The following is a 57,671-nucleotide window of genomic DNA, read 5'->3' as shown; positions in this document are numbered from 1 at the left end:
CTGCAGACCGGCCTGATTAAAGCGGCTGCTCAGCTCACTCAGTACTAATGCAGCGAGCGCCAACGCACTGATCAACAAACCAAATAGCAGGCATAACACCAGCACAAATCCTTTTGTTTGCATGGGTATGTTTTCCTTATTCCATGGGTGCAACTTTCACTGAACTGCTAATCAATAAACGCCGGTAGGGATCGCCACGCGCCTGAAACTGACGTTGTCCGAGTTGGTAGCGTTGTTGATTGCGATAGCCGGATTCGGCCTGCAATGCCCGCAACAGCACAAAATACCGTATTTGACGGATGGTTTGGCGTTGGCCCCAGCTTGCTGCCGCCAGCTGGCTGGCGGGAATGAATTGCTCGGCCAGGCCATCAGCATCGAGATCCAGACCGATTTCAACCGCGATCATCTCGACACCGTCCAGCACCGCCGCAGTATCCATCGCCAGGTTACCTTGCTGATTGCGCACCAAGCGTTTGCGCATCAGCACCGGCACCAGCTCTCCTGCTAATGTTTGCCTCGCGACGTAATACAGTTCATGCCGGTATGGCCAATACCAGAGTTGTGGGTTCAGGCCGGCGTCGCCACTACGGATGAAGCGGCCTGACAAGCCATTTTGTTGCAGGTAGCTGCGATTGGCGCGTAAATCGGCGAGCCGCAGCGGATCTCCCGCCAGATGCTTTAACTGGATAAAATCGGATTGTTTTACTGCATTGGTCAGGCAGGCTGGCGTATTTGCCGCGCCAACCGTACCTGCATACAAAGTCAGCCAGATCTGGCCCGCCAGCGGAAAACTGCCGCTGTCGATGCCTGGGCTGTGACAATCGCCTTGAACCTGAGTTGCCGGTTGTGGCGGCTTGACCTGCACCACACCAAGTCCGGCCCAAAAACCACTCTGGCTCAGTTCACGCTGAAGCAAGGTATGGCTCTGAATGGCGGTCTGATGTAAAAAAGTCAGCTGACTCTGTTGTCTGAATGCCTGCCACTGCACAACAAAAGCATGAGTAAGCATCAGCAGTAGCAGCGCCGACAGCAACAATGCGATCATCTGCTGCAGCAATAAAAACCCGCGGACTGGCCTGCTCCGGCTTAGCCTTTTCACGGGGTGCCGTCCAATACTATCTGGCGCCTGCCAACGCCGCTGCGGCAAACTTGTGAGGCAGAAGCTGACGGCGGTACATTGCTTTGCCAGCTCAGGACATAACGAACGCCCTTTGCACCAACGTCAATACAGAGTTCAGGGTCAACCAGGACTGCAGCCAGCGGCTGTTGCAATAATTGCTGTACAACACGACCCTGTTGCGAAGTAACGGCAGGACAAGTCGCACATGGCTGCGCGTTAATAATGATGGGTTGAGCCGCCAGTAGCGTTGAAAAATTCACACTGTGGCTGATATCAATCAACAGATGCGTGGCCGTCATCTGCTCTAGTGCAACTTGCATGGCGCGGCGGGCAAACCATTGACAGTTTAATGCGGCAGTCAGCATCAGGCTGGTCAGCAGCAACGCCAGCAAGGCCTCAATGAGGCCGTATCCTTTCGTAAACACAGGTATATCCTTACACCTGAAATTTACATTTAATTTAACTTAAATTTTCAATTAAGCAATTATCAGAAGCATTTTTTAATCTTGTCTACACTGCTGTCGCCATTTGCAGATCGCACGCCGGCCTGATCAATCGCCAGCACGCCACAGCTAGTGTCACCGCTCTGCGCGCCTTTTGGCTCCGCGGTTAATGTATAAGTCTGCGCATTGGCGTCCAGGCTAAACGCATAAACACCCAGCAATGTCTGTTGGCAGTTACTGTCCGGCAACACGGTTGCCGCACCGTTATTGACGTTGTACGTCATACTGGACGTGTATACCCGTTCCATATATTGAGACAACTCAACCAGGCACGCGCCCGCTACCGCCCGCCGGTTTGTATTCAGATAATTCTGATAGGTTGGCACCGCGACGGCCAACAAGATCCCCGCCACCGCGACAGCAATCATCAGTTCCATCAGACTAAAACCGCGCTGTTTTCTCATCATCGTTCCCCTGTTAGTTGGTGAGTTCACGCCATGACTGCATGCCGACATTGCGCGTCGGATCGATGGTTCTGGATTCGATACAGCCACCTTCACAGTTATTAAAACTCTTAATAATGTCGCCGATTTTCGCCAGTCGTGTCACCGAATTCAAACTGCTGACTTTGATCCCGCTGACGATGGTCGGATTCCCAGACACAGTGACTTTGTCGTTGTCATCAAAGTTGTCATCGTCATTCAGATCAAAGAAAGTCTTCTTCAGGCGGGCACCGGTATACGGCGACACGGCCATCAAATAACCGGAACCACTTGGATTACAAACGTTAGTATCCGGGATTGTGGTATTCATCACCAGCTCAGGGCCGACCATTAGCGGCATGTCGACAATGCGTTCACGCGTATCAATCAGGTCCATATACCAGCCTTTTTTACCTGCTGTCAGGCTGTTGGCAGAGGTGATCACCCGTTCATCCCCGACGTTGGTAATAGTCCGGCTGTCCAGTTCGGTCCGACCGCTAATCGTGGCGCCATCCATAATACCGTACCAGGTTTGCTGATCCGCATTACTCGGATCATTGACGTTCAGGTAGCGGCCTGTACCAAAGAATAACCAGACTTTGCCGGTGGTCGGCTGTACGCTGGCCAACACACCACCGGTCACCATCTGACGGGTACCGCTGCCATTTTTCGCCTGAAACAATGGCTGGCCGCTATATGCAATTTTCCACGCAGCTGTCGATGTTGAAGAGATGTCAAACTTCCAGACATAACCATGCAGGTCCGCGCCATAAACCCAATCGGTATTGCCATCCGCGTCGACGTCCAGCAGATTCACTTCAGATATCCCGTTTGGATCGCCGGCATCGCCCTTGCCCGTCGCCAGTTGTTTTATAACAGTACCGGTAGCGATATCAATTACCAGCAGGCCCGATTGGTTGGTGCTGTTGTTATAGCCATACCCTGCAACGACCACCCATTGTCCAGACTCAGTCCTGGTCACCTGTGGCGTGCCAAGATAAGACCCCAGCTCAGCAAAGGTTTTATCCCACAGCACTTTACTGGTGGTGATGCTACCCGGATCTGTGACATCGATAGCGAACAAACCATTGCCGCCTCGCCCCATAGAGCCAATTAATACACTGCGCCAGCTACCACTGATATACACATCAACCACCACCGGCGAACCATCCACCGAGAATTTATGACTGTAGTTCGGTTCAGAATATTTCTTCAACACGCTGACCGTATCAGATGGCAACGGCGCCATCACTGCTTTGGGGATATAGCCCATCACTTCAACACCGGTATTGGCATTAAAACCGTGTAACATGCCATCGTTGCCGCCGACATACAGCATTGGCGTGCGGGTTTTGGCAGGACCTTCAATAAAGCTCCGGTAACTGCTCGCACCAGTCCAGTTATAACGGTGGTAACTTAAATCGTAAGGCGCTTCCACCAGCTCAGGCGATGAATTCACTAAGTCGCCGAGGATTTTCCCACGATTGCGGTAACTGCCCCCTGGATTGCGTTTTTCCAGCGTGGTGTCACCACGCAGATAATCCAGCACTGTACTGGTATTACCCAATGCGGCTTTTTCGGCTGCTGACAGGTTACTCCAGGTGAACGCTTTGGCACTGCCACTATCCGCACCGTACAGTAAATTGCGACTGGCAGGAGCCGGCATCACATCAGTGGCTTTCCAGATAGGTGTCACAGTGTCTTCGGTATCATAAGCCCACAAATCGCCGGTCCATTCACCGGCCACATAGCGCGCCTGATACAGATTCGATTCAGATTGCAGTGAGTTAATTGCCGTGGCGGCAATATTCGATGAAGTACCAATACGCTCTGCAATCGCGCTTAACGTGTCGGCAAGGCCATCGGAGAATGTTTTAGGATTGCTGGCAGAGAAGAAACTGCCGCGGCTGTTGACGGCAGCATGCAGCATATCGTCAATCTTGCCAGGATCAGTAGACGGGCTGGCCCAGGGCACGCTGGCACCAGAATTAATCGCATTAATGGCTGTAGTTGGATTGACCGAGCCCTGCACGCCAAAACCCACACCAAAAGTAACCATATGCTGCCAGAATGCTGGGTTCGCAGCCGACGTGGGCACTGTATTCTCCATCTTGCGATTCGCTGCCCAGCCTGCGTCCAGATCGTTTTTCCAGAAGTTCATCGCGATGTCCGCCAAGGTATCTTTGGTACCGTAAGCAAACGGATTTTTCGGTGTATAAGTGTAAGTCCGGCCTTTGGGCCCTGTGATAGTCGAGCCGGCGACGTTATCGTGTTCGCCGCCAGTGGCGCTGTCATTGTAATAGCCATCTGTCATCAGAATGGCGAAACTTTGCCGGCACTCTAACAATGCTGAAGAAGAATTCGCCGGGTCCACCCGCCAAGGTTCTTCGGTTTTAAAATAGTTGCCGGCAGACGTCAGTGCAGAACGCAGCGGTGTACCACCAGAATCCGGTGGTAAGGTATAAAGCCAGTTAAAAAATGCGGTGCGGTTGGTGCCGCTGAACTGACGAACACCTACTTTTGACGCCATTTCGTTGATGGAACCATAACCGACGCGCATGGCGGTACTTTGCTGATGGAAAGCACTGCCGATACCAGCTTTAGCCGCCAACAAGCGGGTGCGGTGATACGAATACCAGTTGGCAAAATTTTCTTGTTCGGCCGCGCCACTCAGCGCTTTTTGCGTATAACAGGAATCGCTGTACACGCTATTGATACAACCTGGGGTGTAGGTGTAATAGAAGGCTGCGCCAGCTGTCCCGCCCGGGCTGATAGCAAATACTGTTTTCGCGCCGGTGCCAATACTACCTGACGCCATAATAGCGCGATAACCACTGCTCAGATTGACAGTTGCGGACCCAGAAAGATAACCATCCACTTTGGCAGCAGTAAATGGCGAGGGGCCATAGGTCGTGCCGTCCGCTTTCGTGGGCACTGGATAGGTCACTGTCGGATCATAATACAGTTTATTTAAATGCGATGATGCCAAAAAGGCCCGGTTAGTGGTGCTGTAATAACACATGCTCATGCCGGCATGAGTGCTTTTAGAACAGCTGTCATTGACACTGGCATTGTCTTCAAGGTTTTCCGGCATCATGCCTTGCAACATAGAACCAGAGTCATCGATCAAAAAGAAAATATTTGGATCGACCGTTGAACCGGTTTCCAAAGGCGCGGAAGCGATGTCTATCGCCGCCTGCACCGTGCCGCTTGCCAACAAGGCGCCACACAGCAGCGATTGCCAGTGCCATTTGTGCTTTTCCATCATGCTACTCCTGTCGACAAGTTCTTAAATACGCCACACCACTTGCACCACCACCGCCGCCCGTCCAGCCTGTGGCTGGTTACGCACGGTAATGCGGTAGGTCTGTCGTTCACATAAAGGATTTTCTTTCGGTTTGCAGGTTGGGTCTTGCCGGCTGGTCCAAAACCCCATGTTTTCAACCAGAAACTGACCATTATAACTGACCCCATTGACGGCCACTGCCACAGTGCCGGCAGTATTCCAGATGGCAGCATTATTCCAACGATCTGCGGTGCCCTGCACCGGGGCCGGAATTGGTGTATTAAACCAGGCACTACCGGCCGCTGGTGGCAATAAGGTAGTAACCTGACGCAAGGTGGCTTCAGCCACTTGTTTGGCGATTTCCCGATCGTTCAAATTAGAAGCCATTTTTTCCTGCAGTGTGGTGCCGCGCATGGCGCTGACAGCCAGCATTGTAATAGCCACCAGCATCAGCAGACTCAGTACTAAAGCGATACCGCGTTGTTGTTGCATCGTTCTGGCCTCAATGATTGCGCAGGTTGATCACCTGCGTGAAAGTGCGCAAGCCGGCCGCTACCGGCATTTTTGCATCGTTCGCCAGCGTGATAGTCGCCCGCAGCGCCACGACTTGCTCCCAATCCGGCACCGCGTTGGCATTGGCATAATTGGCTGTATCGCGCGACAAATACTGCACCTGCAAATTTTCCACGCCTGGCAAAATCTCTTCAATGCGCATCTGCCCGGCTATCAGCGCGACGCGGTACAATGAATTCCCTTCGGCAGTGCTACCAACAAACCAGCCAACAGTCTCCAGCGGCATCACGGTACCGGCATCTGCTGACAAACTCTGCTGGAAGTTGACCCCATTGGCGCCAAAACCAAAGTTTAATGACGCATTGCCCGGCGCTCCGGCGCCGACTGCATGGCTGAGATTATTGCCGGCGATGGCGGTCACCTGAAAAATCACCGCCATTTTAGAATCGCAGGCCAGCACGATGTCATTGGCAACGATGCCTGCCACATTCTGATTGATCACCAGCGGCGGAACGCCGGTCACGTCGTGAGAAACTATTGAAGCACTGGTACCACGGCCATACATCAGTTGCACGCCGTCAGTGCCGGCAAGTGGCGGAATACCGGCACCGGCAAACTGCGGTACCGCGCCTTGTTCATACCCCTGAATACCGGCAGTCCAAATCGCCCACCAGGCCAAAGGCGGATTCAGTACATTCACCACTCGCTGCGGGATCATATTGGCGCAGCCGGTAAAACCAGCATGCATGGCATCACGACTGAGTAACTGGAAACTGACCTGACTGGATTGTTGCGACTGCATCAGCCGTTGTTGCACCTGCGCCGTCTGAATATTTGATACATAAACACCGATGACACCGGCGACCAGAAAACTGCCCAGTAACAGTGCAATCATCAACTCGGTCAGAGTAAAACCCATACTGCTTCGGTAAGTGTGTTGCTTCATCATCAAATCCTTACCTGTTGCCGCAGTGACATCGCTGAAAGACCACCGAGTGCCCGTGAATCATCCCAACTGACCACAATGGTATAAATCCGGTTCGCGCCGTCATAAGTCACTTCACCGCAACTGGTGGTGGCTGCGCCTAATGCCAGTTTCAGCTCGTTAATCCATTGAGTTCGTTCCACGCTTTGGATCGAACCGCTGAGATTAATGGTGCTGCAGGTTTTCGCCAGCACATACACGCCGGTCCGTGCCAGCACCGCATTGGCACGGATGCGCTCTGCCATGCTGCCAGCCAACATGACTGCCATCGTGCGCTGATGGGCGCTCTGACTGTTTTTCAGGTTCATCGTCTGCAAACCCGCCACACCTAACAAACCAATCGCCAGCACTAATACGGCAATCATGGTTTCCAGCAGCGAAATGCCCCGCTGTGTCCTGAATGTTGCCACAGCATTCATAAACAACTCCCGTTGGTATTTTGTGTCACTTGCCGCAGGCGACCACCAGAATTAAAGCGGACTTCGTATAAATTCGGATTCAGTGCACTTTGGGCAATACAGAGCCGGATGGAATCGCTGAGCGGTGTGTTGTTACCAAACACCCGGATTAACCCTTGAGAGTTAAAGCGGATGACGTGCTGGGCGCCTGCCAACAGGCTGCCCGAACTGATCGTGACGGAGCTGTCACTGAATTGCTGTGCGCGTAATACCGGTCCGGTTTCGGCACCAATCGCGGCGCCAGCACCGCGGATCAACCAGCCACTCCAGCCGGATGCCGGCGGCGCCGAGCAGACCAGACTATCGCTGCTGTGGCAAAACAGCACATTTTGATTCAGCCGAATAGCTTCAGTGCGGGCAAAAACCAACGCATTCTGGATCTCACGGCTTTGCGATTCCAGTTTGCTGCTGCCGCCGATGGTAGAAAAACCAGGTCCGGCCACGATGATACCGATACTGAGGACCACAATCGCCACCAGCAATTCGATTAATGTGACACCTTGCACCTGATGCGCAGACTTCATAAGTTCAATCCTGTGCAAAGAAAAAAGAGATGGGCAGTGTCAGCATCATGCCGCACTGGCGAAGAAATTTCGAACCGTATATCGGGAAATTCAGACCGTTGGTCAATATTGTCGAGCGGTGCTGCCTTACTCTGACTGCAGCAGTACCCTGATCTGCGCCAGTTCGCGGCGGCTAATCTCTGGCTGGACAGGACAATCCCGCAGCAATAGCAGATGCTGCCCGTCGGCCGAGCGGCTAATGCCACAGATACGTTCAGCAAGCACCAACGTATTGCGGTGGATGCGTACCAGTTGCTGTGGGTACTTTTCCTGCAGCTGTTTCAGACTGGTTTCCGTCAACGCTTCGCCGCCCTGATAAACCAGCCGCACGTACTTATCATCTGCCTGCAGATAAAACAGCTCACTGAGCAGAATACTGCGCTGCTCCATGCCAACCCGGAAACTCAATCGGGGTGCCTGCTGTTTTTGTTTTTCCAAATGTACCCGCGTGCTGACACCGAGGCGCTCCAGGCATTGTTGCAGCTGGGCCAGTCCAATCGGTTTTAACAGATAATCCGCCGGCGCGACCTGATAGGCCGCCAACGCATGTTGCGGATGGGCGGTGACAAAAATCACCGCCGGTGGCGGCTGATTGCGTGCAAGGTCGGCGGCAACACTCAGACCGTCCGCCCCTGGCATTTCGATGTCCAGAAATACCAGATCAGGAGTCAAATCAGCACAAAACTGCAGTGCCTGCGCACCATTTTCTGCCTCTGCAACTAACTGGTAGCCAGGGATCTGCGCCAGCAAGCGGCTGAGCCGGCTGCGGGCCAAGGGTTCATCATCAACGATCAGCACGCGCATCGGTACTGTCCTTGGGAAGCGGTAGGGTTAATTTTAAGCCATAACTGTCCGGACTCATCACAGCAACGAGCCGGGCCTTATCACCATACATCAATTCGAGCCGGCGGCGGATATTGCTCAGCGCAATACCGTTACCGCCGGAATGTGGTCGTCCATCGCCTCGCGGATTTTCAATCAACAGGCTGACAGCATCAACACCGACTGTCAGTTCCAGCCGGATGAGCCCGGGTTCAGAGCGGGTTTCGATGCCGTGTCGCACCGCATTTTCCAGCAACGGCTGTAACGTCAGACAAGGAATGGTCAGCGCAGGCAACTGTGCTGGCACCCGCCATTCCAGCTGCAAGCGATGTTGCAGGCGTAATTGTTCCAGCGCCAGATAACGCCGCGCCAATAATAAGTCTTCTTCAAGGGTGACCGCGGTATCGGAATGCAGTGCGGCGCGGAACAAACTGGCAAGATCCAATAACGCCTGTTCAGCTTGATCAGGTTGGCTGTGGGTCAGCTCTGCGGCGGTATTGAGGCTATTAAACAAAAAATGTGGCCGGATCCTGGCCTGCAGCGCATCGAGTTCAGCCCGCGCCTGTGCATCTAAGCGCAGCCGTTGCTGTACATACAAAATCCCCAGCTGAATGCCGATCACACCGACCAGCAGGCTCATCAACAGTACTTGCAGCAAAAAACTATGATAATCGCCGGCGCCCGGCCAACCGGTACTTTGCAAAAACTGATGGGCAAAAGTACCAACCACCAGACTGATCAACAGTAACAATAGCAGGAAGAACCAAGCCAGCGCCGGCGGGCTGAACTGACGCCAATAGCGCTGGAACACACAGAGCAGTGCCAATAACGGCAGCGTCACCCAATGCACGAATAAGGAAATCAGCCCGAGGCGCGACCAAAACTCCGTGGTCACACCGGGGACCAGCGCCAGCAGAATAGCCAGCGCCTGGGCGAGAATAATGATCCGAAGCACAGTACCACTGCGGCAAAACTCCGGCAGTAGCTGTTCGACCGGCATACGGGGCGCCGCAGCAGTGTGCTGCATATCAGCACCGCGCTGCCGGCGGCTCACTCAGCGTAGCTCCGCCGGTACGGCAAAAACGACGTTCTCTTCACGGCCCGGATGCTCAATCACTTGTTTGCCGCCCCAGGCTGTCAGTTGTTGCACCACTTGCTGCACCAACACCTCAGGCGCTGAAGCACCGGCAGTCACGCCGACAGCTTTGACGTCCTGCAGCCAGTCCTGCTGAATGTCTTCCGCCGTATCAATCAGATAGGCACAGCAGCCCATTTTTTCTGCCAGTTCACGCAGGCGATTAGAATTACTGGAGTTTTTTGCCCCCACCACCAACAACAGCTGCACTTTGGCAGCCAGTTCGCGCACGGCATCCTGCCGGTTTTGTGTGGCGTAGCAAATATCGTCTTTGCGCGGGCCTTCGATATCCGGGAATTTCTGCCGCAGCGCATCAATGACATCGGCGGTATCATCAACTGATAGCGTCGTCTGGCTGGAGAAACACAGCTCTGCCGGGTTTTTCACCTGCAGCCTGGCCACATCCTCGACCGACTCCACCAGATAAATGCCCCCTTCCGGGTTATCGTATTGGCCCATAGTGCCCTCGACTTCCGGGTGACCTGCATGGCCAATCAGAATGCACTCGACGCCTTTACGGCTGGCACGGGTCACTTCCATATGCACTTTAGTGACCAACGGGCAGGTCGCATCAAATACCTTCAGTCCCCGTTGCTTCGCATTTTCCCGCACCGCCTGCGACACGCCATGCGCGGAGAAAATAACGATATTGCCGTCCGGTACTTCGTCCAGTTCATCGACAAACACCGCGCCGCTGCGACGCAGACCATCGACGACAAATTTGTTATGCACCACTTCATGGCGCACATAAATCGGCGGCTCATACAGTTCCAGCGCACGGGATACGATACTGATCGCACGGTCAACACCGGCACAAAAACCACGTGGGTTGGCGAGAAAAATATCCATAATCAGTTGATTACCTGCACAATTTCGACATTAAAGGTCAGTGTCTGCCCAGCGAGCGGATGATTAAAATCAATAGTAACGGAATCGCCGACCACTTCACGCACCAGCCCGGGCAATTCCGAGCCGTCTGGCATGGCAAACCCAATAATCATGCCGACCTGTGCCGGTGCATCCAGCGAAAACTTACTGCGATCGACATAATAAATATTGTCCGGATTTGGCATGCCATAAGCATCCTGCGGTTCCAGTGTGAAGGTCTTTTTATCACCGGCTTGCATCCCGCTCAGTTCTGCTTCAAAGGCGGGTGATAAAGAACCATCGCCCATCTGCAGTTTGGCCGGTTTGTTATGAACGCGGGTACTCTCCGCGGCACTGCCGTCAGAAAGCTTGATATCAAAATGGAAAATGACCGTACTGCCTGCACCAACCATCAATTTGTCCTCGTTTGGGTCTGTTCATCTTCGGAGGAAAAACTATCCCAGATGAGCAAACCCGCACCAATCGTAATGGCACAATCGGCGATGTTAAAGATCGGATAGTGCCACTGCTGATAATACACATGAAGAAAATCAACTACATAACCGTACAGGCTGCGGTCAATTAAATTCCCGATGGCACCGGCGATAATCAGCACCAGTGCCAGGCTGAGTTTCAGCTGCGTACGCTGTAACCTGCTCAACCAGATACTGAGTACGCAAGTCACGACGATCGCGATCGCTGTAAACAACCAACGCTGCCAGCCACCGGCATCACCGAGGAACGAGAAGGCTGCACCGTAATTGCGGGCGTAAGTAAAATTAAACACCGGCAATAACTGGATAGACTCGCCCAGCGTGAAATTTTGTATAACCCAGATTTTGCTGAGCTGGTCAGCGACCAGCACCAGCAGCACTATCCACCAGAAGCGCCAGCCTGTTTCTTTCAGTAAATGCATCAGGCAAAAGTCCTGTGTTCACCAGCGCCTTCGACGTTGTCGACACAGCGCAGACAAATCAGCGGATGCGCAGGATTTGCGCCCACGTCATGGCGATGGTGCCAGCATCGATCACACTTGGCAGCCGTTGAGGTTTGTACCAGCACGGATAAACCGCTCAGCGCAGTCGCCACTGCATCTGCAGGCGCCGTTTCGACTTTGACCGCAGCGGTCGACGTCATTAATACGAAACGCAGCTCATCACCGAGTTGCAGCAATTGCGCGCCAAGCTCGCCTTCCGCGTACAGCGTGACTTCGGCCTGCAAAGACGCCCCGATTTTGCCGTCTTTACGCGCAACTTCGATCACTTTATTCACTTCGTCCCGCACCGCCAGCAACTGGCGCCAGAACGCGTCCGACAGCTTGCCGGTTGGCACCGCGGCAAAACCATCGTACCAAACACCGGTAAAAACAAATGGCTCAGTCCGCGCCGGTAAGGCTTCCCAAATTTCCTGCGCGGTGAAACTCATAATTGGCGCCATCCAGCGCACCATGGCTTCAATGATGTGATAGAGCGCGGTCTGACAAGAACGACGCGCCAGACCGTCGGTCTTGGCGGTGTACTGGCGGTCTTTGATCACGTCTAAATAGAAGCTGCCCAGTTCCACCGTACAGAAATTCATCAGCTTCTGACTGACCAGGTGGAATTGGTAATCGAGGTAATCGGCTTCGATTTCTTTTTGCAATTCAGCTGCGCGCTGCACCATCCACAGGTCCAGCTCGACCAGTTCCGTCATCGGCACTAAATCGGTAGCCGGATTAAAACCGTTCAGGTTGGCCAGGATAAAACGAGCGGTATTGCGGATCCGGCGATATTTATCGGCGGCACGGTTTAAAATCTCATCCGACACCGTCATTTCTGAAGTGTAATCGGTGGTCGCCACCCATAAACGCAGGATATCGGCACCCAGTTTGTTCATCACATCTTGTGGCGATACCACGTTGCCAAGCGATTTCGACATCTTGCGGCCTTCACCGTCCACGGTGAAACCATGCGTCAGCACTTGTTTGTACGGGGCGTGGCCTTTGATGGCGACACCGGTCATCAGCGACGACATAAACCAGCCACGGTGCTGATCTGAGCCTTCCAGGTACATATCGGCCTGTGTCGCGCCGCCAAATTCTGGGCGCGGGTCAATCACACAGGCGTGCGTCACGCCAGAATCAAACCAGACGTCCAGCGTGTCGGTTACTTTGACATAGTCAGCTGCTTCAGCGCCCAGCAGTTCTGCTGCTTCTAAATCAAACCAGGCCTGAATACCAGCCTGCTCCACTTTGACAGCAACCTGCTCCATCAAAGCCTTGGTATTCGGATGCAAAGCACCGGTGTCTTTATGCACAAACAGCGCAATCGGTACACCCCAGGTGCGTTGCCGCGAGATACACCAGTCAGGGCGCCCCGCCACCATGTTTTCAATGCGTTGCTGACCCCAATCCGGGATCCAGCGCGTATTGTCGATTTCTTTTAATGACGTCGTGCGCAGACCGGCCTGATCCATGCTGACAAACCATTGTGGTGTCGCGCGGAAAATGATCGGCGTTTTGTGACGCCAGCAATGCGGATAGCTGTGTTTGTAAGCTTTGTGTACCAGCAAAGCGCCGGCTTCTTTTAACGCTTCAACCACAGAATCATTGGCTTTAAACACATGCTGACCGGCAAACAGCGGCGTATCCGGCAGATAAACGCCGTTGCCACCGACCGGATTTGCCACTTCCAGACCATATTTCTGGCCGACCACAAAGTCTTCCTGGCCATGACCTGGCGCCGTGTGCACAGCACCAGTACCAGAATCGGTCGTGACATGATCACCCAGTACCACCGGCACTGTGAAGTCGTATAACGGATGCTGCAGCTGCACCAGTTCCAGTGCTTCACCTTTGGCAAAACCCAGCGCGTGGTATTTTTCAATACCGGCGCGAGCCATCACGTCTTTAACTAAATCTGTGGCCAGTACCAGTCGTTCAGCGCCATTCGGGCCTGCTTCGACCTGCACTAGGCTGTAACTTAATACAGCGTTCAGCGCAACAGCACGGTTGGCCGGAATGGTCCATGGCGTGGTCGTCCAGATCACAATCGACAGTGGGCCTGTACCTGCATGACCGGCCGGGTGATCGAATTTGTCGGCAACCGTCTCGTCAACGACGCGAAAACGTACGTCGATAGCTGGCGAGACTTTATCCTGATATTCCACTTCAGCTTCGGCTAAAGCCGAACCACAGTCGGTACACCAATGCACTGGCTTAAAGCCTTGATGTAAATGGCCATTTTCAATGATGCGCGACAAAGAACGGATGATATTGGCTTCAAACGCAAAATCCATGGTGCGGTACGGATTGTTCCAGTCGCCGAGCACGCCCAAGCGGATAAAATCAGTTTTTTGGGCTTCGATTTGCGTCAGTGCGTATTCGCGGCATTTCTCGCGAAATTCAGCAGCGGATAACTTCACACCCGGCTTGCCATATTTTTTCTCAACGACCAACTCAATTGGCAGACCATGACAGTCCCAGCCCGGCACATAAGGCGCGTCAAAATCGGCCAGAGTGCGGGACTTTACAATGAAGTCTTTGAGGATTTTGTTGACGGCATGGCCGATGTGGATGTTGCCGTTGGCGTACGGTGGGCCGTCGTGCAGGATAAATGTCTGTTTGCCCTTTTTCGCTGCGCGGATCTGGCCGTATAAATCGGCCGCGGTCCAGTTCGCTAACATTTGCGGCTCACGCTGCGCCAGGTTGGCGCGCATCGCAAAGGCCGTATCCGGCAGGTTCAGGGTATGTTTGTAATCACTCATCCGATAAATCCCGTGTTGGCTGTCGCAAACCGCAGCAGGCGGCGCGGACGTTAAATCTGCGTGGCAAAAAAAGCCCGTGCCGCGTCGGCATCGTGCTGAATTTGCAGCTGTAATTCATCAATCGAACTGAACTTCTGTTCAGCGCGGATTTTTTTCCTTAGCACCACTTCAATCTGCTGGCCATATAAATCGCCTTTAAAATCAAAGAAGTGAGCTTCTAATTGTTCGACACGGCCCTGGACAGTCGGGCGCAAGCCGATATTGGCGACACCGCGAAAATGGCCCAGCGCGCAATGCGCTTCGATCGCATACACCCCTTGTAACGGCAACTTTTTCCGGTACAACCAGACGTTTGCGGTGGGAAACCCCAGCTGCCGTCCAAGTTTCTGACCGTGCCGGACCCGTCCCATCAGCGAGAATGGCCGCCCCAGCATTGCTGCCGCGCTGTCGAGTTCATCGGCAGCCAGCGCTTCACGGATAAGCGTACTGCTGACGCGGTGTTGCGCCAGTTTCAGACTGGCGGTCGGTGTTAAACCAAAGCCATACTCGGTAGCAGCTTGCTGTAACAGAGCAAAATTGCCGGCGCGGTTTTTGCCAAAACAGAAATCATCACCAACGATCAGTTGCCGCACATCGAGTTTTTCCAGCAATAACTGCCGAATGAAAAAGTCAGGTTCCTGACCGGCAAACGCCTGATCAAATTTGACGCAGAGCAGTCGATCCAGACCTTGTTGCGCCAGCCAGTGATACTTTTCCCGAAACCGGGTTAAGCGCGCTGGTGCCACTTCCGGCTTAAACAGCTCCAGTGGCTGAGGCTCAAACACCATCACCACTGCCGGCAACTGCTGTTGCCGGGCTATTTGTCTGACCTGCGCCAACACCGCCTGATGCCCCAGATGGACGCCATCGAAGTTGCCAATGGTCAGCACACAACCCCGGTGCTGCGGCAGAATATTCTGCAGGCCACGAATCAACTCCATCCGTTTGCGCTTCTCTGTCTTGCTGTCTAAACAGCCGATTATAACGACATCAGTCGTGACTTTCAGCAACAGATTGCCGTTTCAGGTCGCGCAATCGGACACCAAACACCACTAGCGCGATAAAATACAGCGGAACCGCAGCCAGGATCACCAATCCGACGGTCTGCCCCCGCACAGCAAAACTGCTTTCCCGCAGCATCGCCATATCCGGTAACAGGTACCAAATCAGCGCAGCCATCGCAGTCGCAGCCAACAAAGCACGACCAATAGTGAGCAACGTGTGGCGGGATAAATGGTAGATCTCGGCTTTTTTCAGCCCCTGATACAACAACCAGGCATTCAGTGCTCCAGACATTGTGGTCGCGAGCGCCAAACCGACATAACTGATAAATGGTGCCAGCATCAGGTTAAATACCATGTTGGCGACCATCGCGATAATGCCTATCCGCACCGGGGTTTTAATGTCCTGCCGCGCATAAAATGCCGGTGCCAACACTTTAATCAGCATCAAAGGTACCAGACCGATGCAATAAGCAATCAGGCTCCAGCTGGCCTGCGTGGCGTCATAAGCAGTGAATTTGCCGTGCGCAAACACCGTTAGCAAAATAGGTTCTGCCAGCGCAATCAAGCCAAACATCGACGGGATCCCTAACAAACAAATCAGGCTGATCGACCAGTCAAGCGTGGCGCGAAAATCTTTCTGATTATCCAGCGCATGCAGGCGCGACAGGCTGGGCAGGATCACGGTCGCGATGGCAATACCAAACATGCCAAGCGGAAACTCCAGCAAACGGTCCGAGTAATACAACCAGCTGACCGAACCGGTTTGCATGAACGACGCGATAATAGCATCGAGTAACAGATTGATTTGACTGACTGATACACCAAACAGCGCCGGTAACATCAAGGTCCGGATACGGATAATATATTCATCGTGCCAGGCCCAGCGCGGCCACACCAACAAACCGGCTTTGGCCAAAAACGGCAGCTGAAATAAGAACTGAAACAAACCACCGAGGAACACACCCCAGGCCAATGAAGCGGCCGGATCTTCTGTGTACGGGGTCAGCCAGAGTGCAGCGCCGATCATCGCAATATTCAGAAACACCGGGCTAAAAGCTGCCACGGCAAACTTGTTGTAGACATTCAGCACAGCGCCGGACAACGCCACAAAAGTAATAAACCATAAATACGGGAAAGTGATTTTCAGCAGCACGCTGGCTTGCTCATACTTCACGCCGTCTGGTCCGCCACGCAGATAATCTTCGAACCAGCCCATGCCAAACAACGCCATCAGTACTGGCGATCCGAGCATCGCCAGTACTGTCACCACAGTGACTATCAGGCCCAGCGTACCTGCGGCTTTCGCCATCAGTTCGCGAACGGCATCGTCGCCGTGCCTGGCTTTGACTTCAGATAACACCGGCACAAAAGCCTGCGAAAATGCGCCTTCGGCGAATAAACGCCGCAGAAAATTCGGAATGCGGTTAACCATCAGAAAAACGTCGGCAGCAGCGCCGGCGCCCAGCACATTGGCGGTCACGACATCACGGACCAACCCAAGGACACGGGAAATAAGGGTCATCACACTGACAATCATGCCGGATTTCAATAACTTCGCAGACAAGGTAAACTCCATGTTTTAGCTGTGACGCTATTGTCACTAAAGCCTCTGCTTAATGCCAGCTTCCTGTGATTTTATTCCGGTCAAATTCCCTGAAAACAGCCGTAAAATGATTTGACACAGGGCGATAAAATAGGCATATTATGCGGCCTTTAAAGAGTCCCGGTTTAGTTTTTAGGAGTGTTACCTTGGCTAACATTAAGTCTGCTAAGAAACGCGCTATTCAATCAGAAAAGCGTCGTCAGCAAAACGCAAGTCAGCGCTCAATGATGCGTACTTTCATTAAGAAAACCTACGCAGCAGTGTTAACTACTGATGCAGTAGCCGCACAAGAAGCGTTCAAGAAAATGGTTCCAATTCTGGACCGTATGGCAGACAAAGGTCTGATCCATAAAAACAAAGCAGCTCGTCATAAGTCACGTTTAAATGCCCACGTTAAGGCATTGGTAACTGCTGCTTAATTGACCAGCTCACAAAGAAACGCCGAAAGGCGTTTTTTTGTATCTGCTGCGTCCTGTCTGCAGGGCCGGCGCTAACGAAGAAATTCGGAATTATTGGTTTCCACCACTCTTTCCGGCCTTTGTCAGAAACAAAAAACCAGCCTTGCGGCTGGTTTTTTTATTTCTCCTGACTGTCAACGGACTTGAGGTAACTCCATGTCTGCCTCTATCCGTCAATCATCAGGCTGTTTTGGCGCAATACAAAGAATGCATCAATCCAATCACAGCTTCCGCTTCTTTACTATTCATACTGTAAAACACTGTTTGCGCTTCTTTGCGGGTTTTCACCAGCTTGTTACGGCGCAACAACGCCAGATGTTGAGATAAAGCAGACTGGCTTAAACCCAGCTTCTCGTTCATCTCGCCAACTGATAATTCACCACTGAGGAGATGGCACAGGATTAACAGCCGACGTTCATTCGATACAGCTTTCAGCAGTCTTACCGCTTTGGCTGAATTGTTAACCATATCTTGTAAGTTCATGTTGTTTGCACCGTGCATGTCTAGACGTCTCATTATCTAACAGCCGGGTCGCGGCTTACAATAGATTCTTGTGAAATAGTTGCTTATTTTTTCTAATTATTTAACTTTCAAAGTATTTTATTTCTTTCTTGTTCACCTTCACCTGCGCCCTAAAAAATATCCGGCATCGGCTTGTAAACCAATCGTGGCGCGGCATTACAGTGCCAGAACAAAAATTATAGCGTGCTAATTAAGCAGTTGAACACCTACAAATTGTTAACTTTTGTATATTTTCATTTGAGAGAGACTGCGACTAATCCCATGTCAAATGAGTTGCCCCGCACTTCTGTGCTAAAAGCGCACTGTGTTAGATTGGTACTGTTATCAATCAACTATAAAAATCCAGGAATATGATGAAATCACTAAAACCGCTGTTGTTGAGCCTGCTGCTGAGCCCATTGCTCAGTCAGGCAAATCCAAAGCCATTCAATGAACAGTTGGCTTATCAGTTGACTGAAAGCCTCACCACTGAAGTGGGACCACGACTTGCCGGCAGTCCGGGCGATCGCGCATCTGTGGCCTGGGCGACAAAAAACCTGCAGGCGCTTGGCTTTGATAAAGTCTGGACTGAAGAATTTGTCACACCATACTGGCAACGTGGTCAGGCACGACTGGAAATACTGTCACCATACCCACAGGCTCTGGTTCTGACCGCGCTGGGCGGTTCCGTAGGTACGCCAGCCAATGGCATCGATGCCAGCATTGTGATGTTTGACAGTCTGGAGGCGCTGATTGCGGCTAAACCTGAACAGGTCAAAGATAAAATCGTGTTCATCAATAAAGCCATGACAAAAGATAAGTCAGGCTCGCAATATGGCAAAGTCGTTGGTGCTCGCGCGAAAGGTGCCGTCGAAGCTGCAAGGTTAGGCGCCAAAGCGCTGATTATCCGCTCTGTTGGTACCAGCAGTAATCGTTTTGCGCATACCGGCAAAATGACCTATGACCCGGCGGTGCCAAAAATTCCGGCCGTGGCCATTTCGGCGCCTGATGCCCAACAACTGGCCCGGGTATTGACCAAAGCGCCTGAAGCCAAAATCAAACTACAACTCGACACGCACCAAACTGAAGATGCGGTCAGCCATAACGTAATTGGTGAGATTACCGGCTCAGAACGTCCGGATGAAATTGTGCTGATTGGTGCGCATCTGGATTCATGGGATCAGGGTACAGGCGCGCTGGATGATGGCGCTGGTGTGGGTCTGGTGATGGCCACCGCAGCGCTGATTAAACAACAAGGTCAGCCAAAGCGAACAATCCGCGTCGTTCTGTTCGGCAATGAAGAAGGTGGGTTGGTCGGCGCGCGCGCTTATGCCGCAAAACATGCCAAAGAGCTGGATAAACACGTGCTGGCTTCTGAATCTGATTTCGGTGCCGGGCGGATCTGGCAGTTCTCGACGAAATTTGGCCCGAAATCTCTGCCATTTGCCGCGGAAATTCAACGCGAACTGACGCCACTGCAGATCAAGCCAGGCAACAATGACGCTTTTGGTGGTCCAGATGTCTCTGTATTAAAAGCGCTGGGTGTTCCGGTCGTCAGTCTGGAACAGGATGGTTCTGATTATTTCGACTATCACCATACGCCAAATGACACTTTAGATAAAATTGACCCGGCGGCACTGCAGCAAAACCTGCAAGCCTGGATCCGGATGACCAGCGCCGTTGCAAACAGCACCGTCGATTTTCGCCAATAACTGGTTACGCATCACAGCAACCCTTCAGAAAACACCCGGCAATCGCCGGGTGTTTTTTTATGCGTTAACCAGAAACCCGCTTTATGACGGTGTTTGCCCCTGGCCGGCGCTGTAGCGCACGCAAGGTCCAGACTTGTAAACCAAGCACCGTCAGAATGACCGCAGAGGGGTACATCAACGTGTTTTCGCTGTACGCCAGTAATGACAACCCCAAGGTCAGATAACTGAAGGGCAACAACTCATAGCACCAGAACGGTAACATGCCATGGACTTGTGATGATAAACGGTGGCGGGTTCGGCGATGCTCGGAGCGGACCACCCATACCACTGCGCCAGCCAACACAAACAATAAGGCTGACGAGAAGGCATAAGGATTTTTCACTGAACATAAAATGGCGAGTCCCAGACTCATATACACATAAGGTAAACTTTCGTATATCCGTTGCGGTATCATCGGCGGCCTCCATTGAAGCGCAAAGCTCTATCTTTGCAGTCTAGCTCAAAGCATGGCAGCTGCCAGTGATGGAGGATCTCTGCCGACATCGCAATGAATTCCGATAACCGCATGGTCCAGGCCGGTCGGCCTGCGTATAATCAGCCCTACCCCGCATTGGTGATTTGAAGTATCCAAGATGGCAAATGACGATTTAGATCTGTTTTTACAAGAAATGTCTGGTGTAAAGCGACTGGACGCTGATGTTTTAGCCGATGAAAACGGCGCCGGCGCGCCGACGTTAGCACAATTGGCCAGGCGCAAAGCGGCTGAACTCGAAGCTGAATATGACCCCAATTACCTGAGTATGGAATATGTCGATTTGGTCAAACCGGATGATGTATTGGCATATAAAAAAGATGGGGTGCAGGAAGGGGTTTATAAGAACCTGCGGCTCGGTAAATATCAAACCGACGCCACGCTGATGCTGCTCGGTAAATCGCTGGTGGAAGCACGCTCAGCGCTGTCGCAGTTCATCCGTGATTGCCATCAGCGCGGCATCCGCACAATACTGATCCATCATGGCATGGGGCGCGACAGCAAACCACATCCGGCGATATTACGCAGTTATACCTTTAAGTGGTTACAGCAGATCCCTGAAGTGCTGGCCTGTCATACCGCATTAAAAGCACAAGGCGGTTATGCCGCGACTTATGTGCTGTTACAGAAAAATGCGGAACAAAAACGCGAAAATCGCGAGATGCATCAGAAACGTTAATCGTCCTGCAGTCATATATCCGGTCAGAACAAGCAGATAATTGCAGCTTCTGCCCGGGTAAATAACGCTGAACAAGCCATCAGGATCACAAGAACGGCGATTGCGGTGAAACCAAAACCGCGGCTGGATGCTTTACGCATAGAAAACCCCTTACTGTAATTGTTATCAGGGTGAAAAAATATCTGCACCCAGCTGGAGTCCTGGCCATGTGGCCTGCGTTGATCAAAATGATCAACTGTTCCAAAACTGGGATCACTGCCAGTGTAAAGATTTTGCCGTCGGATCACAACAGATCTAACAGTTTGATCCGACACTTTATTCAGTTTTGTTTGAAACGCGCCAACCGGCTCTGAACATAAGGAGCATCCAACAGCGCCGTTGCGTAATTCAGCGGCACTTCTGAAGGCGCTGTCTCTGTTTGAATCAGCACAAAACCTGCTTTCTGGTAAGTCGACAGTGCTGCCGGATGGTCGTCACTACAAGTGTGCAGCCATACCCGACCGGCACTCCAACGCTGTGCTTGTGCGATAGCAGCCTGCACTATTGCCCGTCCCAGCCCCTGTCCAACAAAAGACGGCAATAAACCAAAGTATTTCAATTCAACACTGTTTCCATCTTCCGGATGACGGCACAACTCAAAATAACCGGCTGGCGTGCCGCGCTGATAGAGCACAAAAGTTCGCACCTGCCCTGAATTCAAATGTTCAGACCATTGCTGATAAGTCCAGCCAAGTCGGCCATACCAACGCCAGGGCGCGCCAACCGCCACGAATAAAAACTGACTGAGTTCCGGGCTTGGCACTTCAGCTTCCAATAAAAACACGCCAGCCGGCCATTCTGGTAATACTAAAGTCGGCCCCTGGTAGTCCAGATGCCAGGTCGTCACCATGCGCGGCTCTGCAGTCACATCGTTCATGCTGTTCATTTTTCCTGTCAGGTATTTTTTTGAATGCGGGCTAGTAACGCTGCAATATGTTGCTGTGCTGCATCGGTTTGCAATGATTGAAATTGTTGGCGAAATTCAAAAGCGACAGCATCGTCTTGCCGCTCACAACTGCGTAGTTGCAGCATCGACGTTTTGGTTTGCCGCACCAATGCGGTCGGGACCTTCGACAAAGGCGCGCACAGCTGTTTGGCCCGCGTCAGCAGCTCTTCTTCGTTGTGCAGTTCCTTAACAAAGCCCTGCGCCAGCGCTTGTTGCGCTGATAACCGCTCGCCGGCGAAAATCATCGCGGCAGCCTGCTGCCAGCCGAGCAGCTGCGGCAACAACCAGGTATGCCCGCCACCAGGGTGGATCGCCAGATTAAAAAACCGGCTTTCAAACCAGGCGTCAGGGCTGGCCAGCCGGATATCGCAGGCCATCGCCAGATTCATCCCGGCGCCTAAAGCCGGACCATTGACCAGCGCGATGGTAAACAGTGGACTCTGTGCCACCGTGGTAAAGGCAGAATAGATCTGTTGCAGTTCGGCACCATCACCACCAGCAGCCTGCTGTAACACGCTCAAGTCTGCGCCGGAACAAAATGCCCCCGGCTGACCGGTGACCGCTAAAGCTTTGACTGCCGGATTATCCAATAAGCCTGCAACTGCCTGAGCGATTTCGACCGCAGATTCCGGCGTTAACAGATTGCGTTTTTCACCGCTGACTAAAGTCAGTACCGCCAGATGATCAATGATTTCTAAGGTATAAGCAGCCATTAGTAGCCTCTTGTGCGGTCAACCTGATTCAGCAGTGGCAGACCCGCCTGCACACGGCGATAGTTTTCAGCGATTTGTGCGACGGCAGTATCGGCGTTGGTCACCGCCGAAATATGCGGAGTCAGCAGGATGCCGGGCGTTGTCCAGAACCGGTGCTGCGCCGGCAATGGTTCAATCCGAAAAACATCGAGGCAAGCCGCAGCCAGCTGGCCGGTTTGCAATGCTGCCAATAAAGCCTCGTCATCGACAATAGCACCACGCGCCACATTGACCAGAATGGCACCGGTTTTCAGCTGCGCCAGGCGAACTTCATTCAGCAGATTTTCCGTCGCTGGGGTTAACGGCAATAAACAAATCAGCAGGTCCGCCTCTGCCACAGCGTCGGCAAACTGATCATCGCCGGCAAAACACTGCACACCGTCGATCTGACGCAAACTGCCAGACCAACCGCGGACCGAATAACCGAGGCCGGCAAAATGCCGTGCCGCCGCACTGCCGAGTTCACCTAAGCCAAGCACTGTGAGATGTCGGATTTTGCGCGGTGAACGCGGCTTCCATACCTGCTGTTGCTGGTTGTTGCCAAATTCATCAAACCGCAGCCGGTAGTAATTCACCACGGTATCGAGGTAGTCCAGCATAGACGCTGTCAGGTGCGGATCGACGATTCGCGCCAGTGGTAAAGACGCGGGTAAGGTTGTATCGGATAAAATGCTGTCGACGCCGGCGCCAAAGGACTGTAACGCTTGAAGATTCGGCAGCGAGGAAACGCTACCAGCAGGCTGCTTCCACACCACTGCAAATTCGACTGCTGCCGGCTGGCTGATTTCTGGCCAGACTTCGATAGTAACGTCAGGCAGCTGTTGTTGTAATGCGGCAACCACAGTATCAAGTTTTCGGTCCGGAATAATCAGCGCGATGCTCATGGCAAGCTCAACAAAAAATACAGACCTGCATTCTAAACAGCCCCGTCCCTGCCTGACCAGCCCGCCGTTGTGACAGCCGGCGGAAATTTCCGCAAATTGCCATAATTCTGTGACCGGACTGTCATACAGCCTGCTTAGCCTAAGCCCACACAAAAGGCGAAAGTCTGAAAAGACGCCGGGAGCATGGCATGTTAAATGTGGAACAAGTAGTCGAACGGCATTTGCCGCAACTGAACAACAACAGCTGGCTGGCCAAACCGGTCAAAGGCGCACTGAAACATCTGTTGCATGAAGACGAGTTTCAGCGTTTTGCTGCTGAATATCCGCATTTATATGGCCTCGACTTTGTCGAACAGGTACTCGATTATTTCTCTTTTCGTTGTCAGGTGCGGGATAACGAACTGGAACGCATTCCGGCTGCCGGCCGCGTCGTCATTATCGCCAATCACCCGATAGGCTCTCTGGATGGGCTAGCGCTGATTAAGCTGATCAGCGATATCAGGCCTGATGTCAAAGTCGTCGCGAACCAACTCCTTGGCAGCATTGGCCCACTGCGCGATTTATTGTTACCGGTCAATAATATGCAAGGCGGCACTGACCGTCGCTTACTGGACAATATCGGTGCCCACCTCGCCGCTGAAGGCGCTGTGATTATGTTTCCGGCCGGCGAAGTATCCCGGCTTAAACCCAATGGTGTCCGTGATGGCAAATGGCAAGGCGGTTTTTTACGCTTTGCCCGGGCCGCCAAAGCACCGATCCTGCCGATTTATCTCGACGCGCGAAATTCATTGCTGTTTTATGGCGCCTCCATGTTGTACAAGCCGTTGTCGACGATGCTGCTGGTGCAGGAAATGTTTAAGCAAAAGCATAAACATATGGGCCTGCGCATCGGCGATATGATCCCTTATGACAGCTTTGCCCAGCCTTTGCTTGATCATAAAACTATGGTCAAAGTGTTTAAAAAGCACTTATACCGCCTCGCCAAAGATAAAGCGCCGCTGCTGAAAACCCAGTCGGCCATCGCCCACCCGGAAGACCGGCAAGTGCTGAAAAAAGCCATCAGCCAATGCCCACGCCTTGGCGAAACCGCCGACGGTAAACAGATTTATCTGTACCAACCAGAGCCGAGTTCGGTGCTGCTGCGCGAAATCGGCCGGCTGCGTGAAATCGCCTTTCGCGCCGTTGGTGAAGGCAGTGGCAAACGCCGCGATACAGACAAATACGACAGCTATTATCAGCAATTGATTTTATGGGACAACGAAGAGCTGGAAATCGTCGGCGCTTATCGTTTTGCCGAAGTCGCGTCTGTGGTGGCTGAACATGGTCAACAAGGCTTGTATACCGCCTCGCTGTTCCAGTTCAGTGAACAGCTGCAACCAGTGCTGGCGCAAGGGCTGGAACTCGGCCGCAGCTTTGTCCAACCGAAATACTGGGGTAAACGCAGTCTGGATTATCTGTGGTACGGCATCGGCGCCTATTTAAAACAACGCCCGCACATCCGCTATTTGTTTGGTGGCGTCAGTCTGTCGAACAGTTATCCAAAAGCTGCCCGAGATTTGCTGGTGTATTTCTACACCTTATATTTCAGCCCGGAAGATGACAGCGCGTTGCCAAACCGGCCCTATTCGCTCGACATCACTACGATGCAGCAACTGCAGCAGCATTTTAGCGGCGACAATTACACCGAAGACTTTGTCCAGCTGAAGCATTTACTGGCCAATATGGGGCTGGCAGTGCCAACGTTGTACAAACAATACAGCGAATTGACCGAACCTGGTGGCGTGCAGTTTTTGTCTTTTGGCGTTGACCCCGAATTCGCCGACTGTATCGACGGTCTGGTGCTGGTGGATATCAGTAAGATCAAGGCGGCAAAACGGGCAAGGTATCTGGGGGAAGGCTAACAGCAGCCTGTACCGACAACAGGTAGGGGCGGGTTTTACACCCGCCCGCATCCCAACAAATTAAATCTGTGGCTGCTTAATCTTCGAGCCAACTAGACCGTAGTAGCAGATATAGACGTAGCAGAATACCGGTACGATAAAGCTCAGCTGCAAGCCGATAGTATCGGCCAGTACCGCCTGTAACACTGGTACCAAGGCGCCACCGACGATAGCGGCACACAACACGCCACTGCCGTTACTGGTGTAGCGGCCGAGGCCTGTCACCGCCAGACTAAAAATAGTCGGGAACATAATCGAGTTAAACAAGCCAACTGCCAGTAATGACCACATCGCTAAGGCACCGCTGCTGACTATAGCAACAATCACCAATGCGGCTGCAACCACGGCTGTGAAAGCCAGTACTTTGCCGGCGGAAACTTTCTGCATCACCGCAGCACCGATGAAACGCCCCACCATAGCACCGCCCCAGTAATAACTCAGGTAAGCGGCTGCCTGCGCCTCCGGCATGCCGGCAATATGCGGCTCGCCTAAAAAGTTCACCAGATAACTGCCGATCGACACTTCGCCACCGACGTAGACAAAAATACCCAAAGCACCCAGCACCAGATGGCTGTGCTGCCAGGCTGAACCTGGATCTGCATTCACTTTTTCATCAACATGATGCTCGGACACGGTCGGCAGATTTAGCTTGGCAAATATGGCGGCCAGCAAGAGTAAAGCGCCTGCAAGCATTAAATAAGGGATCTGTACCGCTTCCGCTTCCTGCAGTTTATGTTCGGCAGTACCGGCTGCTGCCGTCACCGCGCCCATAATCATCAGGCCACCAAACCATGGGGCAATGGTCGTCCCCAGTGAATTAAATGCTTGTGTCATCGACAAACGGCTGGAGGCCGTTTCGGCACGGCCCAGCGCCGTCACATACGGGTTTGCTGCCACTTGCAGGATCGTGATGCCGGCTGCCAGCACAAACAAAGCACCCAGAAACAGACCGTAGGTCTGGGTTGCTGCCGCCGGATAAAACAACACGCAACCACTGGCCGCAATCAGCAAGCCGATGACAATACCCCGCTGATAACCGGCACGACGCACCAGCAAACCTGCCGGCAGCGACACCAGGAAATAAGCGCCAAAGAAACAGAACTGAATTAACGATGCCTGGGTGTAACTCAAGTCAAACACATTTTTCAGATGCGGGATCAAAATGTCATTCAGACAAGTAATAAAACCCCAGATAAAAAACAAAAACGTCAGGCTGGTCAGGGCAAAACCATGATTCTGCCCGCTGGCGTCGGTTTTATAAGCCTCGCCGGATGGTGTGGTTACTGACATACAAATTCTCTTGTTATGGAAGTGTCTATCCTGTGCGTGACTAAAGCGGCCAATGCGGTCTCTCCCCTCTGTCAGTCAGAACTGACGAAGCCCGCAGCCAGATTTAGCTATTTGTACTATACGCATCAATATCCGGCTTGCAAACACTTCAACCCTGCCATACGTATGTAAGTTTTCAACATTTCAGCCGTTTTATACCTTTTATCACGCCAACCTCAACGAAACAGCAAAGTTTGTTTTACATCAAACTTTAGCGCTGCAAAGCGGCTTGTAGCGGCAAAAGCTTGATCCAGCCCAAAGTTTTGCCGATTCAAAAGCGCACAATGGCCGCAGTTAAACAAGACCTGTGTCTCTGAAGGAAAATAACATGAAAACCAAACTGAACCTGTGTGTACTGGCCCTTGCTGGTTTTACTGCTGCCGCTTCTGCCAATATTTCTGTCAACGTCGGCGCCATCACAGTGGCACCAAATGACAGCAGCAGCTCATTAAACGTGGTGGAAAAAGTTGCCGGTTTACCAACAGGATCAACGGCAGTCTCAGTCGACAACAACACCCAACTGGGTCTGACCATCGATTACAAAATTGATAAAAACTGGACCGCTGAACTGATTGCTGCAACGCCATTCAGCCACGACATTGCGGTGAAAGGTTCGGCGATTGACGGTCTGGCGATTGGCAACACCAAACACCTGCCGCCAACCTTAGTCGCGCAGTACCATTTTGATATGGGTAACAGCAACTTCGACCCATTCGTAGGCGTCGGTCTGAACTACACCAAATTCTTCGACGAATCAGCATCAGGCGCGTTAAAAACTACGCTGCAAGCGCTGAAAGTGACCACAGCTTCTGATGACGTTGACCTGAAGTTAAAAGCGAGCTGGGGCCTGGCGCTGCAAGCCGGTTTTAACTACAAACTGAGTGATAACTGGGGCGCCCACTTTGCCGTCAGCAAAATGGACATCGACACCACCGGTGAAGTGCGGGTTAATGACAACGTGATCCAAAGCGTCGACGTGCAAATCGACCCATGGGTCTACATGGTTGGCGTGCGCTGGAGCATGTAATCTCAAATTTATCCTGCGGCAAACGGGATAAAACGCTGGCAGGCAGCCGGTGTAGCAGCACGGACGGTGCAAAATAAGGGGGAACAAAACAGCGGCTATGCCGCTGTTTTTATTTGATGTTACATTACAAAACACGGCGGTCAATTTCAAAGCGCCTGCCCGTTGTATTGTCAGAAGGATCCTCTGACAAGCCTCCCTTTTAATCAGGCAACCTGCTGTTGCGTCAGTGCTTCTAAATCAATGACTCGGTCTGCGGCGGCAATAGTTTCAGGCCTATGAGCAATAATAAGCCGGGTAATATTGAGTTGGTGAATTGCCCGATTCACTGCCGCTTCTGTTTGTGTATCTAAATGACTGGTCGCCTCATCCATTAATAAAATTTTGGGCCGCCGATACAAAGCCCGCGCCAACAAAATACGTTGTTTCTGGCCACCGGATAAAGTCGAGCCCATATCCCCGATCAAAGTGGCGTATTTCATTGGCATCCGTTCAATATCTTCAGCGATCGCCGCCATCCGTGCGCATTGTTGTAACCAGGTATCATCGATTTGTTCGGCGAAAAAACAAATATTATCGCGAATAGAGCCTGATAACAGCTGGTCATCCTGCATGACACTGGCTATTTGTGCACGAAAATGTCGCTGGTCCAGCTCGGTGCTCGGCAGCCCGTCAATTAGTACGCGGCCGCTACTTGGTTGCAACAAACCGAGAATTAACTTCAGCAAGGTGGTTTTGCCGTAGCCTGAAGGTCCTGTCAAAGCAACCGATTCACCTGCGCGGATCTGAAAGTTCAACTGGTTAATCACCAGTGGCGCGTTGTCGCTGTACCGAAAACTTAATTGCTGCACCGCCAAAGCACCTTGCACCTCATGGTGGGCTTTGCCTTCACCAGACAGAACTTCTGCCGGTGTCAATGCAATATCGGCCAGCCGCTCAAAGTGTAGACTTAACATCCGGAACTGGATAAGCTTATCCACCAACCGCACGGAGCGTTCAATAAACTGGCCTTTATAAGCAAGAAACGCAAACAGCATACCGGTGCTAAAACCACCATCCAGTACCGCTCTGGCTCCCAGATACACCACCAGGATATTTTCCAGACCACTGATCAGTTTATTACTCAGCTGATAACTGATGTTAAACATGCCAATGCGAATATCCTGATTCGTCACATCAACATAGAGTTGTTGCCAGTTGCTCTCCCGATTGGTTTCGGCGCCAAACAATTTCACGGTCTGCATGGCACGCAGGGTTTCAATCTGGTGACTGTGCTCTTTCGCAATTGCAAGGATCTGGTTTTCAGTGGCCTCACGGTATTTTGGGTAGAGCATCAGTCTGACCAGCATATAAAGTAACAAGGCCACACAGACCACAAGCGCCAGTGTGCTGCTGTACCAAAACAATACAAAAAGAATTGTCAGTGCCATGAAGCCGTCTATCACAGCCTCCAACAAGCCATTGACGAGCATCTCTTTGACATGCCCCAGTGAACCAAAACGTGATAACACATCGCCAATGTGACGTTTTTCAAAAAAACTGAGCGGCAAGCGCACTAAATGGTGGAACATATTGGCGGCCATTTGCAAATTAAGCGCACTACCCAAATGCAACATAACGAAACTTCGCAGCACTGTAGTGGCACCGTCAAACAGCAACAACAAACCAAATCCAATCGCCAGTACAATCAGCAGTTGCTGGTCACCGCTTAGCAACACATCATCTACAACCACTTGAATATAATAAGGTGTGGCTAAGGTAAAGATTTGCAGCAATACAGTGAGCGCCAGCAACACTGATAAAGAGCGTTTTAAGCCAGTGACACTGCTTAAAAAATCACGAAAGCCTAACCGTTCACCCTGCTTTTTTTGCTGAAAGTTACTCGTCGGCAACAGCTCCAGCGCAATACCGGTAAAATGATCCGATACCTGACTTAACGGCATTTTCAGTCGTCCGCGCGCGGGGTCAACAATAACGCATTGACCAGCTTTTACTTGCTCTAATACAACAAAATGATTCATGTCCCAATGCAAAACAGCTGGCAGTTGCAACTGGGCAAGCTGTTCAAGTTCAATCCGCAGTGGCCGGCCACTCAAATGTAAATGCTCGGCAAAATTGATCAGGTCAAGTAAAGTCGCCCCTTGTAAGGACAGGTTAAACTGGGTGCGGAGTTCAGTGAGACTGGCGCGAAATCCATAAAAACCAGCCACCATCGCCAGACAGGCTAAACCACATTCGGCAGCCTCGGTCTGCTGGATCACCGGCAGCTTTTTATGCGAAAAGAACTGGAGTTGTCCGACTAAAGCGTGCATCAGATTTGTCCTCGTAAACTATACACTGGGTCAAATAACCACTGCATTAAACTGCGTTTTTCCGTGACTAAATCTGCCTCCAGCGTCATACCGGCTTTCAGCGGCAGCGCTTTCTGATAAGCCAGTACCGTTTGCGATGGCAACTTCACCCGTACACGAAAACTAGGACCCGGTAAGGCTAACTCAGGCAAATCAGTGGGTAACAACACAGTATCGCTGATATCAACGACGGTCCCGGTAAAAATACCAAATCGCTGGTAGGGATAAGCGTGGTAACGCAGACGGGCTTCCTGTCCGGTAGCTACAAAACCAATGGCTGCAGTCGGCAGATACAAAACCGCCTCCAGCTGAGGATTTTCCGGAAGCAGGCTCAATGCCAACTGACCGTCGCTGACCTGCTGGCCTGCTTTCAGCTGCAAAGTGCTGACAGTTCCGGCCACTGACGCTATCAACACGCTCTTTTGCTGATGCGATAACTCAGCCAGCCGGCTTTGTTGTTGCGCGACCTGTTGTTCCAACGCCGCGAGCGCCTGCTGATGCTGCGACGGTAAGCTGGCCTGCAGATTTTGCTGGCTGGACAACTGTTGCTGTAATTGCAACAATTGAGAGCGCATCGATTTGTCTTGCTGTTGTAAGGCAAGTAATTGGTCTTGTTGCCGGTTCAACTCAAGTACTGAAATAAACCCTGAACCGGACAGTGTTTGTAATCTGGCGAGCTGCTCAATATTCAGAGTCTGGCGTTCCACCAACGTTTTTTGTTCCGATTTCAATTCTTCAACTTGCAACTCAAGACTGTGTATTTCACTGGCAACTTGTTGCAATGCGAGTTGCTGTTGAGCTTTTAGTTGTTGTTGCTCACTTTGCAATTGCTGCAGAACCCTTTCTGCCTGTGCTAACAATGTCGCGGACAATTCTGTTTGTTGCTGACCAAAACGCTGACTGATGATTTCGGCCAGTGGTGCACCAGCAACGACCATCTGACCATCCTGTACCAGCAACCGGCTGACCATGCCATTTCCTTGCACCTGTACCCGAATCACGCCTGACGTCGGCTGCAAGACTCCACGAACCTGCTGCTTGCGGCTGTACTCACCGTTAATCAGAAAAAACAACCCTGTCACGACAATAAAGAGCAAAAGCAACGTCAGCCAACGGACAGGTGCTGGCTGTATCAGATTGATAGTTCCTGTCAGCCGCTGGTGCTTTTTTTGAAGAACTTCCAAACGAAAAAGAGGTTTGTCCATGGCTGTCTTGTTTCACACTATCTAAATTCGGAACAATGGATTTGCGACAACAATAAGTTATTTATGTCGCAGTACGAGTCGAAATCGGTGGCAATATGCTCACTGATCAGCTGCAATCTGTATGCTTGCACAATAAATGTGACAATCCAAGACTTATAGCGGTCAGGAAAAAAACAAAAATCACTACAAGCTACTTTGTAATTTAATCAGCTGCCGGGCAAACGCTTTACTGATATTGCCATCCATAATTTCATCGTGGAGTCCCCAGATGCCTTCAGGATTCACCTCGAGGAACACAAATTGACCATTCACATCTTCTATCAAGTCATAACATCCTGAAAACAAACCAACCATTTCAGAGTAACTTCTGATTTTTTCTTCAACCTGCTGAGGCAATTTACAGGGGATATAGTCCACCATCATACCGCCAGCCCGATAATCAATATGCATGACTGGATGTTGAAATGGGTCTATCCGAAAAGAAAAAAACTCTCCATTGACATACACACAACGATACTCATATTTCTTATTTACTCTTTCTTGAATAAGTACAGGAAATGGCTCAATATTTTTTCCCAGATTATCCTGAAGATACTCAAGGTCAACCGGACTTGTCATGATAAAGTCCTGAACAACACCTTCACTTTTAACTATAGGGATATACGGCTCCCCTATCGCTTTAGTAATAAATGAATTTTCATCCTGCATCCAATTATGAATGTCCCGCAGTGAATTGGATACGATAGTCCGAGGAATAACAAATCCGCATTTTTTAGCATTGAAAAGTTGTAAAGCTTTCCTGTTAGCCAAAAAATCAAGCTTAGGATCGTTATGCATATATGAAGAAAACAAAGAAATAAAGTTTAAATATGATTCTTTCCTGAAAAATTGCTTAATATACTCACCGGCCCACTCTTCAGTATCTCCAAATCTTCTATAAAGAAATTTAGTACATCGCCAAATCACCGAACTTTGACAAAAACTCAGCCCGTGATAGTCAAAATAGATTTCATTGCAATTATCTATCTGAAAATTTAACGACAAACCGGATGAAAAATCAATTATTGGGGCATCATAGCCTTGCTTGGCAAGCGCCTCTTTCACATAAACAACCTGCTCGACATCTTCACTACCAAAAATAGCAATCATTCTTGCATACCACCTACAGTAATCTGTCCCAGCTTTATTATTTTTTTGTCTCTCTCGACCTCAAGGCGATAACGACCAGTAGGCAAGAACAAATCTTTTATATCTTCAGCTTCTGCAACAAACTGATCAATAGGGACTGCATTACGCCCATGATGCAAATTCACAGCCCTAATTAGTACCGGCCTTTTACTGCCAACAATATTTTTATCTATTTTAATTCTGTGGCGATTTGCCTTAATCCAACTTGGCCTGTCGTTTGAATACTTGTAGAATGGATGGAATACAACAATATCTGCATCACCTTGATAATTTAGTGGTCGCAACCAGTTTGAATTATTCATTTTAAATACTGCAGGCGCTTCGAAGGCAAATTTTTTATCTATATAATCAAGAACATAATCGTTTTGAGATTTATCTTCAATGTAGGTACCTGCAACCTGATCAACAGTAAATGGGATAATACCTGTCTTTTTTATAAAGCGGTTAGCCATCCATTGAATGCCATTTTTTGAAGGCTTTTTTTGTATATGTGAATAACCAGCATAAACAAGCAACTTCATTTCAGGGTTAGAATCTAAAATATTTTTTAAATTTTCCGCTTGTTTCTCTTCTCTTTCTTCAATGCTTTTCGTTTCATACGCTTCGTACGAATGGAGTGTATATCCCAACTTGATACTTTCATTAATCAAATAAGCAAATGCCGGGTCAGCCGTATATATACCTGCAACTGGGTTTGAGTATGTTGAATATCCCTGGCGTTGTGTCGCCGTGGATTGCGATAAACCTTCCATCGCAAAGTGAGTAAACCCTTCGGACTTTAATTTCCTGGCAAGATCTAATGCAAATAATCTATGGAATGATTGATGATGTGACTCGTTAACCATAACTACACGACGTCCCTTGCTTAACTCAACAATTGTTGTAACGGCTTCATAAGCAGAAATGTCATGATTTATCTGTTTCTTAGTGCTATTTGGAGCTATTTCACCAGATGGGTTTATTATCGTATCAGATTTATCATTCATACCGACAAACGAATATAAAATTGATCGTTCATATTCAGACCATTCACCTTTATCACCCTCTAAACACTGGAGCGCGGCCAAGATCAATCCACTTCGGGTGTATGTTTCACAATTTTCCGCACTTGATGAAAATGAGAAAAACACAATAAAAATCAACAACAGCCTCATGGAATCCTCATCATCACTGGCAAAAATAACATATAAAACAATAGCCACATCTTGTGCGGCTATTCTAGTGAAAAACACACTAATTTATATTACGAGGCGTCTAATGTCGGCTCGCTTACTTTTCCTTTTTCGATTTTAAAAGTAAGCTGGCAAGCGCCACCTGATACTTTCTTTGACAACTCAATGTCCAGTTCGAAAAATGAATCGATTTCTTTCGCTTGATTTTTTGACGAATTAATCATAATGCTGGTCATATCCACCTCACGCAGCATCGACAGAATATGAGGTAGTATCACCATTGGTTGTTTTTGTAACTTTTTTACCTTTACAACCGCAAGAACCACCACTAATCAACTTTAACAGCTCAGTGTTTTTTGAAAGATCAATCCGATTCTCAATGCTTGATTTCAATAAAATAGACATAAAATAAACTCCTTTTGATTGAAAAATACAAACCATCTTATCCGCTGGTTTGTCGCTTTATTTGCTTGTACTGTCGCTTCCAAGCCAATCAATGGAATCATACCCAACCAGAAATTTACACCAAAAAACCATATAAATAACATGTTTATCACGCATTTATCACTTAAATAGCGCTTCAGGGTAGCCTTTTTTCACACTGAACCCGATATTGCATTCCCGCCACCTCAAAACGGCAGTTCAGATTTCTGTCATTGCCAGTGAGGCGACATAACAACCACATCAGGGATCTAACAACTTCTCGCGTGCAAAGATCCGCTGTCCTGTGTGGTCAGCAGTGATTTCTTAATAAAAACCATGACGCGAAAGAATTATGAGGATTGGACATGACGAAAAGTGTCGTGGTGTCTGCAGTGCGCTGACCAGTCCTACCAGGGCTATTGCAATTTTTTTCGCTGTATGAGCAGGCGGAGGTGATGATAGAACCTTTAAAAAGGGAGTAAATGTATCGTCACTCATTGCTCCTGCATTTGCGGCGTAACCGCCGTTCCATGGGCATAAAAAATCCCCCGGTATCAGCGGGGGATCTTATGAGCGGTCAGTGACAATCTGTCATCCGTCAAATACGCCTACAATTAGCCCAACCAAACCCGCGCGTTGCGGAACATGCGCAGCCATGGGCTGTCTTCCTGCCACTCGTCCGGGTGCCAGCTGTTGCTGACGGCGCGGAATACGCGCTCCGGATGCGGCATCATGATAGTGACGCGGCCGTCTGTGGTGGTCAGCGCCGTGATCCCGTTGGCAGAACCGTTCGGGTTCGCTGGGTATTGCGTGGTGACCTGGCCATAGTTGTCGACAAAACGCAGCGCGATAGTGCCGCTTTGCTCTGCTGCCGCTAAGGCTTGCGCGCTGGCAAACTCAGTATGGCCTTCACCATGTGACACGGCGATTGGCATCCGTGAACCGGCCATGCCAGCAAACAGCAATGACGGGTTCTGCTGCACTTCGACCAAGCTGAAACGTGCTTCAAAGCGTTCAGATTTATTGCGGACAAAACGTGGCCACAAATCAGCACCTGGAATTAACGATTTCAGATTCGACACCATCTGGCAGCCGTTACAGACGCCGAGCGTGAACGTCGACTCGCGTTCAAAGAACTGACTGAATTCACGCCGCGCCAGCTCGTTAAACAGGATAGATTTGGCCCAGCCTTCACCGGCACCTAACACGTCACCGTAGCTAAAACCGCCACAAGCGACCAGACCGTTAAATTCTTCCAGACTGCGACGACCGCTCAGAATGTCGCTCATGTGCACGTCGACCGCGGTGAAACCAGCACGATTAAAGGCTGCCGCCATTTCCACGTGCGAGTTGACGCCTTGCTCACGCAGCACGGCAACTTTCGGCTTAGCACCTTTGAGGATATAAGGCGCAGCAACATCTTCGTTTAGGTCAAAACTCAGTTTGACGTTCAGACCTGGGTCTTGTTGGTCCGCTTTAGCCGCGAATTCCTGTTCAGCGCAGGCCGGGTTATCACGACGAGACTGGATCTGATTCGTCGTTTCAGCCCAGATACAACGCAGACGCGTGCGGCTGTCACTGTAAATCACTTGCTCGCCACGGCTTACCACCAGCGCATCAGTGTTGCTGACTGCGCCCAGCACATAGCTGTTTGCCGCCAGACCATGCTTCGCCAGCACTTGCTGGACATAAGCCAACTCACTGTCCGCAACCTGAATCACAGCGCCCAGCTCTTCGCTGAACAGCACGGCAAGGTCGTCACCGCCCAGGGCGTTGATATCAACGTTCCAGCCGGCTTTACCGGCGAAAGCCATTTCCGCCAGCGTGACCAAAAGACCACCGTCTGAACGGTCGTGGTACGCCAGCAGTTTTTGTTCATGGGTCAGCTGCTGAATGGCGTGGAAGAAATTCGCCAGTAGTTCTGGTGAGGCCAGATCCGGTGCATGTTGGCCCAGCTGTTTGTAAACTTGTGCCAGACAAGAAGCGCCTAAGCGGTTTTCACCAAGGCCTAAATCAATCAGCAACAACGAGCTAGCGCCTTTATCGGTACGCAGTTGTGGCGTCACTGTTTTACGCACGTCTTCAACGCGGGCAAAGGCGGTGATGACCAGTGACATTGGCGCAGTCACTGCTTTGTCTTCACCGTTGTCCTGCCACTTGGTTTTCATCGACATCGAGTCTTTACCGACCGGAATAGTGATGCCAAGTGCCGGACACAGTTCTTCGCCGATAGCTTTGACTGCCTGATACAGACCGGCGTCTTCACCCGGGTGACCGGCTGCAGACATCCAGTTGGCGGATAACTTAATGCGTTTTAAATCACCAATGTCGGTCGCTGCAATATTGGTGATAGCTTCTGCCACCGCCAGACGCGCTGAAGCGCCGAAATCTAACAGCGCGACCGGCGTGCGCTCACCCATCGACATCGCTTCGCCGTGATAAGTATCCAACGCGGCAGTCGTGACGGCACAGTTCGCCACCGGTACCTGCCATGGACCGACCATCTGGTCACGCGCCACCATGCCGGTGACAGAACGGTCACCAATGGTGATTAAGAAAGTTTTTTCGGCAATCGTTGGTAAACGCAATAAGCGTTCAGTCGCAGCCTGAATACTGACACCAGCAAATTCTAACGCTTTGCCGCTGGTTTGTTTTGACGCGACGTCACGGTGCATTTTTGGTGCTTTGCCAAGTAATACCGACAATGGCAGGTCAATTGGCGTATTGCCAAAATGCGTATCCGACAGCGTCAGGTGCTGCTCAGCCGTCGCTTCACCGACCACCGCATAAGGTGCACGTTCACGTTTACAGATTTGTTCAAACACTGGCATTTTGTCGGCCGGGATCGCCATCACGTAGCGTTCTTGCGACTCGTTACACCAGATCTCTAACGGAGACATGCCTGGCTCATCGTTCGGTACGTTGCGCAGTTCAAACTTACCACCAACGCCGCCGTCGTTCACCAGTTCCGGGAAGGCATTAGATAAACCACCGGCACCGACGTCGTGGATAAACACAATCGGGTTGTCCGCGCCCAACTGCCAGCATCGGTCGATCACTTCCTGACACCGGCGTTCAATTTCCGGGTTTTCGCGCTGCACTGAGGCAAAATCCAAATCTTCGGCAGATTGGCCAGAGGCCATCGAAGACGCTGCACCACCACCGAGGCCGATATTCATCGCTGGGCCACCGAGCACGACTAACTTGGCGCCAACCGGTAAATCCCCTTTTTGCACGTGTTCAGCACGGATGTTGCCAAGACCACCGGCGATCATGATGGGTTTATGGTAACCACGTACTTCCTCACCGTTGTGGCTTGGCACTTGCTCTTCATAAGTGCGGAAATAACCGAGGATGTTTGGCCGGCCGAATTCGTTGTTAAACGCAGCGCCGCCGAGTGGGCCTTCGGTCATGATGTCCAGCGCCGACACAATGCGGCCTGGTTTACCAAAATCGGTTTCCCACGGCTGTTCAAAGCCAGGAATACGTAAGTTCGATACTGAGAAACCCACCAAACCGGCTTTTGGTTTAGAACCCACGCCCGTCGCGCCTTCATCACGAATTTCACCACCAGACCCTGTGGCAGCGCCTGGAAACGGCGAAATCGCCGTTGGGTGGTTGTGCGTTTCGACTTTCATCAGCACATGAATATCTTCGTGATGGTACTGATATTCCTGCGTATCCGGCGTCGGGAAGAAACGGCCGGCTTTTGAACCTTCCATCACCGCGGCGTTGTCTTTGTAAGCCGACAGCACATAGTCCGGCGTCTTTTCCATGGTGTTTTTGATCATTTTAAACAGCGACTTCGGCTGTTTCTCGCCGTCGATGGTCCAGTCGGCGTTGAAAATTTTGTGGCGGCAGTGCTCAGAGTTGGCCTGCGCAAACATATAAAGTTCGATGTCGTTCGGGTTACGGCCCAGTGCGGTGAAGTTGCTGAACAGATAGTCGATTTCATCATCGGCCAACGCCAGGCCCATACGGATATTGGCTTCAACCAACGCTGCGCGGCCACCGGCCAGAATGTCGACCGAAGATACCGGCGCCGGTTCAGCTTTGCTAAACAGGGCGGCGGCTTGCTGCAGTTCAGTAAACACCACTTCCATCATGCGGTCGTGGATCAGCGCTGCCACTTGTTGCTGCTCAGTTGCAGACAGTGAGCGCGTGGTAGTCAGGTAATAAGCGACACCGCGTTCTAACCGCAGCACTTTGTTCAGGCCACAGTTGTGCGCGATATCGGTCGCTTTAGACGACCAAGGAGAGATAGTGCCAGGACGTGGCGTCACCAGTAATAACTGGCCGGCCGGCTGGTGCGATGCCAGCGTTGGTCCGTAGGTCAGCAGTTTTTCCAGCGTGTTGTGCTCAGCAGCGCTCAGGCTGTCGGTCACATCGGCAAAATGCATAAATTCGGCATAAACATCGCTGACAGGCAGTTGGGCCTCGGCACACAGATCGATGATTTTCTGAACTCGGAACTCGGACAGTGCAGCTGCACCACGCAGGATTAACATAGATTTTTTTCCCGTGGGTTGGTCGTGGACGGAACCTTGAAATCGGCGCCGCATTATAAAGAAAAAAGCCGTCCTTGGGTATCAATAAAGCCGTTTGAGCGCGCATTTGCCTAGCCTGCGCCGCTTGACCTGCACAGTGAAAACCAGTTGCTGTCACGGCAATGCCTGACGAATTGCGCAAAATTTGATATAAATACCGGCTTCTGTGACCAAAGGCTTTATGTGAATGCGTATTTTTCTGTCTGTAATGCTGTGGATTGTCCTGCTGACCGGCTGTAGCCCGGCGCCGACACCTATGCACTTACATCAGATTTATCAAAGAGATAGCATTCGCGTTGGCATCTTAAATGGTCCAACCAGCTATTTTGTTGGCCCGGATGGCGCGACCGGTTATGAATATGAGCTGGCGCAGGCACTGGCGGATAAACTTGGTGTGAAACTCGAGCTGGTCAGCGCTTTCCATATTGATGAGCTGTTAGTGAAACTTAGTAATGGCGATATTGATTTAATCGCCAGCGGTTCCACCATCTCCGAAGCCTTACAACAAAAATACCGGCTGGCGCCGGCTTATCAGCTGGCTGATGAAGTGCTGGTGTTTGGCCAGCAAACACGCCGGCCCAAGACCTTGCAGGACCTGTCTGGTCCTATTGTGGTGCTAAAAGGCTCCAGCCAGGCCGAAACACTGCTGGCGCTGAAAACTTCAGAACCGCAGCTGCAAATTGAATTAAACGACACCGACGACCCAACCGAACTGTTGCAAAAAGTCGCTGAAGGCAAAATCGCCTACACCCTCGCCGATTCACATATGCTGGCGATCAATCAGCGTTTTTACCCCAACCTCGGCGTGGCTTTAACGTTAAAACGCCAACAACCGGTGGCGTGGCTGCTGCCAAAAAATAATGACGATTCGCTGTACAGCGTGCTTATTGAGTTTTTTGGCCGCAGTTATGAAGGCGCAGATTTGCTGACGCTGGAAGATAAGTACTTTGGCCATGTGCGGCGTTTTAATTATGCCGACACGCTGGATTACATCGAAGCAATCGATAAAACCCTGCCGCGTTACAAAAATATGTTTGAACAACATGCCGGTCCACTGGACTGGCGTCTGCTGGCGGCGCTGGCCTATCAGGAATCACGCTGGGATCCAAAAGCACGCAGCCCGCAGGGCGTCGTCGGTATGATGATGCTGACCGTCGATACAGCCAATCTGATGAAAGTGTCGAGCCGGGTCGATGCGTCACAAAGCATCCGCGGTGGCAGCCGCTATCTGCAACGGATGCTGGACCGCTTACCCGAACGGATCCCGATGCCGGACCGGCTTTGGTTTGCACTTGCTGCTTACAATTTGGGTTTAAGTCATGTTGAAAGCGCGCGCTTGCTGACGGAAAAAGACGGGGCCAATGCCGATAACTGGGCCGAAGTGAAACAACGGCTGCCGCAGCTGCGCCAACGTAAATACTACCGGCAGACCCGCACTGGTTATGCGCGTGGCGACATGGCGGTGTATTACGTTGAGAATATCCGCCGCTATTACGACACGTTATTGTGGGTGGATGAACGCAAACAAGCAGAGCAGCAACAGGCCGCACAAAAACCGACAGGGCAAATACAACGTAAATCTAAAACTGCTGCGACAGCAACAACATCAGCGCAGACCGTGACTACGCCAAAACCAGCGCTGAAATCGACTACCGAAGACAAAAAATCTGAACCAAAACGCAACTGAATGACTCGAACTGTTGCTGTTACACCGCAGCGCTTGCTGCAGTGTGCTTGAAGGCACGGGACGATTTCCCTATAGTGGCGGCATTCAGTGAAAGGAAGTGGACATGTTAAGAAGAAAAAGACCGAAAATGTTACGCAAACGCCGGCTGATGGATGTAGGCGCCAGTCGCCGCCGGGTCAAACGCAATATGTCAGTGTTAAAACTGTTTCGCCGCCAGCGCGAATATAATCAGCTAGCCGCATCCCCTGTCGCTTTACCCGCAGAGATCTGCGGCTGAGTCAGCTCTGCCTGTTCGGCGTTTTTCTGCAATTTCAGCGCTTTTTGCTCGGCGCGGCGTTTCTTAAAAAAATCTGACAATTGCCTGGCACAGTCTTCAGCCAGCACCCCGCCGCACACCTCCAACTGATGGTTCAGCTGCGGATGACGCACAATATCAAACACCGAGCCACAAGCGCCGGCTTTCAGATCGGTCGCACCAAACACCAGTCGCTGCACTCTGCTGTGGACCAAAGCTCCGGCACACATGGCACAAGGTTCCAACGTCACATACAAAGTACAATCCAGCATCCGGTAGTTTTTCAGCACCAGACCGGCCTGACGAATCGCCTGCATTTCCGCATGCGCGGTCGGATCATGCCGGCAGATCGATAGATTCCAGCCTTCTCCCAGCACCTGACCGTCTTTGACCAGCACAGCGCCAACCGGCACTTCACCGGCAGCTTCAGCTTTGGCAGCCAATTGCATCGCATATAACATCCAGTGCTGATCGGTATCGCTGCTGTTCACGAAAGTTCTCCTGTCATCATCGCGACCGATTTTATCATGGCAAGCGCCAGCTGCAGCGGTGAAAATCACCAGAAATTGGCGAAAATAAACTATTCATAGTTGCATGCTGTAACAAGTTCGTTGTTTTATAAGTGAAATATTTATGGCATAACAGTTGCGAGACGACTTCTGTTCAGTCAAAAAATCACAGGGGAATTCAGATGGGTGTATTTGATATTGGTTTTATCGCGGTTGTTGGTGCATTTGCTTATGCCTTTTATGAACAGCACACCAAGACTAAAGTGAAATTGGCTACCGCCAACCAGAATACCGACGATGTGCGGGCACAGCTGGAGCAGTTAAAGCAGCGGGTCGCAACCTTAGAAGCCATCGTCACCGACAAGTCCTATACATTAAAAGACCAAATCAACCGGTTATAACCGAGCAAACACGGAAACAAAAACAGCAGCCTGAGCTGCTGTTTTGTTTTATGCGTTGACCATTATTCCCATTCAATGGTCGCAGGTGGTTTACCCGACACATCATAAACCACACGGCTGATGCCATTGATTTCATTGATGATGCGGTTAGACACATGACCCAGCAACTCATATGGCAAGTGCGCCCAATGCGCGGTCATAAAGTCGATAGTTTGTACGGCGCGTAAGCTGACCACCCAGTCATACTTGCGACCATCGCCCATCACACCGACCGATTTCACCGGCAGGAATACGACAAAGGCCTGGCTGACCTGATCATACCAACCGCTGTTACGCAGCTCTTCGATGAAAATCGCATCAGCGCGGCGCAGAATGTCGCAATATTCTTTTTTCACTTCGCCGAGCACACGCACACCAAGGCCTGGTCCCGGGAACGGGTGACGGTACAGCATATCGTAAGGCAGACCCAGCGCCAGACCAACTTTGCGCACTTCGTCTTTAAACAGCTCACGCAGCGGCTCAACCAGACCCATTTTCATATCCGCCGGCAAACCGCCGACGTTATGGTGTGATTTGATCACATGGGCTTTGCCGGTTTTCGAGGCGGCCGATTCAATCACGTCCGGATAAATCGTGCCTTGTGCCAGCCACTTGGCGTTTTGCAGTTTTTTCGCTTCTTCGTCGAACACTTCAACGAACACCCGGCCAATGATTTTGCGTTTGGCTTCCGGCTCCGCTTCACCTTGCAGCGCGTCGAGGAAGCGTTGCTCGGCTTTGACATGGATAATGTTCAGACCAAAATGATCGCCAAACATTTCCATCACCTGTGCGCCTTCGTTTAAGCGCAGCAGACCGTTATCAACAAACACACAAGTCAGGTTTTTACCGATGGCGCGGTGCAGCAGCATCGCTACGACCGATGAATCAACACCACCGGACAGGCCTAAAATCACCTGATCGTCGCCAATTTGTTTTTTCAGATTCACGATAGCGTCATCGATGATCGACGCCGGCGTCCACAGCTTTTCACAACCGCAGATGTCGACGACAAACTGCTCCAGCATGCGCAGGCCCTGGCGGGTATGCGTCACTTCCGGGTGGAACTGTACGCCGTAGAATTGTTTGGCTTCATTCGCCATCGCCGCATGCGGGCAAGTGGGCGTCAGTGCCGTGGTAACAAAACCTTCAGGAATTGCGACGACTTTATCGCCATGGCTCATCCAGACGTCGAGTAAACCGTGGCCCTGTTCGTTCAGGTGATCTTCAATGCCGTTAAACAACGCGCTTGGGCTGACCACTTCAACCTGGGCATAACCAAATTCACGCTTGTCGGAACTGGCGACTTTACCGCCCAGCTGCTCCGCCATCGTTTGCATGCCGTAACAGACGCCCAATACCGGCACATTGGCTTCAAATACATACTTCGGTGCCCGCGGTGAACCGGCTTCAGTCACACTTTCCGGACCGCCGGACAGGATAATCCCGGTTGGATTAAACTCAGCGATTTGCTCAGCCGTGACATCCCAGGCCCACAATTCACAATAGACACCAATTTCGCGGACGCGACGCGCGATCAGCTGAGTGTATTGCGAACCGAAATCGAGGATCAGGATTTTATGGAAATGAATATTTTTGCTCATATCAACCTTTTTAAGGTACGAGGCCATGCTGGCCCGGAAAATACAGCGCCGGCGTCAGGAGGTCTGAGGCCGGCGCTGGAATTTTTTAACTGACGCGGTAGTTGGGTGCTTCTTTGGTGATCTGCACGTCGTGGACGTGCGATTCACCCATGCCGGCCGCAGTCACTTTGACAAACACTGGTTTGGTGCGCAGCTCGCCGATCGTGGCACAACCGGTCAGACCCATTGATGAGCGCAGGCCGCCCATTTGCTGGTGAATGATGTTTTCAATCGGGCCTTTGTACGCCACACGGCCTTCGATACCTTCCGGCACCAGTTTTTCCGCGCTGTTGCTGCCCTGGAAATAGCGGTCTGACGAACCGTTACGCTGTGCCATGGCGCCTAAAGAACCCATGCCACGGTACGATTTGTAATAACGGCCCTGATACAGTTCGACGTCACCCGGCGCTTCTTCAGTACCGGCAAACATCGAACCGACCATCACACAATGCGCGCCCGCTACTAAAGCTTTTGACACGTCACCGGAGAAGCGGATACCGCCGTCAGCGATGATACAAACGTCCATCCCTTTGACGCCTTCCACTGCATCAGCAATAGCGGTGATTTGTGGCACACCACAACCGGTGACAATGCGCGTGGTACAGATAGAACCAGGGCCAATGCCGACTTTGACGGCGTTGGCACCGGCTTCAGCCAGCGCTTTGGCGCCTTCGGCTGTTGCTACGTTACCGGCAACAATCTGTAAATCCGGGTACATGGCGCGGGTTTGCTTCACCCGGTCCATCACGCCTTGCGAGTGGCCGTGTGAGGTATCAATTAACAGAATGTCAACGCCCGCTTCCACTAAAGCAGCGATGCGTTCATCGGTACCAGGGCCAACGCCGACGGCCGCGCCGACGCGTAACCGGCCAAATTCGTCTTTACAGGCGTTTGGTTTGCTGGCGGCTTTGTAGTAGTCACGCACTGTGATGAGGCCTTTTAATTTAAAGGCATTATCAACGACTAAGACTTTTTCGATGCGGTGCTTGTGCATCAGCGCTAATGCATTCTGACGCGGTGAATCTTCATGCACAGTGACCAGGCGTTCACGCGGAGTCATCACTGAAGAGATTGGAGCCTGCGGGTTGGTTTCGACGTTTAAGTCGCGACCGGTGACGATACCCAGTAGATTGCCTTCAGCATCGACTACCGGGAAACCGGAGAAACCATGTTGTTGCGACAGCAGCTGTACGTCACGCACGGTTTGTTCAGCACGGACTGTGACCGGATCAGACACCACACCACTTTCGTATTTTTTTACTTTACGAACGTTGGCGGCCTGTTCTTCAATGGTCATATTCTTGTGGATAAATCCTAAACCACCTTCCTGCGCCAGCGCGATGGCCAGGCGGGCTTCAGTGACAGTGTCCATCGACGCGGAAACCATCGGGATATTCAGGCTGATTTTGCTGGTCAGTTGAGTCCGCAGATCTGCGGTATGAGGTAGTACGGTGGAGTGCGCCGGTACAAGTAACACGTCGTCAAATGTAAGGGCTTCTTTGACTATCCTGAGCATTGCAACAATCTCGCTGTGGTGGTTAAAAATCGGGGAATGTTGCGGCGCAATTTTATCCGCAAAGCGCGTTTCAAACAACGCATTTTTTGTTTTTGTGACTGTATTTGTGCTAGTTTAGCCAGATCACTTGTTATGCCTGCCTGCCATGAATCACACGCAAAATCCCAGCACAAACCCGGAGATCTACACCATTTCGCGGCTAAATGCCGAAGTTCGCCTGACTCTGGAGCTGCAATTCCGCCAGCTTTGGCTCTGTGGTGAGATCTCAAATTTTGTTGCCGCCAGTTCCGGTCATTGGTATTTCTCGTTAAAAGACGCGGCAGCACAGGTCAAAGTGGCAATGTTCAAGCAGGCGAACCGCAATGCCGCCTTTGTGCCGCGCAATGGTCAGCAAGTACTGATCCGCGCCCGCATCAGTGTGTATGAACCGCGTGGGGAGTATCAGCTGCTGGTCGATTTTATCGAACCGGCCGGTGATGGCCTGCTGCGCCAGCAATACGAAATGCTCAAAGCCAAACTGACTGCTGAAGGCTTGTTTGCGCCGGAGCGGAAGAAACCACTGCCATCACAAGTGCAGCGCATTGGCGTGATCACCTCGCCGACCGGCGCCGCAGTGCGCGATATTCTGACGGTATTGGCACGGCGCGCGCCGGCGCTGGAAGTCATTATTTACCCGGCCTTAGTGCAGGGCGCGCAAGCCGCGCAGGATTTACAGGCCGCGCTGGGGCATGCGATCCGGCGCAATGAAGTCGACGTGCTGATTATTGGCCGTGGCGGCGGTTCACTGGAAGATTTGTATTGTTTTAACGATGAGCAACTGGCCCGTCAAATCGCCCACTGCCCGCTGCCGATTGTCAGCGCCGTTGGCCACGAAATCGATTTTACTATCGCCGATTTTGTCGCGGATGTGCGGGCAGCAACACCGTCGGCGGCGGCCGAATTGGTGTCTCCAGATCAACAACATCAACTGACGCAGCTGATCCAGCTGCAACAACGGCTTAGCCGCGCAGTACGCCAGCGACTGGGCCAACAGGCGCAGTGGTTTTTACAGCAACACAGCAAATTACAGCTGCTGCATCCGAAACGGCGGCTGGAACAACAACAGCAACGCCTCGATGAATTACAGCTACGGCTGCACCGTGCCGGGCAACAGCAGCTGGAGCGCAAAGAGCGCCAGCTTGAGCAGCACCAGCAACGGTTATTGCAGCATGCGCCGCGCACTGCGGTGCTGCAGCAACACGCTACTTCGCTGCATGAGCGGCTGCAACGTGCGATGCAGCAACATCTGCAAATGCGGACACAGGAATGGCAACAATACAGCGCTTTATTACATCAGGTCAGCCCGCTGGCCACACTCAATCGTGGGTATAGCTTAAGTTTCAATGCAGAAAATAGCCTAGTAAAATCAGTGCAGCAGCTAAAAAGCGGCGACGCGCTGACGGTACGATTTGCCGACGGTCATGTCGTCACTGAAGTAAAACAGATCAAAGCGAATTAGTTGGCTGACGTCAGCGCTGTGCGGATCAACGCGACTTTTTCCGGCCGCTCAAACAACTGATATAGCTCCAGCCAGTCGGTAAGCGCCATCCAGCTGACACCATGACGTTGTTCACAGCGGCTAGGCACAAACGGCCATTGCTGCATTGTCGCTGCTTGCCGGACCTGAACTCCCGCCATCACCTCAATCACCAGACCAGAGTGATGCTGATAACGGCGGAAAAACCGGCTGCAATATTGCGGATGCGCAACCACCGGCAACTCGGTGCTGCACTGCTGCAGACGCGCGACTAACGCAGGGAGTGCCGCTTCGCTACAAACTAAATCGATATCGCGAAAATCAGCCTGCAGCTGGTGTTCAACCAATAACAAACTGCCACCAATGCCCCAGTCGGACACCGTTGCCAGCGGTCTGAGCAGCGCCAGCGCCTGCTGAAATTTGTCTGACATCTCTCGAACTCCCTGACACTTTCTTACAGATGCACAGCAATTGGCCGACAGTTATCCGCGCCACGTTTTGGCAAACTGCCCGTCATCTGTTTCTGTATCACGAGAGTGTACCATGCGATTTGCCTTTTCCCGATTAACCCTGTGCCTGGGCCTGTGTAGCCCGTTGCTGCTGAGCGCTGCTGAAACCGCTAAACCGGACCCGGCGTCACCGATTGAACGCATTCAGGTGAATGGCAGCGCCCTGCCCGCCGCCAGTCAGACCAACGATGAAACCGAGCAGCTGCTGAAAGTGGCGGGCATCATGAATGACCCGCTGGCCGCTGTTTTCAGCCTGCCGGGCGTGGTCTACGCCGGTGGCGATTTTGGCGGTATGCCGGCGGTACGGGGCTCGAGCCCGGACGATAACGCCTTTTTGATAGATGGCTTGCCGGCCGGTTATTTGTTCCATATGTTCGGTAACAGCGTGTTTAACGAAGCGCTGCTGCATGACTTTCACCTCGACAGCGGTGGTTTTGGCGCGCAATACGGCAATGCCACCGGCGGTGTGTTTTCGGCAACGTTACGCGATCCGAAACAGCAGGAAATTGGTGGCGAAGCCGAGCTGAGTCTGTTGCAAATGAGTGCTTTGGTTGAGGGCGCTGTCACTGACGACCAAGCGTTTTATCTGGCGGCGCGACAAAGTACAGTCCAGCTTTTTATCAAATCCGGTGATGAACTGGATGATGGCGTCAAAATTTATCAGCCACCAAAAAGCAACGACTATCAGGCGCGCTATTTGTTTCAGCTATCTCCGGAGCAAAAACTGACCCTGACACTGACCGGCGCCAGCGACAGTGCGCGGGCCAATATCAGTAAAGCCTCAGAGCAAGGTCGTACCGATCCGGAATCGGTAGGTGATGTGCGGATTGATAGCGCTTTTGCCAACCAGCAACTGAGTTATCAATACCAGCATCCGGCCGGACATCAGTTGCAGTTGCGGTATCAGCACAGCAGCAACAGCGAAGACAATCAATATGGCGGTGACCAGTTTGTCAGCTACGAAGATGAGCAACAGTTTTTGCAATTACAGTCACGCTGGCAGCTGACCGCAGCACAGCGACTGGAAGCCGGTGTCGAACGTAGTCAGCGTGATGCAGACTATCGTTTTGATGTGATCCCTTATTATTGTACCGACCATCAGGCCGATTGCTTTGCTCAGCGCGGCGATCGGATCAAAGCCAAAGACCAGCTGCGTTACAACACCGACAGTGCCTTCCTGCAGCATCATTGGATTTGGAATCAGTATCTGAGCTCGTCAGTCGGTCTGCGTTACGACCAGCAGGACTATACCGATGAAAGCTTTCTGCAACCGCGCGCAGAACTAAGTCTGCAGCTGACACCACAGCAGCGCTGGTTTGTCCGGGCTGGACGCTACAGCCGGCTGGCCGATCTAGAAAAAAGCCTGCCGCTGCTGGGTAATCGTCAGGTGAAACAACCAACGGCCACTCACTATGTGCTGGGGCAGGACTGGCAGTTTGCCGACAACTGGAATTTCAGTACTGAGCTTTATTTGAAAAAACTGCAAAAGTTGCCACTCGGTCTGACTGACAAAGACGCCGACCAGGCGCTGCATTACAGCAACGACAGTGAGGGGCAGGCCTATGGCACAGAATTACTGCTGAAAAAACAACGCAGTTCCGGCGACTGGTATGGCTGGGCGTCGCTGAGCTGGTCGAAAGCCGAGCGCACTGATCTACGCCGAAACCTGACTTCTGAGTATTATCTGGACACGCCGCTGGTGGCGAACGTGGTTGTAGCTTATCCCTACGATGAAAAATGGGACTTCAGCGCCCGCCTGACGGTACGCTCCGGTGCCAAATATACGCCGATCATTGGTAATAAACCGAATCCTTATTACCCGGATTACCGTGTGGCAGTATATGGCGAACTGAATTCAGCAACGTTGCCGGTGTATCATCGGTTGGACTTACAGGCTGAACAACAAGGCACTTTATTTGGTCTGCCAGTCACTTATACCTACGCTATTCTGAACGTGTTAAACCGGAAAAATGTATCAGGTTACTTCCTGCAAAAAGGTAAAGCCGGCGAAATGCCTGAGTATCACATTGAGGCGGAGGAAAATCTTGGTTTGTTCCCGTCGGTGGGCCTCAAAGTGCAGTTCTGATGCCTGCATTCATTCCTGACGGGGCGACACCTGCTTACACTTTTTAAACATTCCAATTGCGGCTCCAGCAGTTATCATGGGGCCGTTTTAATCTGGAGCAAAGCATGCGACCCTGGTGGTGCCTTTTTTTTCTGATGTTGATCAGTACTCGCTGTGACGCCAGCTGGGATGAACTGGAATTTACCGGTTACCTGGCGGTAGGCACCGGCTTCCAGCGCGCGCTGGTCGGCCCGCTGGACCGGACAGTGAATGATAAACTGCTGCTGAACTTGTCGGCCGATCTGCAATACCGCAACTTTTTTATTGAATCGGATGACCGGCGTAATGTACTGCGTTATGGCAGTGGCCTGCTGGGTTATCACTTGTGGCAACAGGAAGATAGTGCCCTGTCACTGATCGGCACCAATTATCAGGACGCTATCGGACCTGATCTGAATACGGGTACTGGCCGGGCGCATTTGCCTGAGCTGGATGGTTTACAGCTGCGTGATTCCGATTTTCTGCTCGGCCTGCGCTATCAGCGCTTCTGGCAACAGCATTATATGGCAGTAGAAATTGGGCAGGACATTGAGTCGCATTACAGCCAGCAACTGCGGTTGTTGTACAGCTATCGCCAACCGCTGCGTAACTGGGATTTATATTACAACGTCGGTGTGTCGTTTTCGGCGGCAAGACTAGTGAATTATTATTACGGCGTCAGTGCCGCAGAGAGCCAGAGCGGACGTCCGACATACAGCGCCGGTGCCGGTCAACAACTGCATCTGGGGATCAGTGCTTTGTATCCGCTCAGCACCGACTGGTTGCTGGAACTTGGCCTTGCCGTGAATGGCTTCAGCAGGGCCTATACCGACAGCCCGCTGGTCGACCGGGATAGCGAATTCCGCAGTCTGGTGAAATTCCGTTATGTGTTCTGAGCAACGGCTGGTCCCAGCCCTGTCCATGCTACTGTGCTGCGCTTTGCTCAGTAGCCCGCTGGCCGCTGCTGACAACGGCTCCGGCAGCATCAAACTGGCATTAACGCCGGCCACCTGCGTGGCGCTACAACAAGGCCGGATCTGTTATGCAACCGTCCATGTGCACTGGCAGAGCGCCACGCCACAGGACTTGTGCCTGCAAGCCGGCACCCAAAAATTATATTGTTGGCCTACCGGTCTTGAAGGCCAATGGCGTTATGAATTCGCCGAATATGACAGCCAGCAGTTGCAGCTGGTCAGCCCTGACGGCATCCAGGCGCAGGCGACCATCAGCGTCAATTGGGTGCAGAAAAACCCGCGGGTAAAACGACACTGGAGATTATTCTGACATGACCAACGCGGCCTACGGCACCATTTTACTGGTCGAGGATGACCTGTCGCTCGCCAGCTGGGTGCAGGAATTTTTACAGCAAAAAGGTTATCAGGTGCTGCTGGAACAACGTGGCGATACAGTATTGCCGTTGTTGCGGCGCCAGCATGTTGACTTGATCTTGTTAGATTTGATGTTGCCCGGTCTGAACGGGCTCGATGTCTGCCGGCAGATCCGCCGTGACTATGCAGTACCAGTCCTGATGCTGACCGCCCAGGGCGAAGAGGTCGACGAAGTGATTGGTCTTGGTGTTGGCGCCACCGATTATCTGGTGAAGCCGGTCCGGCCGCGGATCTTGCTGGCACGCATTCAGGCCGCGCTGCGTCAGAGCGCCGATGCGACACCGAGTCAGCAGTTGGTGTTTGGTAGTCTGACGATCTGTGCCAGTTCGCGCCGGGTTTTACTCGGCGAGACCGATATTCAGCTGACCAGTGCCGAGTTTGCGTTGTTGTGGTATCTGGCCAGCCGGGCCGGTCAGGTCTGCAGCCGCGATCAGGTGTTTCAGGCGTTAAAGGGTCGTGAACACGACGGACTGGACCGGCGTTTTGATGTAATGGTGTCGGTGCTGCGGAAAAAACTCGGCGATGATGCCAAAGAACCAAAGCGGATCAAAACGGTGTGGGGTCAGGGTTATTTATTTGTCACTGAACACTGGACGCTCTGATGTTTAAACTGTCACTGAGCCTGTTGCTGTCGGCTATTTGTGCACTGTTTATGCTCGGTGCTGTGCTCGATCAGTTGGCCAATGACGACAGCCAGCCTGCACCGGACCAGTTACAACTCTACACCACAGTGCTGGATACCATCAGTCAGCAGGCCGATCAGCAGCAACCGGCACAGCTCAGTGCTTATATCACGGCACAACAACAACATTGGCGCTTACCGTTGCAGTTGCTGCCACGCGAGAGCCTGGCGTTGCCGCCGGAGCTGGAAGGTCAGCTGCATGCTACCGGCGGTCTGGCGCTGGCTGGCACTGACGGCATGTCTTATCTCAAAGCATTACCGACCCATCCGCACTGGCTGTTACAGCTGCAATTGTCACAAGCGGCCGGGCATCAGCCGGGCGACTTATGGCTGACGTTAGCACTATATGGCGGTTTGAGTCTGATTATGCTGCTATGGCTGGCACCGCTGGCACGCCGGCTTTGGTTGTTGAGCCAAACCGCCAGCCGTTTCGGTGACGGTGATTTACAGGCGCGGCTGCCACCCAGCCGCTGGTCCTACATCAGTGCACTGGAACAGAGCTTTAACCAGATGGCGCAACAAATTGAACAACTGCTGGCCGACAACCAGTTACTGGCATCCAGTTTATCGCATGACCTGCGCACGCCGATCGCCTGCTTCCGTTTTGGTTTGGATGCCGCGTTAGAAGAAGTGGATCCACAGCGTAAAGATCAGTATCTGCAACGGCTGGAACAGGATTTGGATCGGATGGAAGCGATGGTCAACGCCTTTCTCGAATACGCCAGTCTGGACCGGCAACATCAGCATTGGCAACTCAGTCTGGTGGATCTGCAACAGATCTGCCAGCAAGCGATGCACAGCTGTGAACCACTGGCCGCGGCCAGACAGTTGCAGCTGCAACTGACCTGTTCAGGCGACTTGCCCGGCGTCTGTGGTCATCCACATTGGTTATACCGGGTGCTGCTGAATCTGCTGCAAAATGCCTGTCGCCATGCGCAGAGTCAGGTACAGCTTCGGCTCTGGCAACACGAGCAACAGGTCTACATCCGTATCAGTGATGACGGCGCCGGCATTGCACAGGCCGATGCAGAGCGGATTTTTTTGCCTTTTGTCCGGCTGGAGACGCAGTCGAGTATTGCACCGCAATTCGGTCTCGGCCTTGCGATTGTGCGTAAAGTGCTGGACTGGCATCAGGCCAGGATCAGCCTGGAAACAACAGCACCTGCAGGCGCCAGCTTTTTGATCCGCTTACCGCTGCAAAACACAAAGCCGGCTTGATGCCGGCTTTGTGTTTTATCTATGCACCGCCACAGACTGCTCGCTGCGGCGTTGGCGCCAGACTCAGCCTTGGTTGTGGCCGATTTTTTTCTTGTTCGCCAGATTTGCTTTCGCTTTGATCAATCGATCGCGCTTGTATTGCTGATTTGGTGTCAGCGTATTGCGCTTCTCCGCATACGGGTTTTCGGTACCACGGAATTCGACTCGCACCGGCGTACCCATTAACTGCAGCGATTTGCGGAAATAGTTCATCAGATAACGTTTATACGAATCCGGTAAGTCTTCCACCTGAGTACCGTGGATCACGATCAGCGGCGGGTTGTAACCACCCGCGTGCGCATATTTCAGTTTCACGCGACGGCCTTTCACCAATGGTGGCTGGTGGTCTTCCTGCGCCATATTCATGATTTTGGTCAGTAAAGCGGTATTCACCCGCCGGGTCGCCGAATCAAATGCTTCTTCAACCGATTCAAACAGATTGCCGACGCCAGAGCCGTGCAGCGCTGAAATAAAATGCAGCCGGGCGAAATCGATAAAACCAAGCCGGCGGTCCAGCTCACGTTTTACTTCATCTTTAACACCGTCATCCAGACCGTCCCACTTGTTCACCGCAATGACCATCGAGCGGCCGGCATTGAGCACAAAACCAAGAATACTTAAATCCTGCTCGGAAATGCCTAAGCGTGCATCTAACACCAGGATCACGACGTTGGCATCTTCAATCGCCTGTAACGTTTTGATCACCGAGAATTTTTCCACCACATCGTCGATACGGCCGCGACGGCGTACACCGGCGGTGTCGATCAGCGTGTATTCACGGTCACCGCGTTGCATCGGAATATAAATCGCATCACGGGTGGTGCCCGGCATGTCATAAACAATGACCCGTTCTTCGCCGAGGATCCGGTTGGTCAGCGTCGATTTGCCAACGTTCGGGCGGCCGATAATAGCCAGTTTGATATGTTTGTCGCGTTGCTCCTGATCATCTTCCGGATCAATCGCCTTCAGATCTTCGCCGGCCTCAAAGGCCGCCAGGCGCTGCGCCTGCTGTTCTGTCAGCAGCGGCACTAATGCCTGCTGTAATAACGACGTGACGCCGCGGCCATGCGCTGCGGCAATCGGATAGACTTCGCCGATGCCCAAACTGTAGAAATCTGCAATCGCAGTGTCGGCATCGAGACCATCCGTTTTATTGGCGACCAGAAACACGGTTTTGTTGACACGACGGATGTGATTGGCGATGGCTTCATCGGCAACGGTCGCGCCAGCACGGGCATCAACCAGAAACAGTACGACGTCGGCTTCATCGATAGCTTTTAATGACTGCTCAGCCATTTCCAGCTCAATGCCTTCTTCGCTGCCGTCGATACCGCCGGTATCGACCACGATAAACTCCAGGCCTTCATAATCGACAGAGCCATATTTACGGTCGCGGGTCAGGCCCGGAAAATCGGCGACCAACGCATCGCGCGTACGGGTCAGACGGTTAAATAACGTGGATTTTCCGACATTGGGACGGCCAACCAGAGCAACTACCGGTAACATGTTTCACCTCAACTGAGCTGACACGCACCTGTCGGAGTCAGCTTCTGCAATCAAATCATCGTCAGCACTGACGATGGACTTTATTCGTGACAAGCTCCTGTTGAGCCTGCCGATGACAGTTGTTGCAAGAGCAACGGACCGTCCTTCCCGTACATCATGTACATAAAAAAAACAGGCCTGCGAACAGGCCTGCTTTGGAGAAAATCGCTGTGCAGCCTTTAGTCAGCAGTACGCAATACGTCGATTTCGCCGTTACGTGTCTGCAGGATTAAATAATCCGATGTGCTGACAGCTTCGGCATAAAAACCTGAACTGTCAAACTCGTGCCGCGCCAGATATTCGCCTTTGTCACGGCTGAACCAGTGCAGATTGCCCTCGTTATCACCGACGACAAGATAATTCTTATACACCGCCGGACCTGTGACAAAATGCTTGTGCAAGGTTTGCTGCGACCAGATCTCCAGGCCATTACGGGTATCAACTGCATATAATTTTCCAGTTGAATCAACCAGATAAATGATATTGTCTACAATCTGCATATCGCGGAAACTGGCGTAATCGCGTTTCCACAGCACCCGGCCACTGCGCAATTCCATCGCGACGAGCTGACCGTTGTAGGCAATGGCGTAGATTGTACCATTTTGCACTATCGGTGTCGCATCCACGTCGATAATCCGCGCCAGGTCGGTTGAGCCTTTTGCCACTGCAACCGCTTCTTCCCAGGCCGGCGCGCCTTGTTCGGAGATCAACACGCCCACTTTACCGTTACCAGTACCGAAAACCACTCCACCGGCGGCAGTAGCGACCGACGAGATACCGCGCAGCGTCAGTAAGGCATTTTCGGTTTCATGCATCCAGCGCTGTTCACCGGTATCCGGTTGCAGCGCAAAAATGCGGCCACCACCAGTATTCACCAGGATCAAGCCTTCACCGGCGACAGGTGCCGCTAACACTTCACCTTTGACTTTAACATGCCAGACTTTTTCACCCGTTTCTGGATTCAGTGCCAGCACATCACCGTCTTCGGTACCGACCAGCACTTTGTCAAAGCCAACTGCGACACCGCCAGCCAACTTGGCGTTGCGGTTGTTCCACCAATGACTGATGCCACCGAACAATGGCGCATCATCGCCATTGCGCAAATCGTAGCTCCACAACTTGTCGCCATTTTGCAGATTAAACGCGACAATTTCGCCGGCACGGCTGGCCACGAATACCTTGTCACCAAATACTGCCGGTTTAATTTTCGAATCGTAATGTTCAATACCATCGCCAACCGAGCTGCTCCAGACATAGTCCGGCGCTACTTTGTTGTCGATCTCCGGTAATACCAGTTCTTCTTCATCGTTTGACGAGCAACCAACCAGCACAAAGGCCAGCAGTGCCGGCACCAGCATGGTGCGCACAGATAACTTCACAGCAACCTCTTAGCCAGCAACGTGGGCCAGTTCGTTCAATTTGACATCCAGTAACGGGTTTTTGCCGACTTCAGTCACGGCTTGCGCCGCTTTGTAAGCGGACAGCGCAGCAGTTTCATCACCAGACTTCAGTAAGACGTCGCCTTTCAGCTCGTTTTGCTGCGCAGCAAAAGCCGCCGGCATGGTGGCACCAAGTGTGGCTAATGCTTCTTTATATTTGGCTTGTTCTGCCTGTACCCGAGCCAGCCGTAATTGTGCGACGGCAATGACTTCAGGTACTTTACTGCCGGTAGCGACTGCGACCAGCTGTTGCTCCGCTGCAGCATAATCTTTTAACACCACGGCTTCTTTGGCTGCCATCAGCGCCGCCAGGTGGCTGTAGTTAGAATCTTTGTGATCGGCAATAAATTTCTGCGCATCGACCAGCCAGGCTTTTTTATCCGCGCCTTCAGCCGCGGCTTTATCCACCAGCACGGCATAGGCGGCAGATTGTGCCTGCTGTGCTTCTAATTGCTTGGCCTGATAAAAGCGGAAGCCGTATAAGCCACCCAGGCCGATGACAATACCGGCCACCATCGACAGGCCATGTTCGCGGAAAAAGCGTTTAATCGCTTCAACTTGTTGTTCTTCGGTGTTGTAAATTTCCATCAGGGACTCCGTTAAACCTGAGCCAGTACTGCGGCCAGATCTGCAATAAGGACGGTTTGTTGTGGTTGTTCGGCGCGTAACCATTTGACAGTGACCTGCCCGGCTGCCAGTTCGCTGTCGCCAAGCAACAGACCGATCGCAGCACCAGATTTATCCGCACGTTTTAATTGTTTCTTCAGATTGCCACCACCACAGTGCAACATGACCCGTTTGCCCGGCAGGGCCAAACGCAGCTGTTCGGCAACAGAGACTGCAGCAAGTTCCGCAGCGTCGCCGAGCGGCATCAGATAAAAATCTGCTGCATTGCTGACTTGTGGTAATAACGGCAGGCTTTGCAGTAACAGCACCAGTCGTTCCAGCCCAAGGCCAAAACCCACCGCCGGCGTGGCTTTGCCGCCCAGCTGTTCTACCAGACCATCGTAACGGCCACCGGCACAGACTGTGCCTTGTGAGCCCAGATTGGTGGTCACCCACTCAAAGACGGTTTTGTTGTAATAATCCAGGCCGCGCACTAAACGCGGATTGATGGTGAATTCAATACCAGCGGCCTGCAGACGCGCTTGCAGCCCGGCAAAATGCAGTTTTGAATCTTCATCGAGGTGATCGAGCAGCTGTGGCGCACCGGCCAGCATCTCGGCCATCGCCGGATTTTTGCTGTCGAGCACGCGCAGCGGGTTGCTGTGCAGGCGGCGCTGGCTGTCTTCATCCAGCAAGTCCTGGTGTTGTTCCAGATAAGCCACCAGCTTATCGCGATACGCCGCGCGGGCTTCATTGGAACCGAGCGAATTCAGCTCCAGTCGCACATAGGGTGTCAGACCCAGCTGCTGCCACAGTCGTGCCGACAGCAAAATCACCTCGGCGTCGATATCCGGGCCCTGCATGCCAAACACTTCCAGACCAAACTGATGGAACTGACGGTAGCGGCCTTTTTGTGGCCGTTCGTGGCGGAACATCGGGCCCATATACCACAACCGCTGTTCCTGATTGTATAACAAACCATTCTGAATACCGGCGCGCACACAGCACGCGGTGCCTTCTGGCCGTAGTGTCAGACTGTCGCCGTTGCGATCGGCAAAGGTATACATCTCTTTTTCGACAATGTCGGTGACTTCACCAATCGAGCGTTTAAACAGCTCGGTCATTTCGACGATTGGAAAACGGATCTCATCGTAACCGTAACTGTTGACGGTCTGCCGGATCATCTGCTCAACGTATTGCCACACCGGGGTATCCTGCGGCAGACAATCGTTCATTCCGCGGATAGCTTGAATTTCTTTAGACACTTAAATACCTGAATAGCTAAAATTTATTCTACGTTTTTCACATCGATCAGCTGCTGTTGAGCGGCCAGGTACATACGGACCTGCTGCTCCAGCTGTTCGGCGACAGATTCATTGTCGATGCGCAGTTTTTGCCGCTCGCCTTTGAGATAAAAACCGCTTTTTTTACTGGCGCCGGCCACGCCCAGATCCGAGATCAGTGCCTCACCGGGCCCATTGACCACGCACCCTATCACAGATACGGTCAGTGGGTCGACCACATCTTCCAGCCGCTGTTCCAGCTCGTTCATCGTCTTGATCACATCAAATTCCTGCCGCGAACAACTTGGGCAGGCAATAAAGTTGATGCCACGGGAGCGAATGCGCAGCGACTTCAGAATATCAAAACCCACTTTGACTTCTTCAACCGGATCGGCCGCTAAGGAGATCCGCAGCGTGTCACCGATGCCCTCGGCCAGCAACATGCCCAGACCGATGGCAGATTTCACTGCACCGGCCCTAGCGCCACCGGCTTCGGTAATCCCCAGATG

The 57,671-nt window shown here is 52.0% G+C and carries 52 protein-coding genes (2 of these 52 running past the window's edge); 13 read left to right on the top strand and 39 right to left on the bottom strand.

The genetic code is table 11. The features are described from left to right. The 17 genes from ACQ66Q_RS13625 to murJ form a co-directional block, all read right to left on the bottom strand. On the bottom strand, positions 1 to 123 hold the 5' portion of the coding sequence (locus tag ACQ66Q_RS13625) for a hypothetical protein (protein ID WP_430457308.1). Its footprint begins 228 nt before the window's first position; 123 of the gene's 351 nt are visible here — the first part of the coding sequence; its start codon is at positions 121 to 123; its stop codon lies off the left edge, out of view. 13 nt (positions 124 to 136) lie between these two features. Next, positions 137 to 1,045, bottom strand: coding sequence for a PilW family protein (locus ACQ66Q_RS13620; protein ID WP_430457307.1), 909 nt, complete (start codon positions 1,043 to 1,045; stop codon positions 137 to 139). A 50-nt stretch (positions 1,046 to 1,095) separates the two neighbouring features. Beyond that, on the bottom strand, positions 1,096 to 1,545 hold the full coding sequence (locus ACQ66Q_RS13615) for a hypothetical protein (protein ID WP_430457306.1): 450 nt from the start codon (positions 1,543 to 1,545) through the stop codon (positions 1,096 to 1,098). A 62-nt stretch (positions 1,546 to 1,607) separates the two neighbouring features. Next, positions 1,608 to 2,030, bottom strand: coding sequence for a type IV pilin protein (locus ACQ66Q_RS13610; RefSeq protein ID WP_430457305.1), 423 nt, complete (start codon positions 2,028 to 2,030; stop codon positions 1,608 to 1,610). 10 nt (positions 2,031 to 2,040) lie between these two features. Further along, complete coding sequence (locus ACQ66Q_RS13605) at positions 2,041 to 5,313, bottom strand: pilus assembly protein (protein ID WP_430457304.1); 3,273 nt, start codon at positions 5,311 to 5,313, stop codon at positions 2,041 to 2,043. Between the two features lie 21 nt (positions 5,314 to 5,334). Further along, positions 5,335 to 5,823: a pilus assembly PilX family protein gene (locus ACQ66Q_RS13600; RefSeq protein WP_430457303.1), complete on the bottom strand. Its 489-nt coding sequence runs from the start codon at positions 5,821 to 5,823 to the stop codon at positions 5,335 to 5,337. 10 nt (positions 5,824 to 5,833) lie between these two features. Next, positions 5,834 to 6,793, bottom strand: coding sequence for a prepilin-type N-terminal cleavage/methylation domain-containing protein (locus ACQ66Q_RS13595; protein WP_430457302.1), 960 nt, complete (start codon positions 6,791 to 6,793; stop codon positions 5,834 to 5,836). Beyond that, positions 6,793 to 7,248, bottom strand: coding sequence for a type IV pilus modification protein PilV (gene pilV / locus ACQ66Q_RS13590; protein ID WP_430457301.1), 456 nt, complete (start codon positions 7,246 to 7,248; stop codon positions 6,793 to 6,795). The genes ACQ66Q_RS13595 and pilV overlap by 1 nt, the downstream gene beginning before the upstream one ends. Continuing rightward, positions 7,245 to 7,811 (bottom strand): GspH/FimT family pseudopilin, encoded by a 567-nt coding sequence (locus tag ACQ66Q_RS13585; protein WP_430457300.1) that lies wholly within the window; start codon positions 7,809 to 7,811, stop codon positions 7,245 to 7,247. Before ACQ66Q_RS13585 ends, pilV begins: the two co-directional genes overlap by 4 nt. A gap of 126 nt (positions 7,812 to 7,937) precedes the next feature. Continuing rightward, complete coding sequence (locus ACQ66Q_RS13580) at positions 7,938 to 8,654, bottom strand: LytR/AlgR family response regulator transcription factor (protein WP_430457299.1); 717 nt, start codon at positions 8,652 to 8,654, stop codon at positions 7,938 to 7,940. Further along, positions 8,635 to 9,699 carry a sensor histidine kinase gene (locus ACQ66Q_RS13575; protein WP_430457298.1) on the bottom strand — a complete coding sequence of 355 codons (1,065 nt, stop codon included), beginning with the start codon at positions 9,697 to 9,699 and terminating at the stop codon, positions 8,635 to 8,637. The genes ACQ66Q_RS13580 and ACQ66Q_RS13575 overlap by 20 nt, the downstream gene beginning before the upstream one ends. 27 nt (positions 9,700 to 9,726) lie before the next feature. Continuing rightward, positions 9,727 to 10,656, bottom strand: a complete 930-nt coding sequence (ispH, locus tag ACQ66Q_RS13570; RefSeq protein ID WP_430457297.1) for a 4-hydroxy-3-methylbut-2-enyl diphosphate reductase — start codon at positions 10,654 to 10,656, stop codon at positions 9,727 to 9,729. A gap of 2 nt (positions 10,657 to 10,658) precedes the next feature. Then, positions 10,659 to 11,087 (bottom strand): FKBP-type peptidyl-prolyl cis-trans isomerase, encoded by a 429-nt coding sequence (gene fkpB / locus ACQ66Q_RS13565; RefSeq protein ID WP_430457296.1) that lies wholly within the window; start codon positions 11,085 to 11,087, stop codon positions 10,659 to 10,661. Continuing rightward, positions 11,087 to 11,590 carry a signal peptidase II gene (gene lspA / locus ACQ66Q_RS13560; RefSeq protein WP_430457295.1) on the bottom strand — a complete coding sequence of 168 codons (504 nt, stop codon included), beginning with the start codon at positions 11,588 to 11,590 and terminating at the stop codon, positions 11,087 to 11,089. Before lspA ends, fkpB begins: the two co-directional genes overlap by 1 nt. After that, positions 11,590 to 14,418, bottom strand: a complete 2,829-nt coding sequence (gene ileS / locus ACQ66Q_RS13555; protein ID WP_430457294.1) for an isoleucine--tRNA ligase — start codon at positions 14,416 to 14,418, stop codon at positions 11,590 to 11,592. Before ileS ends, lspA begins: the two co-directional genes overlap by 1 nt. 50 nt (positions 14,419 to 14,468) lie before the next feature. Beyond that, positions 14,469 to 15,398 (bottom strand): bifunctional riboflavin kinase/FAD synthetase, encoded by a 930-nt coding sequence (gene ribF / locus ACQ66Q_RS13550; RefSeq protein ID WP_430457293.1) that lies wholly within the window; start codon positions 15,396 to 15,398, stop codon positions 14,469 to 14,471. Between the two features lie 49 nt (positions 15,399 to 15,447). Further along, entirely contained in the window at positions 15,448 to 17,025 is a 1,578-nt protein-coding gene (gene murJ / locus ACQ66Q_RS13545) for a murein biosynthesis integral membrane protein MurJ (protein WP_430457292.1), read from the bottom strand. A 185-nt stretch (positions 17,026 to 17,210) separates the two neighbouring features. On the opposite strand from murJ, the gene rpsT reads away from it, so the two are divergent. Beyond that, complete coding sequence (gene rpsT / locus ACQ66Q_RS13540) at positions 17,211 to 17,483, top strand: 30S ribosomal protein S20 (protein ID WP_208931732.1); 273 nt, start codon at positions 17,211 to 17,213, stop codon at positions 17,481 to 17,483. A 219-nt stretch (positions 17,484 to 17,702) separates the two neighbouring features. Here rpsT and ACQ66Q_RS13535 read toward each other — a convergent pair whose 3' ends face one another. Next, a complete protein-coding gene (locus tag ACQ66Q_RS13535; RefSeq protein ID WP_031567555.1) occupies positions 17,703 to 18,005 on the bottom strand; it encodes an ArsR/SmtB family transcription factor in 303 nt (100 codons plus the stop codon). A gap of 389 nt (positions 18,006 to 18,394) precedes the next feature. On the opposite strand from ACQ66Q_RS13535, the gene ACQ66Q_RS13530 reads away from it, so the two are divergent. Then, complete coding sequence (locus ACQ66Q_RS13530; RefSeq protein WP_430457291.1) at positions 18,395 to 19,735, top strand: M20/M25/M40 family metallo-hydrolase; 1,341 nt, start codon at positions 18,395 to 18,397, stop codon at positions 19,733 to 19,735. Positions 19,736 to 19,799: 64 nt separating this feature from the next. Here the strand turns inward: ACQ66Q_RS13530 and ACQ66Q_RS13525 are convergent, their stop codons facing one another. Next, positions 19,800 to 20,189 carry a hypothetical protein gene (locus tag ACQ66Q_RS13525; RefSeq protein ID WP_430457290.1) on the bottom strand — a complete coding sequence of 130 codons (390 nt, stop codon included), beginning with the start codon at positions 20,187 to 20,189 and terminating at the stop codon, positions 19,800 to 19,802. A 178-nt stretch (positions 20,190 to 20,367) separates the two neighbouring features. Here ACQ66Q_RS13525 and smrA point away from each other — a divergent pair, with 178 nt between their 5' ends. Beyond that, positions 20,368 to 20,946 (top strand): DNA endonuclease SmrA, encoded by a 579-nt coding sequence (gene smrA, locus ACQ66Q_RS13520; protein WP_430457289.1) that lies wholly within the window; start codon positions 20,368 to 20,370, stop codon positions 20,944 to 20,946. 319 nt (positions 20,947 to 21,265) lie between these two features. On the opposite strand, the gene ACQ66Q_RS13515 is transcribed toward smrA, so the two are convergent. From ACQ66Q_RS13515 to ACQ66Q_RS13505, 3 genes are read right to left on the bottom strand one after another with little or no spacing between them, the layout of a single operon-like run. Then, entirely contained in the window at positions 21,266 to 21,862 is a 597-nt protein-coding gene (locus ACQ66Q_RS13515) for a GNAT family N-acetyltransferase (RefSeq protein ID WP_430457288.1), read from the bottom strand. Between the two features lie 17 nt (positions 21,863 to 21,879). Further along, a complete protein-coding gene (locus tag ACQ66Q_RS13510) occupies positions 21,880 to 22,644 on the bottom strand; it encodes an enoyl-CoA hydratase-related protein (protein ID WP_430457287.1) in 765 nt (254 codons plus the stop codon). Continuing rightward, positions 22,644 to 23,567 carry a 2-hydroxyacid dehydrogenase gene (locus ACQ66Q_RS13505; protein ID WP_430457286.1) on the bottom strand — a complete coding sequence of 308 codons (924 nt, stop codon included), beginning with the start codon at positions 23,565 to 23,567 and terminating at the stop codon, positions 22,644 to 22,646. Before ACQ66Q_RS13505 ends, ACQ66Q_RS13510 begins: the two co-directional genes overlap by 1 nt. 188 nt (positions 23,568 to 23,755) lie before the next feature. Here ACQ66Q_RS13505 and ACQ66Q_RS13500 point away from each other — a divergent pair, with 188 nt between their 5' ends. Then, positions 23,756 to 25,468: a GNAT family N-acyltransferase gene (locus tag ACQ66Q_RS13500; protein WP_430457285.1), complete on the top strand. Its 1,713-nt coding sequence runs from the start codon at positions 23,756 to 23,758 to the stop codon at positions 25,466 to 25,468. A gap of 60 nt (positions 25,469 to 25,528) precedes the next feature. On the opposite strand, the gene ACQ66Q_RS13495 is transcribed toward ACQ66Q_RS13500, so the two are convergent. Further along, complete coding sequence (locus ACQ66Q_RS13495) at positions 25,529 to 26,797, bottom strand: sugar MFS transporter (RefSeq protein WP_430457284.1); 1,269 nt, start codon at positions 26,795 to 26,797, stop codon at positions 25,529 to 25,531. Positions 26,798 to 27,164: 367 nt separating this feature from the next. Between ACQ66Q_RS13495 and ACQ66Q_RS13490 the strand changes: the two genes are divergently transcribed. Beyond that, a complete protein-coding gene (locus ACQ66Q_RS13490) occupies positions 27,165 to 27,863 on the top strand; it encodes an OmpW/AlkL family protein (protein WP_430457283.1) in 699 nt (232 codons plus the stop codon). Between the two features lie 203 nt (positions 27,864 to 28,066). Here the strand turns inward: ACQ66Q_RS13490 and ACQ66Q_RS13485 are convergent, their stop codons facing one another. The 7 genes from ACQ66Q_RS13485 to purL form a co-directional block, all read right to left on the bottom strand. Further along, on the bottom strand, positions 28,067 to 30,172 hold the full coding sequence (locus ACQ66Q_RS13485) for a peptidase domain-containing ABC transporter (protein ID WP_430457282.1): 2,106 nt from the start codon (positions 30,170 to 30,172) through the stop codon (positions 28,067 to 28,069). Next, positions 30,172 to 31,308, bottom strand: a complete 1,137-nt coding sequence (locus ACQ66Q_RS13480) for an HlyD family secretion protein (RefSeq protein WP_430457281.1) — start codon at positions 31,306 to 31,308, stop codon at positions 30,172 to 30,174. Before ACQ66Q_RS13480 ends, ACQ66Q_RS13485 begins: the two co-directional genes overlap by 1 nt. A gap of 291 nt (positions 31,309 to 31,599) precedes the next feature. Further along, positions 31,600 to 32,565, bottom strand: coding sequence for a hypothetical protein (locus tag ACQ66Q_RS13475; protein ID WP_430457280.1), 966 nt, complete (start codon positions 32,563 to 32,565; stop codon positions 31,600 to 31,602). Further along, positions 32,562 to 33,806 (bottom strand): hypothetical protein, encoded by a 1,245-nt coding sequence (locus ACQ66Q_RS13470; RefSeq protein WP_430457279.1) that lies wholly within the window; start codon positions 33,804 to 33,806, stop codon positions 32,562 to 32,564. The genes ACQ66Q_RS13475 and ACQ66Q_RS13470 overlap by 4 nt, the downstream gene beginning before the upstream one ends. Positions 33,807 to 33,847: 41 nt before the next feature. Continuing rightward, a complete protein-coding gene (locus ACQ66Q_RS13465; RefSeq protein WP_430457278.1) occupies positions 33,848 to 34,012 on the bottom strand; it encodes a hypothetical protein in 165 nt (54 codons plus the stop codon). 7 nt (positions 34,013 to 34,019) lie between these two features. Continuing rightward, positions 34,020 to 34,181 (bottom strand): hypothetical protein, encoded by a 162-nt coding sequence (locus tag ACQ66Q_RS13460; protein ID WP_430457277.1) that lies wholly within the window; start codon positions 34,179 to 34,181, stop codon positions 34,020 to 34,022. Positions 34,182 to 34,813: 632 nt separating this feature from the next. Then, positions 34,814 to 38,707 carry a phosphoribosylformylglycinamidine synthase gene (gene purL / locus ACQ66Q_RS13455; RefSeq protein ID WP_430457276.1) on the bottom strand — a complete coding sequence of 1,298 codons (3,894 nt, stop codon included), beginning with the start codon at positions 38,705 to 38,707 and terminating at the stop codon, positions 34,814 to 34,816. Between the two features lie 226 nt (positions 38,708 to 38,933). On the opposite strand from purL, the gene mltF reads away from it, so the two are divergent. Then, a complete protein-coding gene (gene mltF, locus ACQ66Q_RS13450) occupies positions 38,934 to 40,433 on the top strand; it encodes a membrane-bound lytic murein transglycosylase MltF (protein WP_430457275.1) in 1,500 nt (499 codons plus the stop codon). 228 nt (positions 40,434 to 40,661) lie between these two features. Here the strand turns inward: mltF and tadA are convergent, their stop codons facing one another. Further along, entirely contained in the window at positions 40,662 to 41,219 is a 558-nt protein-coding gene (gene tadA / locus ACQ66Q_RS13445) for a tRNA adenosine(34) deaminase TadA (RefSeq protein WP_430457274.1), read from the bottom strand. A gap of 200 nt (positions 41,220 to 41,419) precedes the next feature. Between tadA and ACQ66Q_RS13440 the strand changes: the two genes are divergently transcribed. Next, a complete protein-coding gene (locus ACQ66Q_RS13440; RefSeq protein ID WP_377243961.1) occupies positions 41,420 to 41,638 on the top strand; it encodes a hypothetical protein in 219 nt (72 codons plus the stop codon). 62 nt (positions 41,639 to 41,700) lie between these two features. Here ACQ66Q_RS13440 and guaA read toward each other — a convergent pair whose 3' ends face one another. Then, positions 41,701 to 43,278, bottom strand: coding sequence for a glutamine-hydrolyzing GMP synthase (gene guaA, locus ACQ66Q_RS13435; protein ID WP_430457273.1), 1,578 nt, complete (start codon positions 43,276 to 43,278; stop codon positions 41,701 to 41,703). Between the two features lie 85 nt (positions 43,279 to 43,363). After that, the gene (gene guaB, locus ACQ66Q_RS13430; protein ID WP_430457272.1) at positions 43,364 to 44,833 is read right to left on the bottom strand and encodes an IMP dehydrogenase; all 1,470 of its coding nucleotides are present in this window, start codon (positions 44,831 to 44,833) and stop codon (positions 43,364 to 43,366) included. A gap of 145 nt (positions 44,834 to 44,978) precedes the next feature. On the opposite strand from guaB, the gene xseA reads away from it, so the two are divergent. After that, positions 44,979 to 46,331, top strand: coding sequence for an exodeoxyribonuclease VII large subunit (gene xseA, locus ACQ66Q_RS13425; protein ID WP_430457271.1), 1,353 nt, complete (start codon positions 44,979 to 44,981; stop codon positions 46,329 to 46,331). On the opposite strand, the gene ACQ66Q_RS13420 is transcribed toward xseA, so the two are convergent. Beyond that, a complete protein-coding gene (locus ACQ66Q_RS13420; RefSeq protein WP_430457270.1) occupies positions 46,328 to 46,780 on the bottom strand; it encodes a hypothetical protein in 453 nt (150 codons plus the stop codon). The two genes, xseA and ACQ66Q_RS13420, sit on opposite strands and share 4 nt — an antisense overlap. Positions 46,781 to 46,892: 112 nt before the next feature. Between ACQ66Q_RS13420 and ACQ66Q_RS13415 the strand changes: the two genes are divergently transcribed. From ACQ66Q_RS13415 to ACQ66Q_RS13395, 5 genes are all read left to right on the top strand, one after another. Further along, on the top strand, positions 46,893 to 48,944 hold the full coding sequence (locus tag ACQ66Q_RS13415) for a TonB-dependent receptor plug domain-containing protein (RefSeq protein ID WP_430457269.1): 2,052 nt from the start codon (positions 46,893 to 46,895) through the stop codon (positions 48,942 to 48,944). A 104-nt stretch (positions 48,945 to 49,048) separates the two neighbouring features. Continuing rightward, the gene (locus ACQ66Q_RS13410; RefSeq protein WP_430457268.1) at positions 49,049 to 49,858 is read left to right on the top strand and encodes a MipA/OmpV family protein; all 810 of its coding nucleotides are present in this window, start codon (positions 49,049 to 49,051) and stop codon (positions 49,856 to 49,858) included. Beyond that, positions 49,848 to 50,246 (top strand): DUF3019 domain-containing protein, encoded by a 399-nt coding sequence (locus ACQ66Q_RS13405; protein ID WP_430457267.1) that lies wholly within the window; start codon positions 49,848 to 49,850, stop codon positions 50,244 to 50,246. The genes ACQ66Q_RS13410 and ACQ66Q_RS13405 overlap by 11 nt, the downstream gene beginning before the upstream one ends. A 1-nt stretch (position 50,247) precedes the next feature. Beyond that, the gene (locus ACQ66Q_RS13400; protein WP_430457266.1) at positions 50,248 to 50,952 is read left to right on the top strand and encodes a response regulator; all 705 of its coding nucleotides are present in this window, start codon (positions 50,248 to 50,250) and stop codon (positions 50,950 to 50,952) included. After that, a complete protein-coding gene (locus tag ACQ66Q_RS13395; protein ID WP_430457265.1) occupies positions 50,952 to 52,250 on the top strand; it encodes a HAMP domain-containing sensor histidine kinase in 1,299 nt (432 codons plus the stop codon). Before ACQ66Q_RS13400 ends, ACQ66Q_RS13395 begins: the two co-directional genes overlap by 1 nt. 63 nt (positions 52,251 to 52,313) lie before the next feature. Here ACQ66Q_RS13395 and der read toward each other — a convergent pair whose 3' ends face one another. The 5 genes from der to ispG all read right to left on the bottom strand — a co-directional run. Continuing rightward, entirely contained in the window at positions 52,314 to 53,795 is a 1,482-nt protein-coding gene (gene der / locus ACQ66Q_RS13390; protein ID WP_208931755.1) for a ribosome biogenesis GTPase Der, read from the bottom strand. A gap of 218 nt (positions 53,796 to 54,013) precedes the next feature. Continuing rightward, positions 54,014 to 55,213: an outer membrane protein assembly factor BamB gene (gene bamB, locus ACQ66Q_RS13385; RefSeq protein WP_430457264.1), complete on the bottom strand. Its 1,200-nt coding sequence runs from the start codon at positions 55,211 to 55,213 to the stop codon at positions 54,014 to 54,016. A gap of 9 nt (positions 55,214 to 55,222) precedes the next feature. Next, positions 55,223 to 55,861 carry a YfgM family protein gene (locus tag ACQ66Q_RS13380; RefSeq protein WP_430457263.1) on the bottom strand — a complete coding sequence of 213 codons (639 nt, stop codon included), beginning with the start codon at positions 55,859 to 55,861 and terminating at the stop codon, positions 55,223 to 55,225. Between the two features lie 11 nt (positions 55,862 to 55,872). Then, a complete protein-coding gene (gene hisS, locus ACQ66Q_RS13375) occupies positions 55,873 to 57,144 on the bottom strand; it encodes a histidine--tRNA ligase (RefSeq protein ID WP_430457262.1) in 1,272 nt (423 codons plus the stop codon). 23 nt (positions 57,145 to 57,167) lie between these two features. Further along, a protein-coding gene (gene ispG / locus ACQ66Q_RS13370; protein ID WP_430457261.1) for a flavodoxin-dependent (E)-4-hydroxy-3-methylbut-2-enyl-diphosphate synthase crosses the window boundary here: on the bottom strand, positions 57,168 to 57,671 show its 3' portion. The gene runs 609 nt beyond the window's last position; 504 of the gene's 1,113 nt are visible here — the last part of the coding sequence; its start codon lies off the right edge, out of view; it ends in the stop codon at positions 57,168 to 57,170.

Origin of the sequence: Rheinheimera sp., assembly GCF_965283995.1 — a bacterium.
In the GTDB taxonomy this organism is placed as follows: Bacteria; Pseudomonadota; Gammaproteobacteria; order Enterobacterales; family Alteromonadaceae; genus Pararheinheimera.
The sequence above is the reverse complement of the archived record's forward strand: the minus strand, read 5'-3'. Positions and strand labels throughout refer to the sequence as shown.

Bases quoted from the DNA above. Each gene is read 5' to 3' on its own strand.
- ACQ66Q_RS13620 (WP_430457307.1), bottom strand. From the start codon at position 1,045: ATGATCGCATTGTTGCTGTCGGCGCTGCTACTGCTGATGCTTACTCAT.
- ACQ66Q_RS13610 (WP_430457305.1), bottom strand. From the start codon at position 2,030: ATGATGAGAAAACAGCGCGGTTTTAGTCTGATGGAACTGATGATTGCT.
- ACQ66Q_RS13605 (WP_430457304.1), bottom strand. From the start codon at position 5,313: ATGATGGAAAAGCACAAATGGCACTGGCAATCGCTGCTGTGTGGCGCC.
- ACQ66Q_RS13600 (WP_430457303.1), bottom strand. From the start codon at position 5,823: ATGCAACAACAACGCGGTATCGCTTTAGTACTGAGTCTGCTGATGCTG.
- ACQ66Q_RS13595 (WP_430457302.1), bottom strand. From the start codon at position 6,793: ATGATGAAGCAACACACTTACCGAAGCAGTATGGGTTTTACTCTGACC.
- pilV (WP_430457301.1), bottom strand. From the start codon at position 7,248: ATGAATGCTGTGGCAACATTCAGGACACAGCGGGGCATTTCGCTGCTG.
- ACQ66Q_RS13585 (WP_430457300.1), bottom strand. From the start codon at position 7,811: ATGAAGTCTGCGCATCAGGTGCAAGGTGTCACATTAATCGAATTGCTG.
- ACQ66Q_RS13580 (WP_430457299.1), bottom strand. From the start codon at position 8,654: ATGCGCGTGCTGATCGTTGATGATGAACCCTTGGCCCGCAGCCGGCTC.
- ACQ66Q_RS13575 (WP_430457298.1), bottom strand. From the start codon at position 9,699: ATGCAGCACACTGCTGCGGCGCCCCGTATGCCGGTCGAACAGCTACTG.
- ispH (WP_430457297.1), bottom strand. From the start codon at position 10,656: ATGGATATTTTTCTCGCCAACCCACGTGGTTTTTGTGCCGGTGTTGAC.
- fkpB (WP_430457296.1), bottom strand. From the start codon at position 11,087: ATGGTTGGTGCAGGCAGTACGGTCATTTTCCATTTTGATATCAAGCTT.
- lspA (WP_430457295.1), bottom strand. From the start codon at position 11,590: ATGCATTTACTGAAAGAAACAGGCTGGCGCTTCTGGTGGATAGTGCTG.
- ileS (WP_430457294.1), bottom strand. From the start codon at position 14,418: ATGAGTGATTACAAACATACCCTGAACCTGCCGGATACGGCCTTTGCG.
- ribF (WP_430457293.1), bottom strand. From the start codon at position 15,398: ATGGAGTTGATTCGTGGCCTGCAGAATATTCTGCCGCAGCACCGGGGT.
- ACQ66Q_RS13535 (WP_031567555.1), bottom strand. From the start codon at position 18,005: ATGAACTTACAAGATATGGTTAACAATTCAGCCAAAGCGGTAAGACTG.
- ACQ66Q_RS13530 (WP_430457291.1), top strand. From the start codon at position 18,395: ATGATGAAATCACTAAAACCGCTGTTGTTGAGCCTGCTGCTGAGCCCA.
- ACQ66Q_RS13525 (WP_430457290.1), bottom strand. From the start codon at position 20,189: ATGATACCGCAACGGATATACGAAAGTTTACCTTATGTGTATATGAGT.
- smrA (WP_430457289.1), top strand. From the start codon at position 20,368: ATGGCAAATGACGATTTAGATCTGTTTTTACAAGAAATGTCTGGTGTA.
- ACQ66Q_RS13515 (WP_430457288.1), bottom strand. From the start codon at position 21,862: ATGAACGATGTGACTGCAGAGCCGCGCATGGTGACGACCTGGCATCTG.
- ACQ66Q_RS13510 (WP_430457287.1), bottom strand. From the start codon at position 22,644: ATGGCTGCTTATACCTTAGAAATCATTGATCATCTGGCGGTACTGACT.
- ACQ66Q_RS13505 (WP_430457286.1), bottom strand. From the start codon at position 23,567: ATGAGCATCGCGCTGATTATTCCGGACCGAAAACTTGATACTGTGGTT.
- ACQ66Q_RS13500 (WP_430457285.1), top strand. From the start codon at position 23,756: ATGTTAAATGTGGAACAAGTAGTCGAACGGCATTTGCCGCAACTGAAC.
- ACQ66Q_RS13495 (WP_430457284.1), bottom strand. From the start codon at position 26,797: ATGTCAGTAACCACACCATCCGGCGAGGCTTATAAAACCGACGCCAGC.
- ACQ66Q_RS13490 (WP_430457283.1), top strand. From the start codon at position 27,165: ATGAAAACCAAACTGAACCTGTGTGTACTGGCCCTTGCTGGTTTTACT.
- ACQ66Q_RS13485 (WP_430457282.1), bottom strand. From the start codon at position 30,172: ATGCACGCTTTAGTCGGACAACTCCAGTTCTTTTCGCATAAAAAGCTG.
- ACQ66Q_RS13475 (WP_430457280.1), bottom strand. From the start codon at position 32,565: ATGATTGCTATTTTTGGTAGTGAAGATGTCGAGCAGGTTGTTTATGTG.
- ACQ66Q_RS13465 (WP_430457278.1), bottom strand. From the start codon at position 34,012: ATGACCAGCATTATGATTAATTCGTCAAAAAATCAAGCGAAAGAAATC.
- ACQ66Q_RS13460 (WP_430457277.1), bottom strand. From the start codon at position 34,181: ATGTCTATTTTATTGAAATCAAGCATTGAGAATCGGATTGATCTTTCA.
- purL (WP_430457276.1), bottom strand. From the start codon at position 38,707: ATGTTAATCCTGCGTGGTGCAGCTGCACTGTCCGAGTTCCGAGTTCAG.
- mltF (WP_430457275.1), top strand. From the start codon at position 38,934: ATGCGTATTTTTCTGTCTGTAATGCTGTGGATTGTCCTGCTGACCGGC.
- ACQ66Q_RS13440 (WP_377243961.1), top strand. From the start codon at position 41,420: ATGGGTGTATTTGATATTGGTTTTATCGCGGTTGTTGGTGCATTTGCT.
- guaA (WP_430457273.1), bottom strand. From the start codon at position 43,278: ATGAGCAAAAATATTCATTTCCATAAAATCCTGATCCTCGATTTCGGT.
- guaB (WP_430457272.1), bottom strand. From the start codon at position 44,833: ATGCTCAGGATAGTCAAAGAAGCCCTTACATTTGACGACGTGTTACTT.
- xseA (WP_430457271.1), top strand. From the start codon at position 44,979: ATGAATCACACGCAAAATCCCAGCACAAACCCGGAGATCTACACCATT.
- ACQ66Q_RS13420 (WP_430457270.1), bottom strand. From the start codon at position 46,780: ATGTCAGACAAATTTCAGCAGGCGCTGGCGCTGCTCAGACCGCTGGCA.
- ACQ66Q_RS13415 (WP_430457269.1), top strand. From the start codon at position 46,893: ATGCGATTTGCCTTTTCCCGATTAACCCTGTGCCTGGGCCTGTGTAGC.
- ACQ66Q_RS13410 (WP_430457268.1), top strand. From the start codon at position 49,049: ATGCGACCCTGGTGGTGCCTTTTTTTTCTGATGTTGATCAGTACTCGC.
- ACQ66Q_RS13405 (WP_430457267.1), top strand. From the start codon at position 49,848: ATGTGTTCTGAGCAACGGCTGGTCCCAGCCCTGTCCATGCTACTGTGC.
- ACQ66Q_RS13400 (WP_430457266.1), top strand. From the start codon at position 50,248: ATGACCAACGCGGCCTACGGCACCATTTTACTGGTCGAGGATGACCTG.
- ACQ66Q_RS13395 (WP_430457265.1), top strand. From the start codon at position 50,952: ATGTTTAAACTGTCACTGAGCCTGTTGCTGTCGGCTATTTGTGCACTG.
- der (WP_208931755.1), bottom strand. From the start codon at position 53,795: ATGTTACCGGTAGTTGCTCTGGTTGGCCGTCCCAATGTCGGAAAATCC.
- ACQ66Q_RS13380 (WP_430457263.1), bottom strand. From the start codon at position 55,861: ATGGAAATTTACAACACCGAAGAACAACAAGTTGAAGCGATTAAACGC.